44 protein-coding genes and 1 pseudogene (1 of these 45 running past the window's edge) are annotated in these 57,671 nt (G+C 52.1%); 8 read left to right on the forward strand and 37 right to left on the reverse strand.

The genetic code is table 11. The features are described from left to right. Positions 1–446: 446 nt before the first annotated feature. From AC50Y3_RS25330 to AC50Y3_RS25345, 4 genes are all read right to left on the reverse strand, one after another. Positions 447–1,241 carry an ABC transporter ATP-binding protein gene (locus tag AC50Y3_RS25330; RefSeq protein ID WP_494821500.1) on the reverse strand — a complete coding sequence of 265 codons (795 nt, stop codon included), beginning with the start codon at positions 1,239–1,241 and terminating at the stop codon, positions 447–449. A gap of 1 nt (position 1,242) precedes the next feature. Continuing rightward, positions 1,243–2,166 carry an ABC transporter permease gene (locus AC50Y3_RS25335; RefSeq protein ID WP_494821501.1) on the reverse strand — a complete coding sequence of 308 codons (924 nt, stop codon included), beginning with the start codon at positions 2,164–2,166 and terminating at the stop codon, positions 1,243–1,245. Between the two features lie 74 nt (positions 2,167–2,240). Beyond that, complete coding sequence (locus AC50Y3_RS25340; RefSeq protein ID WP_494821502.1) at positions 2,241–3,269, reverse strand: ABC transporter substrate-binding protein; 1,029 nt, start codon at positions 3,267–3,269, stop codon at positions 2,241–2,243. 132 nt (positions 3,270–3,401) lie between these two features. Further along, entirely contained in the window at positions 3,402–4,289 is an 888-nt protein-coding gene (locus AC50Y3_RS25345) for an AraC family transcriptional regulator (protein ID WP_494821503.1), read from the reverse strand. Positions 4,290–4,442: 153 nt separating this feature from the next. On the opposite strand from AC50Y3_RS25345, the gene AC50Y3_RS25350 reads away from it, so the two are divergent. Then, a complete protein-coding gene (locus AC50Y3_RS25350) occupies positions 4,443–6,518 on the forward strand; it encodes a beta-galactosidase (RefSeq protein WP_494821504.1) in 2,076 nt (691 codons plus the stop codon). A gap of 92 nt (positions 6,519–6,610) precedes the next feature. Here the strand turns inward: AC50Y3_RS25350 and AC50Y3_RS25355 are convergent, their stop codons facing one another. From AC50Y3_RS25355 to AC50Y3_RS25380, 6 genes are all read right to left on the reverse strand, one after another. Next, positions 6,611–7,285 (reverse strand): TerC family protein, encoded by a 675-nt coding sequence (locus AC50Y3_RS25355; protein WP_494821505.1) that lies wholly within the window; start codon positions 7,283–7,285, stop codon positions 6,611–6,613. Between the two features lie 273 nt (positions 7,286–7,558). Next, complete coding sequence (locus AC50Y3_RS25360) at positions 7,559–9,451, reverse strand: ABC transporter ATP-binding protein (protein ID WP_494821506.1); 1,893 nt, start codon at positions 9,449–9,451, stop codon at positions 7,559–7,561. Continuing rightward, on the reverse strand, positions 9,444–11,192 hold the full coding sequence (locus tag AC50Y3_RS25365; protein WP_494821507.1) for an ABC transporter ATP-binding protein: 1,749 nt from the start codon (positions 11,190–11,192) through the stop codon (positions 9,444–9,446). Before AC50Y3_RS25365 ends, AC50Y3_RS25360 begins: the two co-directional genes overlap by 8 nt. A gap of 202 nt (positions 11,193–11,394) precedes the next feature. Beyond that, complete coding sequence (locus AC50Y3_RS25370; RefSeq protein ID WP_494821508.1) at positions 11,395–12,270, reverse strand: VOC family protein; 876 nt, start codon at positions 12,268–12,270, stop codon at positions 11,395–11,397. A gap of 16 nt (positions 12,271–12,286) precedes the next feature. Next, positions 12,287–13,114 carry a sugar phosphate isomerase/epimerase family protein gene (locus tag AC50Y3_RS25375; protein ID WP_494821509.1) on the reverse strand — a complete coding sequence of 276 codons (828 nt, stop codon included), beginning with the start codon at positions 13,112–13,114 and terminating at the stop codon, positions 12,287–12,289. Positions 13,115–13,322: 208 nt separating this feature from the next. Beyond that, positions 13,323–14,312 (reverse strand): hypothetical protein, encoded by a 990-nt coding sequence (locus tag AC50Y3_RS25380; protein ID WP_494821510.1) that lies wholly within the window; start codon positions 14,310–14,312, stop codon positions 13,323–13,325. Positions 14,313–14,516: 204 nt separating this feature from the next. Here AC50Y3_RS25380 and AC50Y3_RS25385 point away from each other — a divergent pair, with 204 nt between their 5' ends. From AC50Y3_RS25385 to AC50Y3_RS25395, 3 genes are all read left to right on the forward strand, one after another. Further along, positions 14,517–15,560, forward strand: coding sequence for a YheC/YheD family endospore coat-associated protein (locus AC50Y3_RS25385; protein WP_494821511.1), 1,044 nt, complete (start codon positions 14,517–14,519; stop codon positions 15,558–15,560). Positions 15,561–15,639: 79 nt separating this feature from the next. Further along, positions 15,640–16,854, forward strand: a complete 1,215-nt coding sequence (locus AC50Y3_RS25390) for a ParB/RepB/Spo0J family partition protein (RefSeq protein ID WP_494821512.1) — start codon at positions 15,640–15,642, stop codon at positions 16,852–16,854. 102 nt (positions 16,855–16,956) lie between these two features. After that, the gene (locus tag AC50Y3_RS25395) at positions 16,957–17,958 is read left to right on the forward strand and encodes an NAD-dependent epimerase/dehydratase family protein (protein ID WP_494821513.1); all 1,002 of its coding nucleotides are present in this window, start codon (positions 16,957–16,959) and stop codon (positions 17,956–17,958) included. A 68-nt stretch (positions 17,959–18,026) separates the two neighbouring features. Here AC50Y3_RS25395 and AC50Y3_RS25400 read toward each other — a convergent pair whose 3' ends face one another. The 21 genes from AC50Y3_RS25400 to AC50Y3_RS25500 form a co-directional block, all read right to left on the reverse strand. Beyond that, positions 18,027–19,865 (reverse strand): collagen-like protein, encoded by a 1,839-nt coding sequence (locus AC50Y3_RS25400; RefSeq protein ID WP_494821514.1) that lies wholly within the window; start codon positions 19,863–19,865, stop codon positions 18,027–18,029. Positions 19,866–20,289: 424 nt separating this feature from the next. Beyond that, on the reverse strand, positions 20,290–21,243 hold the full coding sequence (locus AC50Y3_RS25405) for a hypothetical protein (RefSeq protein ID WP_494821515.1): 954 nt from the start codon (positions 21,241–21,243) through the stop codon (positions 20,290–20,292). Between the two features lie 135 nt (positions 21,244–21,378). Continuing rightward, positions 21,379–22,470, reverse strand: coding sequence for a glycoside hydrolase family 99-like domain-containing protein (locus AC50Y3_RS25410; RefSeq protein ID WP_494821516.1), 1,092 nt, complete (start codon positions 22,468–22,470; stop codon positions 21,379–21,381). 37 nt (positions 22,471–22,507) lie between these two features. Further along, positions 22,508–22,654: a hypothetical protein gene (locus AC50Y3_RS25415; RefSeq protein WP_494821517.1), complete on the reverse strand. Its 147-nt coding sequence runs from the start codon at positions 22,652–22,654 to the stop codon at positions 22,508–22,510. A 765-nt stretch (positions 22,655–23,419) separates the two neighbouring features. Next, positions 23,420–24,247, reverse strand: a complete 828-nt coding sequence (locus tag AC50Y3_RS25420) for a carbohydrate ABC transporter permease (protein ID WP_494821518.1) — start codon at positions 24,245–24,247, stop codon at positions 23,420–23,422. A 1-nt stretch (position 24,248) separates the two neighbouring features. Further along, positions 24,249–25,127, reverse strand: a complete 879-nt coding sequence (locus AC50Y3_RS25425; RefSeq protein WP_494821519.1) for a carbohydrate ABC transporter permease — start codon at positions 25,125–25,127, stop codon at positions 24,249–24,251. A gap of 105 nt (positions 25,128–25,232) precedes the next feature. Continuing rightward, positions 25,233–26,669, reverse strand: a complete 1,437-nt coding sequence (locus tag AC50Y3_RS25430) for an ABC transporter substrate-binding protein (RefSeq protein ID WP_494821520.1) — start codon at positions 26,667–26,669, stop codon at positions 25,233–25,235. 109 nt (positions 26,670–26,778) lie between these two features. Next, complete coding sequence (locus AC50Y3_RS25435; RefSeq protein ID WP_494821521.1) at positions 26,779–28,347, reverse strand: response regulator transcription factor; 1,569 nt, start codon at positions 28,345–28,347, stop codon at positions 26,779–26,781. A gap of 4 nt (positions 28,348–28,351) precedes the next feature. Then, positions 28,352–30,082, reverse strand: coding sequence for a sensor histidine kinase (locus AC50Y3_RS25440; RefSeq protein WP_494821522.1), 1,731 nt, complete (start codon positions 30,080–30,082; stop codon positions 28,352–28,354). Positions 30,083–30,304: 222 nt separating this feature from the next. Continuing rightward, a complete protein-coding gene (locus AC50Y3_RS25445; RefSeq protein ID WP_494821523.1) occupies positions 30,305–30,772 on the reverse strand; it encodes a RidA family protein in 468 nt (155 codons plus the stop codon). A gap of 14 nt (positions 30,773–30,786) precedes the next feature. Further along, positions 30,787–31,029, reverse strand: a complete 243-nt coding sequence (locus tag AC50Y3_RS25450; protein WP_494821524.1) for a hypothetical protein — start codon at positions 31,027–31,029, stop codon at positions 30,787–30,789. Positions 31,030–31,066: 37 nt separating this feature from the next. Beyond that, positions 31,067–31,690 (reverse strand): hypothetical protein, encoded by a 624-nt coding sequence (locus AC50Y3_RS25455; protein WP_494821525.1) that lies wholly within the window; start codon positions 31,688–31,690, stop codon positions 31,067–31,069. Continuing rightward, a complete protein-coding gene (locus AC50Y3_RS25460) occupies positions 31,687–32,418 on the reverse strand; it encodes a class I SAM-dependent methyltransferase (RefSeq protein WP_494821526.1) in 732 nt (243 codons plus the stop codon). Before AC50Y3_RS25460 ends, AC50Y3_RS25455 begins: the two co-directional genes overlap by 4 nt. A 465-nt stretch (positions 32,419–32,883) precedes the next feature. After that, a complete protein-coding gene (locus tag AC50Y3_RS25465) occupies positions 32,884–33,753 on the reverse strand; it encodes a phytanoyl-CoA dioxygenase family protein (RefSeq protein WP_494821527.1) in 870 nt (289 codons plus the stop codon). A gap of 113 nt (positions 33,754–33,866) precedes the next feature. After that, on the reverse strand, positions 33,867–34,430 hold the full coding sequence (locus AC50Y3_RS25470) for a hypothetical protein (protein WP_494821528.1): 564 nt from the start codon (positions 34,428–34,430) through the stop codon (positions 33,867–33,869). Between the two features lie 123 nt (positions 34,431–34,553). Further along, positions 34,554–36,587 carry a type 2 periplasmic-binding domain-containing protein gene (locus AC50Y3_RS25475; RefSeq protein ID WP_494821529.1) on the reverse strand — a complete coding sequence of 678 codons (2,034 nt, stop codon included), beginning with the start codon at positions 36,585–36,587 and terminating at the stop codon, positions 34,554–34,556. A gap of 121 nt (positions 36,588–36,708) precedes the next feature. After that, entirely contained in the window at positions 36,709–37,611 is a 903-nt protein-coding gene (locus AC50Y3_RS25480; protein WP_494821530.1) for a carbohydrate ABC transporter permease, read from the reverse strand. A gap of 14 nt (positions 37,612–37,625) precedes the next feature. Beyond that, the gene (locus AC50Y3_RS25485; protein WP_494821531.1) at positions 37,626–38,591 is read right to left on the reverse strand and encodes an ABC transporter permease; all 966 of its coding nucleotides are present in this window, start codon (positions 38,589–38,591) and stop codon (positions 37,626–37,628) included. Between the two features lie 142 nt (positions 38,592–38,733). After that, positions 38,734–40,464 carry a sensor histidine kinase gene (locus tag AC50Y3_RS25490; RefSeq protein ID WP_494821532.1) on the reverse strand — a complete coding sequence of 577 codons (1,731 nt, stop codon included), beginning with the start codon at positions 40,462–40,464 and terminating at the stop codon, positions 38,734–38,736. Positions 40,465–40,495: 31 nt separating this feature from the next. Next, positions 40,496–42,112, reverse strand: a complete 1,617-nt coding sequence (locus tag AC50Y3_RS25495; RefSeq protein WP_494821533.1) for a response regulator transcription factor — start codon at positions 42,110–42,112, stop codon at positions 40,496–40,498. Positions 42,113–42,185: 73 nt separating this feature from the next. Next, entirely contained in the window at positions 42,186–43,013 is an 828-nt protein-coding gene (locus AC50Y3_RS25500; RefSeq protein ID WP_494821534.1) for a helix-turn-helix transcriptional regulator, read from the reverse strand. Between the two features lie 179 nt (positions 43,014–43,192). Between AC50Y3_RS25500 and AC50Y3_RS25505 the strand changes: the two genes are divergently transcribed. The 3 genes from AC50Y3_RS25505 to melA all read left to right on the forward strand — a co-directional run bounded on the left by AC50Y3_RS25505 (position 43,193) and on the right by melA (position 47,541). Next, positions 43,193–44,281 carry an FG-GAP repeat domain-containing protein gene (locus AC50Y3_RS25505; RefSeq protein ID WP_494821535.1) on the forward strand — a complete coding sequence of 363 codons (1,089 nt, stop codon included), beginning with the start codon at positions 43,193–43,195 and terminating at the stop codon, positions 44,279–44,281. 4 nt (positions 44,282–44,285) lie between these two features. Next, positions 44,286–45,362, forward strand: coding sequence for a Gfo/Idh/MocA family protein (locus AC50Y3_RS25510; RefSeq protein WP_494821536.1), 1,077 nt, complete (start codon positions 44,286–44,288; stop codon positions 45,360–45,362). Positions 45,363–46,128: 766 nt separating this feature from the next. After that, positions 46,129–47,541, forward strand: coding sequence for an alpha-galactosidase (gene melA / locus AC50Y3_RS25515; protein WP_494821537.1), 1,413 nt, complete (start codon positions 46,129–46,131; stop codon positions 47,539–47,541). A gap of 132 nt (positions 47,542–47,673) precedes the next feature. Here the strand turns inward: melA and AC50Y3_RS25520 are convergent, their stop codons facing one another. The 6 genes and pseudogenes from AC50Y3_RS25520 to AC50Y3_RS25545 form a co-directional block, all read right to left on the reverse strand. Continuing rightward, complete coding sequence (locus AC50Y3_RS25520) at positions 47,674–48,990, reverse strand: M48 family metallopeptidase (RefSeq protein WP_494821538.1); 1,317 nt, start codon at positions 48,988–48,990, stop codon at positions 47,674–47,676. 190 nt (positions 48,991–49,180) lie between these two features. Further along, positions 49,181–50,650: an aminoacyl-histidine dipeptidase gene (locus tag AC50Y3_RS25525; protein ID WP_494821539.1), complete on the reverse strand. Its 1,470-nt coding sequence runs from the start codon at positions 50,648–50,650 to the stop codon at positions 49,181–49,183. Between the two features lie 141 nt (positions 50,651–50,791). Beyond that, positions 50,792–51,328, reverse strand: coding sequence for a DUF4358 domain-containing protein (locus AC50Y3_RS25530; RefSeq protein ID WP_494821540.1), 537 nt, complete (start codon positions 51,326–51,328; stop codon positions 50,792–50,794). A 173-nt stretch (positions 51,329–51,501) separates the two neighbouring features. Then, a complete protein-coding gene (locus tag AC50Y3_RS25535) occupies positions 51,502–54,918 on the reverse strand; it encodes a fibronectin type III domain-containing protein (protein WP_494821541.1) in 3,417 nt (1,138 codons plus the stop codon). Positions 54,919–55,250: 332 nt separating this feature from the next. Continuing rightward, positions 55,251–55,514: a YiaA/YiaB family inner membrane protein gene (locus AC50Y3_RS25540; RefSeq protein WP_494821670.1), complete on the reverse strand. Its 264-nt coding sequence runs from the start codon at positions 55,512–55,514 to the stop codon at positions 55,251–55,253. A gap of 30 nt (positions 55,515–55,544) precedes the next feature. Further along, positions 55,545–55,751: pseudogene (locus AC50Y3_RS25545) on the reverse strand (YiaA/YiaB family inner membrane protein); the annotation flags it as partial. 274 nt (positions 55,752–56,025) lie between these two features. On the opposite strand from AC50Y3_RS25545, the gene AC50Y3_RS25550 reads away from it, so the two are divergent. After that, positions 56,026–57,671, forward strand: partial view of a CBM96 family carbohydrate-binding protein gene (locus AC50Y3_RS25550; RefSeq protein WP_494821542.1) — the 5' portion only. 484 nt of this gene lie beyond the right edge of the window; 1,646 of the gene's 2,130 nt are visible here — the first part of the coding sequence; its start codon is at positions 56,026–56,028; its stop codon lies off the right edge, out of view.

Here is a 57,671-nt window from a genome sequence, read left to right on the forward strand (position 1 = left end):
GTGCCGCTTTGGGGTCATTTCTTCCACTGTTAGCGGATATTCCGCTTATGGCGGTGGAAATCATGCGAGAAAGGTTACTTTTTCGCTGCTGCAGGCACTTTAAGCGGAATAGCCGCTAAGAGTGCCGCTTTGGGGTCATTTCTTCCACTGTTAGCGGATATTCCGCTTATGGCGGTGGAAATCATGCGAGAAAGGTTACTTTTTCGCTGCTGCAGGCACTTTAAGCGGAATAACCGCTTAACTTGCCTCATTCGAGCCGTTTCTTCCACTGTTTGCGGATATGCCGCTTATGGTGAGGACAATCATGCGCGGGAAGCTGCTTTTCTTCGGATGCGGGCATGGGGCACGGAGGATAGCGGCCCCTTCCACGCCCCGCGCAAGCCGCCCCACAACAAAAAAGTCGAGAACAGGCTGCATCGCGCAGCTTATTCTCGACTTTAACCTCTCTACCCCAGGACGATCCGATCGTCCGCCAGCTGGCGGCCGCTGATCTGCTCGAATTCGCCGAGCAGCTGTGGAACCGTCAGGTCGCGTTTGCGTGATTCCGGGATGTCCAGAATGATGCGACCTTTATCCATCATGATCAAGCGATTGCCGAGGCGAATCGCCTGTTCCATGTTGTGCGTCACCATCAGCGTCGTCAGCTTCATCTCGCGGACGATCTCTTCGGTGAGCACCGTGATAAGCTCCGCGCGAGCCGGGTCAAGCGCTGCCGTGTGTTCGTCCAGCAGCAAAATTTGCGGCTTCGTGAACGTCGCCATCAGCAGGCTGAGCGCTTGGCGTTCGCCGCCGGACAGCAAGCCGACCTTCGCGCTCATCCGCTCCTCGAGCCGAATGCCTAAACGCTGCAGCTGTTCGTGGAACAGCTTGCGCTTCGCCTTGCTGGCTCCCCAGCTTAGGCCGCGCTTCTTGCCGCGCATGTACGCCATCGACAGGTTCTCCTCGATCGACATCGTCGGAGCGGTACCTGCCATCGGGTCTTGGAAGACGCGCCCGATCCAGCGGCTGCGTTCGTGCTCCGGCAGATGGTGAATCGCTTTGCCATCGATGCGAACCTCGCCGATATCCGGCTTCATCACGCCGGAAATGATGTTCATCAGCGTCGATTTACCTGCGCCGTTACTGCCGATTACCGTAACGAAATCGCCGGGGTTCAGCTTCAGCTGAATGTTCATGAGCGCGATTTTCTCATCCGGCGTTCCCGGATTGAATAGCTTGGATACTTGAGCAATTTCCAACATATTAAGCTCGACCTCCCTTGCTGCCAGCTGTGACGAGCAGCTCGTGAGTTCGTTTCCGGGCCAAAGCCTTCTGCTTCATCGAGCGCCGAACGGTCGGGATGACCAGAGCAGCGACTACGATTAGGGCCGTAATCATTTTCAAGTCAGATGCATCGAAGAACTCGACGCGCAGTGCAAGCGCGTAGATAATCCGGTACACAATGGAGCCGAGAACGGCTGCCAATGTCGCTTGAAACACGGTGCGGAAGCCGAAAATCGCCTCCCCGATGATAACCGAAGCAAGTCCCAGTACGATCGTTCCGACCCCCATGGACATGTCCGCAAAACCCGACTCCTGCGCAATTAACGCACCGGATAACGCAACGAGTCCGTTCGATAGACTCACGCCGATGATTTTGGTCGTATCCGTGTTGGCACCTAGGCTGCGAATCATGCGGGCATTATCGCCGGTTGCACGAAGCGCAAGGCCCACATCCGTATGAAGAAACCCATCCAGCAGCAGCTTAACGAGCAGCACAAGTACGGCAAGAACCGGAATGTACACCCAGCTATTGTCCGAAATAGCGGAGAACAGCGTATCTGTATTCACAAGCGAAACATTCGGCTTACCCATAATCCGCAGATTAATGGAGTAGAGCGCGATCATCATGAGAATACCGGCAAGAAGCCCATTGATTTTGCCTTTCGTATGAAGAAGGCCCGTAATTGCCCCCGCAGCCAACCCGCAGATAAAAGCACAGATGGTGGAAATCCACGGTTCGTAGCCATGCGTAATCATGATCGCCGCAACAGCGCCGCCTGTCGTATAGCTGCCGTCAACAGTCAAATCGGGAAAATCGAGTATGCGGAACGTGATGTAGACGCCGATCGCCATTAAGGCATACAGCAGACCCAGCTCTACCGCTCCGATCATTGATCCTAGCATCGTCAGTGCCTCCTTATTTCGCAAATAAAAAAAGGAGCGAGCGACAGGAACCGCCCACTCCGATTAACCTTTATTTATTTAATAATGTTGTTGTCTTGATCTTTCACTTCGCTCTTCATATCGTCTGTTACCGTGATGCCTTGTGCTTCAGCGGCTTTCAGGTTAAGAATAAGATCCAGTTTCTCCGGCACTGTTACTTTCATATCAGCTGGTTTCTTGCCATTCTTAAGAATTTCAACAGCCATTTGACCAACTTGGTAGCCGTGGTCGTAATATTTGAAGCCTACTGTTGCAAAAGCACCCTTCTCAACCGTATCGCGATCGCTCGAGAAGAATGGGATTTTGTTATCGTTCGCTACTTTAATGATGGAGTCAACGCTGCTTACAACCGTGTTATCCAATGCGATGTAAAGGGCATCCGCACGGCCAACCAGCGATTCAGCCGCTTGGCTTACTTCGGAAGTAGCCGTTACAGGCGCTTTAAGCAGCTTGATGTTATGCTCGGCAAGAGCCTTCTCAGCCAGGTCTGCCATGATAACCGCGTTCGGCTCGCCTTCGTTGATGACCATACCTACTGTCTTCACGTTCGTAAATTTGCTTGCGATAAATTCCATCAGCTGCGTAATCGCGGCAGGGTTTGTGTCCGATGCACCGGAAACGTTACCGCCGGGCTTATCCAAGTTGCTGACGATCTTCGCCGCTAGCGGGTCCGTTACAGCCGCGAACAATACCGGATTTTCTTTCTCTTCTTGTACAACAGCAAGTGCAGATGGCGTTGCGATGCCTAAAATGAGATCGTAATCTTTGGAAGCGATCTTCTGAGCGATAGATAGATTATTGCTGGCATCCGCTTGCGCGTTATTCATATCAACCTTCAGGTTGTCACCTTCTGTAATACCGGCATCCTTCAGTGCTGCCAGGAAACCTTCACGTGTTGCATCAAGCGACGGATGCTCCACATACTGCGAAATCGCGATCGAATACGTTTTGGAATCTGCGTTGTTGCCAGAACCTGACGTGTTGTCATTTTTGGCCCCACAGCCAGTTACCGCTACAAGTGCAGCCGCTGAGATAAGGAGAGAAGCAATCATCTTTTTCTTCAAAATTATTACCCCTTTTCATAAATGTTTGTCTAGTAATCCGTTAACGCACATATGCTTTGACTCGGAAAAGTGCCAAAGTGATTATCCTTATTCTAACGGCGAGGACACAATTTCGTCAATTTATTAAACAAATTAATTGAGTTTCCATTGTTTGGGAGTCGTGCCATACGTTTTCTTGAACAATCGGATAAAATAACTCGTCTCCATCCCAAGCTGCATCGCAACCTTCTCCACGCTGCCGCTCGCACCTCCAAGCTCCTCCAAGAGCTGCACCGCCCGCTTCATTCGGATGCGATTCATGTACTGATTCGGCGTCATCCCATAGCTGCTTACGAATAACCGATGAAAATGCTGAACAGAGTAACCGGACGCTCGGGCCACATTAGTAAGAAGCAATCGTTCATTATAATGGTCATGCATCATCTGAACACCTGCCTTCAATGCGGCATTGCCGTCGCCCCCGGGAGTAACGGATTGCTTCAGCTCCATGTCGCTTTTCCCCCGAATAGCAGTCAACAACAGATCATATGCGCCAAGAGAGGCCTCCCAATATCCGTCTTCACCGCTCACACTGATCAGATGCCATAGCTGTTCGAGCTTTTCCCATAGCTCATCAAAGTTAGTAGGTTTGAAGAGATCGTATTTGTCCTGCTCAGTAGTTGCTTCCGTTTCCGCAGCCATCTCGGATGATCCCATAAGCGTACCCAAGATCACGTCCGCCGCTGCACCCCGGAATGCTACAAAACCAAGCTCCCACTGCCCGCCGGTGACAGAGTGAGGATAATATTCATGGCGCACATGCTCCTTCAGCAGCAATGCGCTTCCGGGCTTCAGCAGGATATCGTCCTCACCCTCTATACAAAATAATCCCGTCCCTTGTCGAGTCAGAAACAGCTGATGGGTCGGGAACCCGTCAGGCCTTACCAAATGCTTCTGCTCATGGCTGCCGATGCAATAGATCGATAGCGGCAATGGTCTCATACGCTGCGGCTGCTCAGCCAGTAGAAAAGGAAGCATCATTTATCCTCCATTTATGTTCAAATTGTCCGATTTATTATTCATTTCGTTCGATGCGAGTTCCGCAATAATATTCTATTATGGAGTTCATACAGACCGCAAACCTAACTTCGCAATGCGTGAATTGTACGATAATATCCAGGAGGATTTCAAACCATGACGACGAAACTGCAAAAGTTCCCCCCAATCAGCAACAAGCTCCCTGCTTTCATGCATGGCGCGGACTACAATCCGGACCAGTGGCAGCATTACCCCGAGGTGCTTGCCGAAGATATTCGACTGATGAAGCTGGCAGGCTGCAATACGATGGCTGTAGGGATTTTCGCATGGGCTGCACTGGAGCCGGAAGAAGGTGTGTTCACCTTCGAATGGATGGACCGCTTGCTGGATACCTTCGCTGCCAATGGAATATTCGCTTGGCTTGCTACGCCAAGCGGTGCGCGTCCGGCATGGATGGCACAGCAATATCCCGAAGTGCTCCGCGTTGAAGCTAATCGCGTACGCAACCTGTTCGGTATGCGTCATAACCACTGCTTTACTTCGCCGGTTTACCGCGAGAAGACTGCCATCATCAATAAGAAACTGGCCGAACGTTATGGGAATCACCCTGCTGTTCTCGGCTGGCATATATCGAATGAATATAACGGCGAATGTCATTGCGATTACTGCCAGAATGCTTTTCGCGACTGGCTGAAAGCCAAATACGGTACGCTGGATGCGCTCAACGCTGCATGGTGGACGACCTTCTGGGCTCACACCTATTCGAATTGGGAGCAAATCGAATCCCCGGCTTTCCATGGTGAATTCCTGGTCCACGCTCATAATCTGGATTGGCGGCGTTTCGTCAGCGACCAAACGGCGGACTTCTGCAGACATGAGGTTGCTTCGGTTCGACCGTTCAATCCCACTCTTCCGATCACAACCAATATGCACATGATCGAAGGGCTCGATTACCGCAAGCTGGCCAAAGAAATCGATGTCATTTCGTGGGATGCCTATCCGACTTGGCATTCAGCCGCCGACGACAGCGGACAGGCGGCATTCTTTGCCTTCTATCACGATTTGTACCGCTCCTTGAAGCGGAAACCTTTTCTGCTTATGGAAAGCACGCCGAGCTTAACGAACTGGCAGCCGGTCAGCAAGCTGAAGCGTCCAGGGATGCACCGCCTATCTTCCCTTCAAGCGGTGGCACATGGCTCCGATTCGGTGCAATACTTCCAGTGGCGCAAAAGCCGCGGCTCCAGCGAGAAGTTTCACGGCGCTGTCGTCGATCATGACGGAACCGAGCATACGCGCGTATTCCGCGATGTGGCCGCACTCGGGCAGACACTGTCCGGCTTGACGGAGGTGCTGGGCAGTGCGACGCCTTCGGAAACTGCGCTGCTCTTCGATTGGGATAATCGGTGGGCGATCAAGGACTCGCAGGGACCGCGAAACGTCGGGCTTCGTTATGAGGAAACCGTCATTGCGCATCATAAAGCCTTCTGGGAGCTCGGAGTTCCCATTGATGTTGTCGGCTCCGATGAGGACTGGTCCAGCTACAAACTAATCGTCGCGCCGATGCTGTATCTGTGCACGGAAGAGACAGGCCGCCGCCTAGAGATGTTTGTGGAGAATGGCGGCACGCTCGTCACGACGTATTGGTCGGGCATTGTCGGCGCTACCGATTTGTGCCATCTCGGTGGTTTCCCCGGGCCGCTGCGTAAGACGCTGGGGATCTGGGCGGAGGAAATCGAAGGGCTGTATGACCATGACCGCAACGGTTTGGTTCTCGCTGAAGGCAATCCGCTGAAGCTCAGCGGTTCGTATGAGTCGCACGAAATTTGTGAGATCATCCATGCAGAAGGTGCGGAGATACTCGGCGTTTATGAAAGTGACTTCTATGCGGGGCAGCCGGCTCTGACCGTGAATCGACTTGGTGCAGGCCGCGCATATCATATGGCGACGCGGCTGAAGGGAGATTTTCTGCGTGACTTCTACGCCCGTATTGTGCAAGAGACCGGCGTGAGCCGTTCACTGGAGACGGATCTGCCGGAAGGCGTGACTGCACAGCTGCGATCGGATGGGGAGCATGATTATATCTTCGTGATGAATTTCAGTGGCAAGGCGCAAATCGTTAAGCTGGATGGACGTGCATACGAGAATCTTGAGAGCGGCGCCGCGGTCAGCGAGTCGGTTCAGCTTGAATCGAACGGGGTTCTGTTGTTGAAGAGGAAATCGCAGGTCGTGTAACTGTAAGTTGTTGAACTATAAACGAAAAAGGCGAGCTGTGAGGGATTCCGAATCCCCCGCAGCTCGCCTTTGTTCATTTCGAAGATTGGACCTTATGCTTCCTGTACTTCGGAACGCCGCCCGCGCTTCTGCAATAAGTAGCCAATCCCAATGACAAGCAGTCCGCAGATGAATGGGAAGACATTGTCCGCGTACTCGGAAATCTTGTGCAGCCCCGACTTCACGGTTTCGCTTTCTTCCAGCATTTCTCCGGCTGTATACCCTAGAATCCCGGCACCCAGGTAGATGAAAATAGGGAACTTATGCAGCAGCGACATAATCAATTGGCTGCCCCATACGATGATCGGAATGCTAAGCGCGACACCCAGTGACATCAGCCAAATATTATTGTTGGCAATGGAGGCAATCGCCAGTACATTGTCCAAGCTCATAATAAAGTCAGCCGTCACAATAATGCGAATCGCTTTCCAGAGGGATTGCGCGCCCTCGATGTCTTTACTTTCTCCATCATCCTTCAACAGCGTTATCGCTACCCAGAACAATAGCAATGCGCCGGCTACTTGGATGAACGGAATTTTGAGCAAATATACGGCAACTGCAGTCAAAACAATCCGCAGCCCTACAGCAGCCATCGCTCCCCACCAAACCGCTCTCTTCCGGTGCTGCAATGGCAAATTACGGCTCGCGAGCGCGATAACAACGGCATTGTCGCCGCTAAGCACGAGATTGACCAGCATGATTTCTGCCAGCAATAATAGGTATTCCATTCCTCAAACTCCTTACGTCAGACTGAGTATCATAGTAGTTGATTGATTATCTCACAGAACAATTCGACTTGTCTATTGACGTTCCAGGCCAAGTTATGGCCTATTATTGCATTTCCTTTGCAAAAATATCACTGTTCGCCCTCTCTCGGAGAGAGGCACAACATTTCGTTTTTCTCGCTTAAGTGGCGAGCCACGCCACACTATCCACAGCTTTACTCACAAACTATCCACATTTCGCCAACATTCTGGGGATAACTGCCATAGTTATCCCCGTTATCCCACTCCGCAGCTCTTCTTCTTCGGAGTTGCGACACCGCCAGTGACGCCGCCCGTTCCCGTGGCAAGCTGCACTGTCCGTCCTTGCGAATGCCGGTAAAGCTCCTCGTAGTAGCCGCCGCGCGCGAGCAGCTCCCTGTGATTGCCTTCCTCAACAATCTCACCCTGCTTCATTACGATGATCCGATCGGCCCCCATAATGGTAGACAACCGATGTGCAATAACCATCGTCGTCCGTCCTTGGGAGACGACTGTCAACGCCTCTTGAATAAGCTGCTCGGAATGCGAATCCAGGTTGGCTGTCGCTTCGTCGAGGATAAGGATTTTCGGCTTGAACACGATGATTCTCGCGAACGAAATCAATTGGCGTTCACCTGCAGACAGCCCGCTTCCCCGCTCAGACAAGCGTGTATCGTAGCCGTCCTTCATTCGCCCGATCAGCGTATCTACGCCAACGAGCTTGCACGCCTCCATGACTTGCTCCCTCGTAATCGTCTCGTCGAACAGCCGGACGTTGTCGATAATACTGCCGGAATAGAGATAAGGCTCCTGCTGCACCAAGCCTATCAACCGGTGAAGCGTCTCCTGCGGCAGATCGCGAACATCGGTACCGTCAATCGTGACGCGGCCTTCCTTCACATCATAGAATCGGCAGAGCAGACTGATGAGCGAGCTTTTGCCAGCACCGGTTGTACCGACGATCCCGATCATTTCACCCGGCTTCACATGCAAATCCAGATGATGGATAACCGGCTGGCCATCCTTATAGCTGAATTTCACGCCGTCAAAATCAATCTTTCCCTTCACAGCCGAATCATCCAAGCTGCGCGCTTTCTCTGCATCCCGCACTTCCGGCACCGTACCGAATATGCCCCAAATCCGGTTCAACGATACCGTTGCGGATTGAAGCGTATTCCACTGCTGCGAAATATTATTGATCGGCTGGAAGAACTGACGAATGTACGTAATAAACGCGAAGAGTACACCGAACGGCAGACTTTCGCCAAGCACCGCATTCCCGCCTAGCCAAGTGACGAAAGCAACGGACAAGTTGCCCATCATTTCAAAAGAGCGGTTAAACAGCACGTTCGTGCGAATCTCCCGCAGGTTGGAACGGAAGTAGAGCCGGTTTTTCTCATCGAACTGCTTCTGCTGTTCTCTCTCTTGATGGAACACTTGGATGATGCGCATCCCCGCCAAATTCTCTGCGACAAAAGCGATTAAGCGCGACAAATTGGTTCTCGCCATCTGATAAGTGACGCGCATATAAGAACGGAATGCAATGGCATTCAGTGCGATGATCGGCAGCAAAATAAGGCAGTAGAGCGTCATCTTTACATTGAGTTGAAACATTAACGCGATAATGAACACCAGTGTCAGGCCGTCACGCAGCACGCTGAGCAGCACTTGCGAGAAGAACTGATTGAGCGACTCCGTATCGCTCGACACATGCGTGATGAGACTGCCGCTTGGCACGCGGTCGAAATACGACATGGACTGCTTCGAGATATGGCGGAACAGCTTCTTGCGAATCGTAGCGACAATCCCCTGCGCGGCCTTTTGAAGCAGATTATTTTGCAAGAAGGTAAAGACAAATCCTGCGATGGAAAGCAGCAGATAAAGGCCGGCAATGAGGAAGAGCGTGTTCGGGCTGCGATCGCCCTTCATCAAATGATCATCAATCGCGATCTTAACCAGGTAAGGCTGCAGCAAATCTGCCGCGATTGCAACGATAATACAAGCAAACACCGCCAAGAAGGTCAATCGATACGGCTTCGCATAAGCGATTAGCCCCTTGTAAGCTTCCTTGTTACTCTCTTTGCCAGGTCCAGGCGGACCCGAAATGTCCGTTCTCGCGTCGATCTGCGCGTTGTGGATTAGTTTAGCCAACGCCGCTTCCCTCCTCCTGAATGGCATGGAGCATGGCATAGATGCCGCCCTGCGCAAGCAGTGACCCATGCGTTCCCCGCTGCACAATCCGTCCCTCGTCGAGCACGATGATTTCATCGGCATGTTGGAGAGCACTGATCCGGTGAGCGATAATAATCGTTGTTTTGTTCTTACGCTTCTTGCGAATCGTATCAATAATAGCGGTCTCCGTAACGGCATCGACGGCGCTTACGCTGTCGTCAAGAATCAGAATTGGCGCATCCATCATCATGCCGCGCGCAAGGGCGGTCCGCTGACGTTGTCCTCCTGAGAGTGTGACGCCTCGCTCGCCAAGCTTCGTCTCGAAGCCATCGGGAAACGACATGATACTCTCGTGAATCTTAGCATGCCGCGCTGCCTTCTCCACTTGGGCTAAGTCTGCGCTGCGCTTGTAGAACGAAATGTTATCCCGAATCGTCGAGCTGAACAGGAACCCATCCTGCGGTACATAAGCGATTCCACCGCGCAAGTTCTCAAGCTTCAAGCTGCGCAAATCCTTGCCGCCGATCGTTACAGCTCCCAGTGGAGGATCGTAGACACGGAGCAGCAGCTTGGTAAGCGTTGTTTTGCCGGAACCGGTTTTCCCTACGATGCCAATGGTCTTGCCCGGTGCCACCTGAAGTGAAATATGCTTAAGCGCCTCTTCCGGAGAATCCGGATATGCGAAGGACAGATCATTGATTGACAACGTTTCGCGCTCCCAATCGACCTCCACCGCAGCAGGCTCTTCTTTAATTTCCGGCTGTCTATTAAGCAATTCGTTCAATCGCTCGACCGATGCGCGTGAACGTTGAATCGTATTGATCACATTTCCGATTGCCTGCAGCGGGTTAACCATCATGCGAACGTAGAGCGTAAGCGCAACGAAGTTACCGAGCGTAATCGTGCCGCCAAGTGCCAAGTATCCGCCGTAAGCCAGTGTAATGATCAGGGATAGTGCCCCAAGAAAAGGAATGAGTGCTTGAAAATAAGACGAGATGCGCACCAGCTTCAGCTGATTGTCCATGATCCGGTCCACTGATTTACCGAATCGTTCATTCATGATGTCCTCTACGGCAAATTTCTTCGTTACACGAATGCCGCCGAACTGTTCTTCCGCAGATTCCGTCATGGCGCCAAGCGACTCTTGCACAGCAAGGGAGCGCTTACGGATATTAGGTCCAATCCGCACCACAACCCATGGAATAAAGAGCAGCGGGGAGATACAAACCAGAATGAGATAAATCGGAATGTCGCTCAGAATCATCATGACGATAACAGATATGATGAGCATCACCGCGTTCGCCGTCTGATTGACGCCCATTGCTATCGATTCTCGAACAGTCGTGACATCATTCATCACATAGCTGAGCAGCTTACCGACACCGTTCTTCGAATAGTACTGCTCGCCAAGCGTGGTGAAATGGCTAAACAGCCGCCTGCGTGTGTACCACTCAAATTTCCGGCCCACATACATAATATGAAACTGCCCGATACCGCCCAGCACCCCGTATGCAATACCGATTAAGAGTAAGATCATGCTGGAATCCCAAACGGTCGCTTTGGTCAGTCCACCTTGCTGAAGTTGATCCGTGAAATTACCGAGCACTTTCGGAAAATAAGCCTGAAAGATATTCGCAACAATGGAAAACGAAACGCCGGATGCGTAGATATACCAGTTGTTCCGTATATACGTCACCAGCAACCCTCGCTGACTTGCCATGAAACCGCTCCTCCCCCTTACCAAAAATTGCATATCCTCACACAAAATTGTGTATACCGTTAACCGTTGCTTGCCCACATAAATCAAGCAACTTGCGCATACGCACGATTATCCAAAAATTGCAATTTTCACACATTTTACTCAGCAAAAAAGCCTCTTCCAGGTAGATGGATAATAGAGGCTTTGCGTCACAACAGTTCAATTAGTGCGGCGCTTGCGATTGAACGATAAGATGGATCGCGATGCCGGACGGGTCGCGTACGATGACCGTGCCGCGGTCGGTTTGCAGAGGTACACTCGCAGCCTGCAAACGTGCGAAGAGCGCCATTTGCGCGGCTTCGGTTGGAAGCACGATTTCAAAATAATCGAGTCCCGGCGCGTTCTCCGGCGTAAGTTCTGCACCGATGCCGGCCCACACATTGAGTCCAATGTGGTGGTGATAGCCGCCTGCTGCGATGAAGAGCGCAGAATCAGCCATTTGAGCGACGAGCTCGAAGCCGAGTACATCGTGGTAGAAATGTTCCGTAGTCGGCAGCTCGGAGACATGAAGATGAATATGTCCCACGGTTGTTCCGGCAGGCAGTCCGCTCCAAGGCGTATCTCCTGCTTCAGCCAGCAAGCCATCCCAGTCGATCCGATCGAGGCCCATGACATACTGCCCCTTCTCATCGCGTTCCCATTCTTCGCGCGGACGATCTCGGTAGATTTCGATCCCGTTGTTGTCAGGATCTGCAATATATAGGGCTTCGCTTACGAAGTGATCAGCCTGCCCGATGTGGATGCCGCTTGCAATGAGGTTGCGCAGCGCTAGTCCGAGCGATTTGCGGTCCGGCACCAGCAATGCGTAGTGGTACAGTCCTGCTCCCGATCGGCGCGGACGCGGCACGGCATTCGGGATTTCCCGCAAATGCAGCAGAGGTGCAGAGCTGTCCTGTGCCCCCAGCTCCGCTGTTCCTTCTCCTTGAGAGAGAACCTGCAATCCTACAACCTCACGGTAGAACGCAAGCGAACGCTCCAAATTACTAACTCGCAAATAGACGATTCCAATTCGGGTTGCGGCATCAATGACAAAGGACATTCCAATCACCTCTTCTCTATAAATATTCCGCTACGATCTCTTTAATCCGATCAAGCCCTGCCCACATGTCGCCGGGACCATCATAGATTAGCACGATTGCGCCGTTAAACTCGGCCGCACGCACGGTTTCTAAGCATTTGAGAAATTCTTCGCGGTCGGGCAATCCATCGCCATCATACTGTGCTTTGGCATGAACGGATACGCTGCGCGGCAAGGTCATCGCAAACTCTGCATATTTGGCAGGTAATGCGAAATTGCCGAAGTCTGTAATGAAATCGGCTGCATCGCCGATGCTCTCCAATAGTTTAACACTCGATGAGCCTGTTGAGGTGAGCGCCTTGAAATTCTCCGAAACGACGCGTACACCTTTGCTCGAGGCATAATGACCAAGTTCGATCAGGCCAGCGGCCGACTTCCGGATCGCTTCATCCTGATCCGGCTTCGCCTCTCCGGCAATGATGCGAATCTGCTTTGCGCCTGCCAGCGATGCGATGTCAATCCATTCACGCATAAAGCGAATGTCTGCTTCGCGCTTCGCTTCGTCCTCAGAGGTTAAGTCGCCGTAATCCAGCAGCAGCGTATCGAAGGACAATGCCGCAGCTCTGAATGCTTCACGCAGCTGTGCTAAATAATCAGGTTCTGTGGATGGAAAATGAAAATGGCAAACCTCTGCCGCTTGGTACCCTCTTCTCGCGAGCTCTGCCGGAAGCTCCAGCAAGGTCAACGCTTGCGGCTGTTCCTGAACTTGCTGCTCATGCTGCCCGGTCTCGGCATTCCACGACGTGAAACGAAGCGGTCCTAACAGACGATGCAAACTCCACGTGCTAATAGATAGATAAGACAACTAGTAAAACCTCCTCATCGAAGCATGATAAAATGAACACGGAATGTCTACATCGTATCATATTACGGATGATTTACCAATTTCGGGAAGGCAAAAACATCTATCATTTTTTACATATGTACTTGCAACCACCACTACTGATGCATGGTTGCATGCAAAACAGGCTACGATGAAATTTCCATCATAGCCTGCGACTCTGACATTCTTTTTAAGAAGGCGTATACGACAGACTGGCGCTAAATGAGAGTTGCGTGATATCCGCTGCCGAGGGATCTGTCGATTGCAGCGTCCTTATCCGAATCCCAATTCGATCACCTGCAGCCACTACTAATGATCCCACATTGATATTCGTTGCGGCACGGAAAGTGCCCGCTGTAATAATATTATTCGGAAATCCGAATCGAAGCGAACTGGTTAGCGGAGTGGTCACGTAAGGTGAAGCACTGTGATCAATCCCGTTATTAGGAACCGATGGTGCGAGGAATACTGTGAAATCATATTGAAGGCCGAGGGTATTTATGGAAACCACGGAAGCAACCAATAGATCAGCGCTGATTTGCAAATTCTGAACGGTACCCGCAAACGGAATCGGAAAAGCAAATCCGCCTGCTTCCGGCGGCATCGTCGATTCTCCGGAACCGTCAATGACTTCAACCGTGTGACTACCAAAGCCCATTAATATTGGAGCTGCCGATACTACTGTTGCACCGCTTATGATGATCCCCGTCGAAAATGGAATCAATCCTCCAGCTCCCGGAGCTCCTGTTGATCCTGTCGGTCCTGCTGGTCCTGCAGTTCCTGTTGCTCCTGCCGGCCCCGCTGGTCCTGCAGTTCCCGTTGCTCCTGCCGGCCCTGCTGGTCCCGCAGCTCCTGCTGCTCCTGCCGGCCCTGCTGGTCCTGCTGGTCCTGCTGGTCCTGCCGGTCCTGCTGGTCCCGTTGCCCCGGCAAGCCCTGCTGCCCCAAGTGCCCCAGCCAGACCTGCCAGACCTGCAGGTCCGGCCTCACCGATGGCTCCGGCAAGTCCCGCTAACCCAGCTGGTCCAAGCGCTCCTGCAAGTCCTGCGGGTCCTGCTGCTCCAATTGCGCCTGCAAGTCCTTGAAGCAATTGCGCCCCTTCTGCCGGAGGTCCCGGAGGTCCTTGGGGCCCGCGCGGTCCTTCCGGTCCCGGAGGACCTGGAGGACAGTTATGTTTACCCATATAGTCTCGTCTCCTTATTTAGTAAAGTAAAGCTGTTTCATCATATTCATCATCCGGCAAATGGATGGGAGTAGTTGCCTACATATCTGAAAATGGGTGGAAATTAATGTCTATTTTTCCATACTAGTATGTTGTTGTCCCTATCAAAAATACCACTCCGGCATTTAATAGTAATAGTGATCAAAGACTGGGAGAGTGGATAGATTGGAGAGTCAACCGTTAGTAGGGATTTTAGTAACCGAGAGAATCAACAGAAAAAGTATTTTGAAGCTCTATCAGCGGTATGACAAACTGAACATGAAGCTTTTTGCCTTTACCCCGTCGGATATTGATTGGAAGGAACAACGTATCCATGGACTTAGCTTAAATAAGGGCTTATGGAAACAAGGGCTGTTTCCTTTTCCTGATGTCGTCTATAATCGCAGCTTCAACAAGAAAACAATCACCATTCAACGCCTGGAGAACGTGATTGGCACGAACAAATGCTTTAATAATATCAACTTTTTTAACAAATGGGATCTCTATACCTTATTGAAACAGTCACCACTTAGCCCCTATATACCAGACACCTATCTATACAATGATGTGAGCGTATCAGAGCTAATAGAGAAATATAAAATCGTATATATTAAGCCAACGTATGGTTTTAAAGGGAAATCCGTCTATCGAATCGAGCAAACGACTACAGGGGATAAACATATCTCCTTGAATGCCTTAGCTCCAAAATATATTTGCAGAGCGAATGAGAGCATCGCGAAAAAGTTAGATGAGCTTCTCGGATCAGAAAACTATATGGTTCAACAGGGAGTTAGCATACGTCAACTAAATCATCGTTATTGCGATATTCGGGTTCTGGTTCAAAAAGACATTCGGGGTGAATGGACGGTATCCACCATCGCATGCAGAGTGGCCTACCAGGATTATTTCAATACGAGTGTTTGCGAGTTCATTTATGATGCCGCAGAAATTTTCCACCTCTTATTTAGCCCTGAAAAGACAAACGAGATGCTTCAATCCCTTCATGAGATAAGTGCAGCGGCTGCGCAGCTGGCTGAAACTCATATGGGTTCACTGGGCGAATTGAGCGTCGATTTCGCTTTAGATGACGCAGGAAAGCTATGGATTATCGAACTAAACGGAAAACCCCAGAAAAGCATGTTCAACGACCTTCGTTGGTTTAAAGACAAAGCCATCCTCTACAGCCGACCGCTGGAATATGCCTATTACCTCGCTCGATCTGAGCGATAATCCTTGTGTTCTCTTTTTCACAGAATGGTTCCTGGTATATAATACGGGTGACTCTTACTGTGAAGATAGGAGAAATTATATGGATATTATTCAAATTGCGACTCATCTTATCGATGAAGATACCGACCAGCCGCGCTATCAGTTTGATGAAGAAGCGCTTCAGGAGCTAATGAAAAGCATCGAGGAGATTGGCCTGCTCTCCCCGATTAAAGTGCGTACGACCCCAGGCGGACGATACAAAATCATTTACGGCAACAGACGTTACAAAGCGAGTAAAATGCTCGGTAAAGAGACGATTCCCTGCATCGTGTCGACGGTGACCGATGAAATGGAGATTTATCTGGAGCAGATCGCGGAGAATCTAACGCGCGAGGGCTTCTCGCCGATTGAAGAAGCAGAAGCCTTCCACAAGCTCATGAATGAATCGAAATTCAACAGCTCGATTAAATACCTCGCCGGCAAGCTCGGCAAGCCCGAGAGCTATATTAAGAACAAATGCGAGCTGCTGAAGTTCGGAAATTCCGTGCGGAAGCTGATTGTCAGCGGCACGGAAATTCGGGAGGGCAAGCTGACCGAAGACCAGCTGCTGCCGGTTAAGGATCTTCCGATTGAGCATCGCGATCCGCTTGCGCTCATTATCGCCCGCGACGCACTGCCGGTCAGCGATGTGAAGAAGATCGCTAAGCTGTTCAAGGATAAGGAAATTTCGTCCGGTACGAAGGACAAGCTGCTGTACAAGAACGGGCATGAGCTGCTGCAAACGTGGTCCACTGTGCAGCAGAACAAGGCGGAGCGCGAGCGCGCCGCCGAGCTTGCGGCGGAGAAAGCGGAGCTCGCGGCCGAGGCGAAGGCCGAGCGAGCGCGGCGTGCGGCGGAGGCTGCGGCCGAAGCGGAGGCGCTGGCTGCGCGAGGCGCGGCGCCGGGCGCTGCGGCTGCATCCGCAGGTGCGACTAACACAGGAACGGTATCAGCGCCGGTGGCCGCGAGCGGATCTGCCCTGAGCTCGGCTCTGGCTGCGGCCGTGAATGCAGCCGGAGCCGAGCTCCTCGGCGGCAGCACTGCCGCAGCTGCAGCAGTCGGTTCAGCTGCATATTCAGCCGAGGCTGTCCTCGAAGAAGCGCGACTGCTATTGTCGACGCTTCCGATGCCCGTCAGTCTTCCGGATGAAGCAGCGCCGGAAGCGGATTTGCACGCTTTTGTCGCGGGGGTCGACCAGCTCTTGGCTCTTCTCGAACAGCGCACCGAAGCATGGCGTTCCCTTCGTGAGCTCGCTGCCGCCCGCGTTCATGGTTGATTGGGCAGATTAGGATTGCCAATCGAACAGCCTCCTGTGGTACTATTAGCAGGAGGTTTTTTCTTCACAGGATTAAAGACAAGAGAGTGAGGATGTTTAGACATGAGAGTTGTTATCCTAGGCGGTACCGGCAATATCAGTACAAGCATTGTTCGTCTTCTGGTGGCACAAGGCCACGAGGTTACTTGTTATAACCGCGGTCAAAGCAGTGTTGAACTGCCTGCCGGCGTGCGCGTCATCAACGGCGATCGTCAGGAACGCGACAAATTCGAGCAAACGATGCAGCAGGAGAAGTTCGATGCGGCCATCGATATGATCAGCTTTAACCGTGAGGATGCCGAGAGCAGCATTCGCGCCTTCCGTGGCGTCCAGCATTTTGTCCAATGCTCGACGGTTTGTACGTATGGCGTGGAGTACGAGTGGATGCCTGTTACCGAGGATCACCAGCTTCGTCCGATCAGCGGTTACGGTCAAGGTAAAGTTGATGCCGACACGGCACTAATGGAAGCTTACCACCGCGAGGGGTTCCCGGTTACGATTCTAAAGCCGTCGACTACATATGGTCCGCAAAGCGGCGTTCTGCGCCAAGTGGCATGGGACTTCTCTTGGATCGACCGTATTTTGAAAGGCAAACCGATTCTCATTTGCGGCGACGGCAAAGCGCTGCACTCCTTCATGCATGTGGATGATGCAGCAAAAGCATTCGCAGGCGTACTTGGCAAGAAGCACTGTCTGGGCCAAACCTACAACGTGGTACCGCGCGGCTTTACGACTTGGGAGCAGCAGCATAAGCTGGCCATGAAGGTACTTGGTCGAGAAGTTGAACTTGTAGGTGTACCACTGCAAACGCTCAAATCCATCGATGCAGGGCGTTTCGGCATTTGCGAAGAAATTTTCGCGCACAACGACTACTACAGCTCCGAGAAGCTGATGCGCGATGTGCCTGAGTTTGTTCCAACCGTTTCCCTTGAAGAAGGGATGCGCCAGGTGTTCGAAGTGATGAAGCAGGAGAATCGCATTCCGAACTCCGACAACGAGACTTGGGAAGATGAAATTATTGAAGCGTATCGCGGCGCTTTTGCACCGCTTGCCGCTAAAGCATAATAAAACAGGCGAAATCCCCGAGTGAATGCTCCGGGACTTCTCCTTTTTTATGCATACTATTTGATTAACTAGGCGAGTTGGGTGATAACAAGATGCGCTGAAACTGGCCTTGTTCCTCCGGCGACAGGAGTTATGGTTAGTGCCGTGGCATTGCCAGCAGGATTCCTTACAGTGAGTATGGAGTTGGCAGCTACCGTTTGCACAAGAGCCATTCCTATTATTTGAGAAGTGCCCGTTGCTCGCCCGACCACCGTATAAGGTAGCTCTACGTTATTGAGTGACAAATCCAATTGACCCGCTTCGTCCACGCTTACCTGAAACAGCACCTGATAAGTGCCGGCTGCAGATAAGTTAAATGTACTGGGACTCGTTCGGGCAATAGCAGTCCCACTGGACGGACCATTCTGCGGAAAACTTACGTCTGTACCAGGAGCAACCGTCGCTGCATTGTCGGAAGGCATCAACGCATAAAAATCTGCAAAGTTCAATACTGCGTTGGCGCCGGTTGCTCCGGTTGCTCCTGTTGCTCCTGTTGCACCTGTCGCTCCGGTCGCCCCTGTTGCTCCGGTTGCTCCTGTCGCCCCTGTCGCTCCTGTTGCTCCTGTTGCTCCTGTTGCTCCTGTTGCTCCTGTTGCTCCTGTCGCCCCGGTTGCTCCTGTTGCTCCTGTTGCTCCTGTCGCCCCTGTTGCTCCGGTCGCACCGGTAGCTCCGGTCTCACCTGTCGCTCCTGTTGCTCCTGTTGCTCCTGTCGCTCCGGTCTCGCCAGTCGCCCCGGTCGCTCCGGTCGCTCCGGTCGCCCCTGTTGCTCCGGTCGCCCCGGTCGCCCCGGTTGCACCTGTTGCTCCGGTTGCTCCTGTTGCCCCGGTTGCTCCTGTCGCACCTGTCGCCCCGGTTGCTCCGGTGGCCCCTGTTGCTCCTGTTGCTCCTGTTACACCTGTCGCTCCTGTTGCTCCTGTTGCTCCTGTCGCTCCTGTTGCTCCTGTTGCCCCTGTTGCTCCTGTTGCCCCGGTCGCTCCTGTTGCTCCTGTTGCTCCTGTCGCTCCTGTTGCTCCGGTGGCCCCTGTCGCTCCTGTTGCTCCTGTTGCTCCTGTCGCTCCTGTTGCTCCTGTTGCTCCTGTCGCTCCTGTTGCACCTGTCGCCCCGGTCGCTCCTGTTGCTCCTGTTGCACCTGTTGCTCCTGTCGCTCCGGTCGCCCCTGTTGCTCCGGTCGCCCCTGTCGCTCCGGTCGCCCCTGTCGCCCCGGTTGCTCCTATCGCTCCGGTCGCTCCGGTCGCTCCGGTTTCACCTGTTGCACCGGTCGCTCCTGTCGCCCCGGTTGCTCCTGTCGCCCCGGTTGCTCCGGTTGCCCCTGTCGCCCCTGTCGCTCCGGTGGCCCCTGTTGCTCCTGTTGCTCCTGTTACACCTGTCGCACCTGTCGCTCCGGTAGCTCCTGTTGCTCCGGTAGCTCCTGTTACCCCGATTGCCCCGGTCGCTCCTGTCGCCCCTGTCGCCCCTGTCGCTCCGGTCGCCCCTGTTGCTCCTGTCGCCCCGGTCGCTCCTGCTGCCCCGGTCGCTCCGGTAGCCCCGATAAATCCCTGCAATCCGGTTGCTCCAGTTACTCCATTTACTCCAGCTAACCCGGTTGCTCCTGTCGCCCCGATAGCCCCGGTTACCCCTGTCGCTCCGGTAGCCCCAATAAATCCCTGCAATCCGGTTGCTCCAGTTACTCCAGCTACTCCAGCTACTCCATTTACTCCAGCTAAACCGGTTGCCCCTGTCGCTCCGGTCGCTCCGATTACTCCTGTTGCTCCGGTAGGCCCTGTTGGACCCGTGTTTCCTGTCGGTCCTATTGGTCCACCTGAAGGACCAGTCGCCCCTGGTAAACCAGTAGCTCCGGTGGCACCGGTAGCGCCAGATAACCCTATCAATCCAATCGCACCTCTAGCACCTGTTGAACCTGTTGAACCTGTTGGTCCTATTAAACCTGTATTTCCTGTTGCCCCCCTGACACCAGTTGCTCCCGTTGCACCTGTTACTCCTGTTGATCCTGTTGCACCTTTGACACCCGTTGCTCCCATTGGAGCATTTACGATTATTTTAGGAGGAGGGCACCTTACGATTTTCCTTTTCTTAACGACGTCCTTTTTACATTTGTCTCTCTTTTTTGGACGACCTACTTTACAATTTTTTCTGTTGGATTTATGCATCTATATAGCCACCTAGATTTCCATTTTGTTCATATTATGGAGTTTGTCTAGGTCGGTGTTCTGCTTGGGTGCCAATATAAAAAAATGTACTCATATCACAGGTCGAGTTATTCATCTTCCAACACTCTCTTGTAGTTAAGCTGGATTAGTCGAGCAATAGTCGGTCGAGCCCGATGGCACTGATCAGCATGCGCTCTTTCTTGCTGCCCAGCAGCTGTTGGGTCCAATCGACGTAACCGCCATCGCCAATATAATGAACCTTTCCGCTGATGGTCGTTTTGATTGTGAATTGAAGTCCCTTGTAGTAGGCGTTGTCTGATGGCTCACTGTTCAAGGTGACTGTTAGCTCCGGTACTTGCTCCTTGATATGTTGAATCAGGCGGCTGTTCAGTCCTTCAGCATCCGTGTAACCAGGGCGAGCATTCATGATGATCTCGATCTCCGCTCCTCCGAATCGTGCTCGGAACATCTCACGGTACACCGCAATATGCTCCCATACCGCCTGCTTCTCGAAGGAGTAGGAGCCGCTGTCCTTCCCCGACGTGACCATCGCGTAGAGGCCAAAATGCGGCAGCATCCCAGGTGCATCCAGGAATTTCTGTGCCCTGACATGGCGATGCGTCGTGCAGTAGCGCAGCAGCTCCGGTGCGTTGGTGAGGTCGCCGGACTTGATGCCGTCCGCGATGTAGAGCGCAAGCAGGTTCGTCACATCGGCGACGACCTCGGTGCCTCGGAGGGCGGAGATGATTTTGTTCTGATCCGCCGGCGCCACGATGGAGCAGGAGCCAAGCGGCGCAACGGGCGACAGCTGCAGCGGCGCGTAAGCTTGCTGCTGCGCGATCCGCAGCAGATCGAGCTCCAGCTGCTTCAGCATTAGCGGATCAACGACCGCCGGCTTCACGAAGCGGTTCTCCTTGTAGCTTCGCAGCAGCTCGCTTGGCTGCCGTTTGGCGGCGCGCTGCCTGAACACTTCTAGCAGCAGCGTGCTGAAGTCCGAGCCGGACATGCGCTCAGACAACACTTCTACAAGCTCCTCTTGCCCCAGTTGGCGGAGAATTCGCTTGAGCTCGCCTCGATCGGGTTTATTTTGCGTAGACATGGCTTAGCTCCCCCTCACAAATGTTTTTAAAAACGAGTATACTCCACATTGAGATCAAATGGGAATGAACTAAACAGAAAATTGCAAAAAAACACGATTCCCGAAGGAACCGTGTTTTCATCGCGTTTGTGGAGCTTACTTGCCAAACACGTTGCGAATTGCTTCTAAGTACTTCATGCCATGAATCGTGTCCGGCTCCAGATAGCCGCCCTCGGTCCACTCGTTCCATGCATAAATGGTGAATAACCGCGTGTCGAGGTTGGACTCATCGAGATAGTCTTTCACCTCTTGAAGATTCGCCTCGAACGCCTCGGGAGTATTGCCGGTCAGGATTGGTGTGTACGGATATTCACCGCGCACGAGCGGAATATCTTGTCTGCATCGCGGCGAAGGGTCCCAGCCCATCGTCGAATTGGGGTAGTAGGGAACCTCGAAAGCATCGCGGAACTCCGGCCATTTGGCGACCGCCTCTGCAGCACAATCCGCGTATGGTGAGTCTGGGAACGATGCCGGCTCCACATGGTGGACCCACACGTAAGAAGTAACGCTATCTATGCTTAACGTGCGGATCAGCTCATTCGTGTCAGGTCCGATGATGTCACGATTGGCCTCGTTCAACCCCCACTCCACCAAATTGAGATGGAGCTCGCCGCAGCCGGCTTCACGTGTTTTCTCACGGAAGGACTGGAGCGCATCTCTCGTTTCCGCGATGCCGCCAAGCCCTTTGATCAGGGTATGGCACTCGTAGATGGAGAAGTAGAGTTTACCTTCGATTTTGAGAAAATTAGGCTCGTTAAAATAGCGGATAATTAAATAGTCCGTCATCGCATCAAACCGCTCGCGCGACACCTCATTATGATTCGCCCACATGATGCCGAAACGCAGCCGGTCGCGATTAGCCGCCTGCAGGAAACCATCCTCAAGCGCGCGATGCAGGAACGGCCCTTCGCCGCCGCCCAAATCCCAATACCAATCATAGATAAAGGAAGTGATGCCATGATCCGCGGCTGCATCAATTTGCTTCTCCGACACTGCAGGATCGGACTCGTCAAGCTCGCCCCAGAGCGGCACCTTCGGCTGCTCATGCCCCGGGAAAACCGGCTTCGCCACCCGAAGCGAAGGCCATTCCGTCCAGCCTTCCCCTTTGGCCGCCTCATTCTTCGGATCCGGATGCCACTGTGGAAAATAGTACACCGCTACTTCGTACGGTTGGTTATGCTCTGCCATAACTAAACATCGCCTCCTGCGAATATACTAGTCGCGCTCATGGCACGCCTGTTCTAGCTAAAAGTTCCGCTGGTCCGCTCATGTAGATCTCCTGCTGCGCTTCTTGCTCCGATTTGACCTCATTCTCGCTAATGTAGATCTCGTGGTGCACTTCTTGCTCCGATTTGATCTCATTCTCGCTCATGTGGATCTTCCCGTGTTCTTCTTGCTGCGATTATCAGCAACTGAAGGGTAACTAGTACCACTCTTCATTACTTATCAACGCTTTCCCGTCAATGTGAGGTAACTGGTACCTCTCTTGATCTCTTTTCGCCGCTTTCCCAACAATGTGAGGTAACTGGTACCTCCCTTGATTACTCTTATCCACTTTTCCACTAATGTGTTGCTCTCAGAGTTACTCTTTCACTCCAACAGCTACTTTTCCACTAATGTGTTGCTCTCAGAGCTACTCTTTCGCCCTAACTGCCACTTTTCCACTAATGTGTTGCTCTCGGAGCTACTCTTTCACTCCAACTGCCACTTTTCCAATAATGTGTTGCTCTCAGAGCTACTCTTTCGCCCATTCTGCTACTTTCCCATTAATGTGTTGCTCCTTGAGCTACTCTTTCACCCGTTCAGCCACTTTCCCGTAACTGTGTTTCTACCTGAGCTACTCTTTCGCCCAACTTGCCACTTTCCTGTGAATGTGTTGCTCTCTGAGCTATCTTTCACCTATTCTGCCACGTTTCAGTAAATGTGTAGCTCTCTGAGCTACTCCCCCCCACTTCTACTGCGGTTTGCGCAGTAGCTCAACAAGGTTTGGGGCATTCCAACGCGATCAGCGCAGCAACGCAACCGGGCGGCATCCCAACGCGATTAGCGATGCAGCAGCCGGCATAGCAACCGGCATCTCGCGATTAGCGAACATCCCAGCGGCAAGCGGCATCCCGCTTCACCGCGACCAGCCGCCCTACCCCTTCACCGCTCCTGCGGTCAGGCCGCGGAGCATGTACTTCTGCGTGAACGCGAACAGGACGACGAGCGGCAGCACCGCCAGTACGCTGACGGCGAACACGGGGCCGTAGTTGACGGATTGTTTGTTGAACATGAATTGGACGATTTGCGGCATGAGGGTCATTTTTTCCGGCTGGTTGAGGAAGATGAGCGGGGTCAGAAAATCATTCCATACCCCGTACACATTCGTCACGATAAACGTCCCCGTGGCCGGCAGCAGCAGCGGGAAAATAATCCGCCAATACAGCCGAAATGGCCCGCAGCCGTCTAAGCTCGCCGACTCCTCCAGCTCCCGCGGAATCGACTTCGTAAATGCCGCATACAGAAACGATGCGAACGGGATGAAACCCGCCGTGTAGATAAGCACGAGCAGCGTATGCGTATTCATCAAATGGATATCGACCGCCATCGTAAAGAGCGGAATGAGCGAGCCCATCGTCGGAATAACCATCCCGGAGAGGAAGAACAAGTAGGCGAAGCGAAACAGCTTCTCCTGCCTGCGCGACAGCACATAACCCGCCATCGAGGCTACCAGAATGGTGAGCCCAAGCGCACCTGCCGTAACGAGCAGCGTGTTGGATAACCCGCGGAAGAACGCCATATCGGTGAAGGCCGATTTGTAATAGTTCAGATATAAGCTATGAGGCAGCTCATAGGGTTTGAAGAAATAACGCGGCTCCTTGAAGCTCATCTCCACCAGGAAGAAGACCGGGAACAAGAAGCATAAAGCAGCTATAAACAACAGTACCTCAAGCACAATCGAGGGCCTCTTATTCAGTCCCATGCTATAGCTCAACCTCCCTGCGCCGCGTGATGCTGAGCTGAATGATGGTTACGATGATAATGAAGACTGCCAGCACAATTCCCGCAGCCGTCGCATACCCGTAGCTCTGATTCTTGAAGGCCGCGTTATAGACAGCCAGAAACAGCGTGTACGAGGACGAGCCCGGCCCGCCATTCGTCAGCAAGAAAGGCAGATCGAACAGGCGAAGCGCACCTACGATGGTCAGAAACAACACGATCGTCACAGACGGCATCAGCATTGGGAAGGTTATCATGCGGAACAAGGCAAACCCTTTCGCGCCTTCCATATCCGCAGCCTCGTAAATATCTGCCGGTATCGCTTGAAGGCCGGCGAGATAGATCAATGCACAATACCCGATGGCCTGCCACTGCGTCAGCAGAATAATCGTCGGGAATGACGTATACACCGTGCCTAGCCAGTCCTGCACATTCGCCTCGCCAATGATGGGCTGCAGAATGCCGTTGATAAAGCCGTCATATTTCAGCAGCTCGCCCCATACAACCGAGGTAACAACAAGGCTGATAATGACCGGTAAATAGAAAGAGGTACGCAGAAAGCCGCGTGTCCGAAATTTTCGATTGAGCAATACTGCCAGCAATAGAGCCAGCGGATTTTGTACGACGAGACCAAACAGAACCATTTTGAGCGTATTCTTCATGCCATCAAGCATTTGCACATCCCGAAACAAATACTTGTAGTTGTCGAGTCCGATATAACGCGGTGCTTTAATCCCGTTCCACTCGGTGAAGGAATAGTAGATGCTCTGCAGAAACGGATAATAGAAGAACATGCCGAAGATGGCAAGCGCCGGCACCAGAAACAAGCAGGCGATCCAATATTGCTTGCGATTCAAACTCATTTGACTTCACCTACTCAGGTTGGACTTTGTAAAACACGTTCAGCCTTCCGGCTGAACGTGTTCATCATACTGTGGATGCTGCTGCGTGGTTAGCATTGCCCATGCTTATTCTGCCGGTGGAGTTACAGTCGCTTTGTCTTTCTCGAAGCTGCTTTGCGCCGCTTTCAGATCATCCGGGTTGAATTTAATACCGGATACCACTTTAGTGAGCAGATCAAGCATGTTTGTTGTCGCGCTTGCCGGAATGTAGCTTGTAATGTTCGATGTCACAACCGTGCTGTTCGCAACCGCTTCTTGAACGGCATCCATAGCCGGGTCATCGTATTTCACCGTTACATCGGTGAAGGAAGTAAGTGCGCCGTCACCTTTCATGAACGGGCTGATAATGTCTTGCGTCGTCATGAGGTTAATCAAATCTTTGGACTCCTGCAGCAGTTCGGTCTTCGCATTAATACCGAGCGCTTCGTTGCTGCCGAGTCCCATTGCTACTTTGCCTTCGTCATTCGCAAGCGGGAAGTAGCCGATATCGAACGGTTCGAAGCCGCCTTTGGCGATGTTATCCGCATTCGCACCGGGCATCCACGGACCTTGAACGATCATAGCCGCTTCGCCGGAAGCGAACATTTGACCGGATTGCGGCCAGTCGATGCTGATCGCGTTTTTGTTGAAGTAGCCTTTGGATTTCATCGTTTCGAAGTTGGTATATACCTTCTGGATAAGCGGATCTTCGTTGAGCTTCACTTCGCCGTTGTAAATTTTCTTGCCAAGCGTTGGGTCGGCCAGCTGATACGAGCTCATCCAATTTGTGAAGAAGAGCTGCGCTGTCCATTGATCCTTGAAGCCGAGCGTAATCGGCGTTTTGCCGGCACCTTTGATTTTCTCAGCGGCGTCGAACAGCTCTTGCGTTGTTTTCGGAGGATTAATGCTAAGGTCGGAGAAAATCTTCTTGTTATACCAAACGCCGCCGCCAATGGACAATCCCATTGGTACGCCGAATGTTTTGCCGTCTGCGTGGGTTTGGAAATCCTTCTGGCCGCCGTCGTTCAGACGCGGAACCCATGGCTCGGCGGAGAGATCAAGCAGATTGCCGGATTTCGCAAAATCCACCCCTTGGTAGAACACGACATCCGGTGCGGAGCCCGAAGCGAATTGCGCCTTCAGTTTGTCAAAGTAAGTCGCGCCTAGCACGACATCCCATTGAATCTTCGCCTTCGGATAAAGCTTCGCGTAACCCTCTTCAACGGATTTCTTGAACGCCACCATATGCGGGCGATCATCCAGGAACCAAGCGCCAACGCGGATTGTAAACTCCTTGTCATTGGCAGCCGGTGCAGCTGCATCGTTGGTAGCTGCATCATTTGTAGCCGCTTCGTTCGTGCTGGTATCATTCGTAGCAGCCGTATTCGTACTCTCATTAGTCGTCGTTGCACTACTGTTGTTCTTCGCCGTATTGCCCTCGTTGTTGTTTGAATTGCCGCAAGCTGACATGACCGTTGTCAGAAGCAGTACACCCGCCAGCGCTGATAGTCCTTTGAGCTTCATTGCCACAACACCCTCTTTTCATTTCTGTTATCTCACAAGTTAATTGTAGCGCTTACATGATGCCCAGAGGATAGCTGCATTTTACCGTTTCTATGCTGGAATTGCTTTCTTATTCCTCCGTGACCCCTTGTCCGCCTCTAACATGAGCGCGGTAGGCACTCGGAGAGAGACCCACCTTCTTCTTGAACATGAAGCTAAAATGGGCCGTATCCTTGAAGCCGACCGCGTAGGCAACCTCATAGGTTTTGAGATCAACGCGAAGCAGCTTCGTCTTGGCCGCCTCAATCCGGTAATCCCACAGCATATCGGTAAAATTATGGCCGGTCTCCTTCTTGATCAGCCGGCTCAGATAGGAATAGTTGACGTTCAGCTTATTCGCAACCGCCTGCAGCGTCAGTTCCTCGGCGAAACGTTCGCGAATAATCTGCTTCACATCCGAAATTACTTTCAGCGGCGAATCCTGCAGCTCCTGCTGCATGAAAACTTGATAGGCAATGAGTTGACGTTCCAGTTCCTTCATGATGTCAGTCAGCAGCACGGCTTTAATCAGCTTCTCACGGATGTCGACGGACAAGCCATGCGAAGGCCGAATGCCGAGATCAGCCAGAGCCGCCTCTGCTTTCTCTATCAAATGAAGCGCGTAATGCTGCATGTCCTTCTTACTTGCGCCGACGGAGAGCATACTGCGATACGAATCCTTCAGCAGTGCGCGAATCCCCTCGGGATCGTTGCTGCGCAGCGCATCTGCAATTAAGCTAAGCGATGCGTCCGTTTCCTTCTCTTTCTCCGTCAGGAACGATTCCATCGCATCGTAGGCGATGACGGAGTTTTTGCCGAGCAGCATGCGGTATTCCATGCATTTCTTCACTTGGCGCAGCGCCTCCGGCAGCCGGCAGAAGGTCGAGAAGGTCTGGCTGATCCCGACAGACAGCGATATCGCGCGAGACCCGCTGACCGATGCGATTTCCTTGGCGAAGGTCATTAATTGCTCCCGGCTGACAATCAGGCCGGATTGCTGCTTTAGCGGGACGAACAAGTAAATCCCGCTCGCGGATGACGCGGTCCAGCCCTGCAGGCCGATGCCCCCGGCAGCCGTCTCAATTTGTCCGCGCAGATGTGCCGCCGCAAACGGAAAATGCTCGTTATCCGAGTCGCGCGGTGCATCAAGCTCTGCATACAACAGGATGAAATCACCGTCCTGCAGTCCATTGCCTTGCAGCCACTGCTGCTTATACGCCACTGAATGCTGTTCATCTGCCAGCAGCTCGAAGAACTGATCATGCTCACGCCAGCCGGCCAGCATCGGCTCATGTTCACGAAGCGATCCGACCGTGCGGATCAGCTCTTCCGGCAGGAAAGGCTTCGTCATGAAATCCGAAACGCCCAGCTTCACCGCTTGCCGTGCATAGTCGAACTCATGATAAGCCGTCAGAAAAATAATCGGCATATCCGCATATCGCCTGCGCACATGCTCCGCAAACGTAATGCCGTCCATAACAGGCATGCGAATATCGGTAATAATGACATCCGGAAGCGATGTGCACGCGTTCAATATGCCGAGTGCTTCTTCACCATTGGCCGCCGTCCAAGCGACCTCACAGCCAATCGATGCCCAACCTTCCATGCCAGCCAGAAATTCGCGAATCTCACGTTCATCATCCACAATCATAATCCGCATGTGCTCAGCCCTCCTCGTTATCTTGCAAGATCTGTATTGGCATTAGCACCCTCGCCATGGTAGTTCCATCAAGGTGGAGCAAGGTGATCCCGTAGGTATTCCCGTAATGAAGCCGCAGTCTGGCATTCGCATTATCAAGCCCGGTGCCCAATCCCTTCGGATGCTTCAACAGGGAGTCACCGCTGCTTGCCGCTGTCTCCAACAGTGCTCCGTTAACGAGCGAGCTGTTCTCAATCTCGATGACCAGCTCATATTGCTCTTCCTTCACGGTGATGGAGATCGAGCCTCCTTCGGGCAGCCTGTCGATGCCGTGAACGACAGCATTCTCCACCAGAGGTTGAAGAAGAAGCTTAGGGACGGCGATTTTGCGATACATATCAGGCAGGTCGATCGTATAGGCTAAGCGCTCCCCGTAGCGGTAACGGTGAATTTCGAGATATTTTCGCACGAACTCCATCTCGGTACCCAGCTCGACAAACTGATTGCCCGGTGTGATCGAGAATCGGAATATCCCGGATAAATGCTGCACCATCTGCGGGATATGCTTCGCTTTCTCCGGCGAATGGGACATGATGCTGATATATTCCATCGTGTTGTAGAGGAAATGGGGATTGATGTACATGCGAATGGCTTTAAGCTCTGCCTCGCGGACCAGCAGCTCGTTCTTATAGTTGGTTTCGATCAGATGGCTCGTCCGCTGCACCAAACTGTTGAAGCCGTTACAGAGCATCGCGATCTCATCCGTCGTGGTAATGCCGCTGATGAGCTGGTATTCCTCCCGCTCCGCGGCACGCATTAACCGCGTTAAACGCTGGATGGGGATCGTTATTCTACGCAGGATGACGTAGGTCACAATCGTAATGGCAAGCCATGCTGCAACCGTGACGCCGATCGAGAACAACGCTTGCTTCTGTACAAGCCCGCCGGTGCCGGGATTCGCGAGCAGCACATATTGAAACTCGGAGTAACGCGACTTCTGCTGAATGACCAGCTCACTTTGCAGCTTGCGGCTGTCGAGCAAGTGTCCGATTTGATTTTGCAGGGAGGCGGTCATGATCTGATTATCTGCATTCGTAATATAAAAGGTGCCTGGGGCGTAATCCATGAACAGCGACTGTACCTTGGCGGCATCGAGCGTAATGATCAAACGGCCGATCTCGGAATCGACTGAGGGGCGCTGCCCTTCGTCGAAGATTTTGACCACGCAGGCCATACGTTTATCGTCATTAAAGAACGCCCATTCCGGCATACGATCGAATTCGAACGGCATCTTCCAAAATGCTTCCGCGTAAAGCAGCCGCTTCTTGGCGTCTGTGCTGTACAGCACCTTGTTATTAATGCCAACCACGTACAAATCGCCGACAAAATCGCCGATCTTGAGCTTCGCCGTAGCCAGCTCGGATTGCAGCAGCTCAGAGACGGATGCGTTTAAGCTTGCGTTGACTTGGCCTTTCTTGACGTTGCGGAACATAGCTTGGAGGAGTACATTTTCGCTGATGGGGAGCATTTGGCTTTTTACGGCATATAGCACTTCGTCAAACTTCTCTGCGGAACCGGACAGTCCTTGCTGCGCTTCTTCGGTGGCTTTCTTCTCGATCAGATGACTGGAGCGAATGTAGAAGGTGGAGCCGACGATAATTAACGGAATTAAAGTAAGCAGCGAATAGATGATGAGCATCTTGTAAAACAACCTGGAGCGAATGGGATCCAGCAGGTGCGAGGTCAGCCATTTCATAGAGGAGTCTCCTATTCGGTTAGTAGCTGCTAGTGGGGTTTGCCTCTATTATGCTATAAACGATAGGATATTCAAGAGGGAAGGCGGCTGTCCTGAATAGAATGTTATTTTACAGGCAGCATCTCTGGATAAAATGGGAGAATCTAATAGGAATTGCTGCAAATAAAAAAGCCGAGAGCACGGAATTCGTCTCTCAGCTTATCAGCACTAATTGAGGTCTGCTCATGATGTTGCATCCACTTCAAATATCGAATCCACCACCACAGGCAGGTTATTCCTCAGCGAGACTGCCCCAAGCACGGATCTTGCGTGGTTCCCTTTGTTATCGCCGAACACTTCAAACAGCAAATCGGAATAGCCGTTCAGCACTTTGTGATGTTCTTCGAAATGGGGTCCTGCATTAACAAAACCTTGAATTTTCACTGCCCGCTTTACGCGATCGAGCGAGCCCAGCGTATCCTTTAACACAGCTAACACTTCTAGACCCGCCAGTCTGGCGAACCGATAGCCTTCCTCTGTCGTATAATCAATCCCAAGCTTCCCCCTCGGGTTCCCGGCCGGCCCTTTGCCTGACACAAACAGGAGACCGTTCACGATCATACAATTGGCATATTTGGCGGCGGGTTCACTCGCGCTTGGCAGCTCAATATTTAATGCCTTTAACCGCTCTTCAATCGATTGTTCAGCCATACGAATACCTCCACTTATTTTCTCGTTGGAAATCCAAAAGCCATCAGTACAAATCCGATTAACAAGAAGAACCAGACGAAGAAGTTGCCGAAAAACATGCCGACGCCGCCAAGATGATTCGCATACAAATCCAGATTTGCGCTGCTCGCGGTCGCCACTGCATAAGCAATCATCTTCACGCATCGCTCAATTGTGTAGATACCTGCGCCAACCATCATAAAGATTGCACCGAGCACCATATAGGTTTTATTTTCCATTCTACACCTTCCTTAAACGTGCTTGAACGTTTCGTGCTTAGATTTGATCCATCATGAGGCTCGCAAGCTCATCCCAATTCTTCTGATCTGTATTGACCTCTACGGTCGGCACCTTGGACAAAAGCGCATGAATGCGACACTGCTCTTGCGTTTCCAGCAGCTCTTGGCATGCTTGTCTCACTTCGGCCTCGGACTTATGGACCCACTCCAATGGAACTCTGCTCTTGATCCGTTCCTCCGTCACCTCCGGAGAAATCGTGAGCAGCACGCACTTCGCCCCCAGCGCTGCCAAATCCTCTTCAAGTCTCGAAATCTCAGTCGTATCTTCCTCTGCAAAAGCAACCCGGTGATTCAAGTGGAACCGCTCCAGCACATAAAATAGCCCTCTCGACTTCCGAGCATGCGGCCCCAGATAGACGGCCCATTCATTTAACTGCTTTAACATGTCGACTCTGCTTCGTAACAGCTGCAGATGATCCTCTCGCGACAGCCGCTCTAACGAGCCTTGGACGTTGTTCAGAACCTGTGAATAATGCTCACTGAGGACGATGGCGCTGTTTTCTGCCGTTTCATCCTGCGCCTGAAGTTTCTTGATTGCCCGCAGCAGTGAGGTTTTGCCAGCATTCGAGTAGCCTTCCAAAATAATACCTCTTATGTTCAATGTAATTCTTCCTCCGGGAGTTGGATTCGTTGCTGGGCGGCAAACGTCAGCCAATTTCCTCTAAATTCGATGGCCCGTCCATTCTTCTTCTCGGAGATGCTCTGGGGGATGTAGCTTTCGATGCGTATATCCCAATCCCGGTAGAGTTCTCTCAAGAGATGGATTGTTTCTTCCGTCTTCATAGGTAACTCTATTACTCCGGGGCTTTGCGAGCCCAGCTCGATATCGTATTCCACCACTTCCGTGTTGATCAAGATGCAATTGATCCCCTGAGCTTTCGTTCCACGGATCATACGCCGGACGACAGCTTGAAAGGCATCGCGATCCGAAACATGCTCCAGGCAAGAGCAGGCGACAATGTAGTTGTAAGCATGCTGTGCGATCTCATAATGCTCGACATCCGCTACCACTGTCTGAATAGCGCTTTGCACCTCATATTGAACGGCATACTGCTCCAGCTTCGCGGTGGCAATAGGGAGCAAATCGACGCAAACGACCAAACCTCCTGCCGGTTGAACGGCCCGCGCAATCGGAATACTGTTTCGCCCCACTCCGCAGCCCAAATCAAGAACATGGATCGGCTCGGCTTGGCTGAACTCCTGCAGCAAATTCATGACGGTTGCAACCGGCTTAGCAAGCCAAGTTCCGGGCGCAAATAGCTCCGTCTCGCGATAAAACGCTTCGTGGTACTTCGTTTCCTGCTCCCTGGCCTCAGCAAAATGGTTCATATTGTCGCACCTGCTTTCTACTTGTTACTTATTTCGCAAACCAACAACATTTTCCTTTATATGCTGAAATTTATAGCTTTGCGGCCGTGCTGGCTCGAGATGGATGTCGGCATTTGCTCTAACGAACCGTACAGGCCTTATTTGCGGTAAAATGGCGCTGGGAAAAATTTAACGAACCACAGAGGCCTTATTTGGTGTTTTAGGGGGAGATTGGAGCCAATTTTACTAGAATAAGACCTCTACGGTTCGTTAGAATCTGAAACCTCTGAAATTGGCCCAAATAAGACCTGTGTGGTTCGTTAGCGTACCTGTTGCTAGTTGCAACGCGCCGATGTCGGCCTTCAGCGGCCGCGCGCTCAATTAAGCTGCATCCATTGAAGCTCCAGCTAAAAAAAAGGCAAGCCACAACAAGTGGCTTGCCTTTTCTTGCCTTTCAAGCATCTATGTGCTTACGCGAGTTCCCGTCTAGCCTTCATGTTCCGGCCGTTCGGCCAGCCAGTCCTCCAGCGTCGCAACGCGCTCCGGAAACTTGCTGCTTCTGGCGAGGAACCCTGCGCCGTGCTGGGGCATTGGATCTTGATCCGTCGGCTGATAGCGCAGGTCCACGCTCCAGCGGACATGATCGGAATTGTTCGGCGTCGACATATGGAGCAGCCGATCGTTGAACAAGATCGCGGTGCCGGCCTTCACCGGCAGCGCGATGGTTTTGCGAGAACCGAGCTGATTCTCGTGCAGCGCGGTGTAGCCTGTGCCGCTGTAGCTTTCCGCATGCCATTCCAGCAGCTTCGTGTTCTGGGTGCGCGGCTTAATATGGAGACAGCCGTTCTCCAGTGTGGCATCTACGAACGAAATCCATACGGTAATGACGGGATTCGCATTGGAATCCGGCCAGTAGGATTTGTCTTGATGCCAAGGCACTGCGCCCGCTGCTACACGAGGCACTTTAGGCCGCACATTATAGACGGGGCTTGCGAAGATTTCTTCCCCGATCAGCGACTCTACCGCATCGATGATTTTCGGATTGCTCAAGAGATGGTAATACCCCTCAAGCCGGTCTCTCCATCCGCGTCCAAACTTGAGAAAGTCCTTATCCGTTAGTCCGTCAAACAGCTTCGCGAGCCGGTATTGAAAGGGTTCATGCTCCAATTTGTCCGTAATCAGCCCGTTCGCAACCAAATCATCGGCAATAATAGATACCTTATCAGACATCGCCTGCCGCGGCGCCGCCATATCTTCTTCGTCCAATAAGTCCTCCAAAATCAGATAACCGTCCCGATTGTACTGCTCCAGCTGCAAGTTGGATAAACTTCCACGCGTTGCACGGTGAATGGCCATTCCGATACCCCCGTAACCTGTAGTGCTTACATGTTAAATGTATCATCACAGCCTGAGAATGTATTTATTTTCCTTTCCACGAATTTGTCAAAACTTCCACTAAATCAGTCTGTTCACTTCACTGTTATCGTCGTATAGACCTCACCATTGTAATGACTGTCCACGACTTCCTGAGTAAGCGAGAACATGCAAACTGCTGAGATATAGTAGGTGCCCGGAGGAAGCCGAAGCTCTTTCTCAGCATAGAAAGCCCGCCAGAAGTCGGCATCGGGATCATCCGCACCGTAGCCGCCGCTTTTGAAGAATGGATATTCTGTCGTTTTGCCTTTCGCGAGCTTAGTCGCTACTAATTCAGTCGTGTTGGCGCCTTCCATATTGAACTTCTTCCCATCCGTAATGGTGAAACCGATATAAGTGTGGCCGCCCCAAATGGTTATGGCATCTCCGTCGCCAATGTAGGTCAAGCTGGCCGAATAGACGATCGGCTCATCCTTGGCATAGGTTGTTTTGGCGATATTCAGCTTCATCTCGAACAGATCATCCTTGTACTGCAGCCGCGGTGCGGATATCTTCTTCTGTAGGGCTGGGTCAATGGCAGCCTCCTTGGAATTCTTGCTTCCGGAGCTGCCACAAGCTGATACTATCAAAATCAGCATAATCATAAGCATCGATTTCATAACGTCCTCCTACTGGTCCGTCTTCTTACTCCTCAGACGATTACTTCCAGGAAAAGGTTACTTCCCCGCATTAGAAAAGACAAAAGACCGGCGCTCTCCCGCCGGTCTTTCACCACCTGCATGTTACTTAATCGTATCCAAGATATCTTTGTTTTGCTCATTGAAGTATTTGGTCATGGCCTCCAGTGATTTGGCGTCCGCCCCTTGTTGAACGGCAAGCGCTTGGAAGTCCTTCCACATCGACTCGAATTGCGCGTCGTCCTTGGCCGCCATCGTCTTCGTCAATGCTTTCTCGAAGGCGTCGCGGTTTTTCCAGAAGGCATCCGCTTCGGGAACGCTGCCGAAGAAGCTCCAAATTTCGTAGTCTTTGTTCACCTTCGTCTCGAAATTCGATTGTGCTTGACCTTCCAGATTACCCGGGTCAAAGAAGCCCAGAGCGTCACCTGCGTTTAAGACTCGGTCATAGTTGTTGTACGGAGCCAAAGGTCCTGCTCCCCACATATAACTTGGATAATACGGCCATGCAAAACCGTAACCGTCCGTCGAGGCAATGCGCGTATTGAATAGATTATAGGACATTTGAGCTCCGCTGGTTTGATCCGTGTACACCATTGCGTTTTCTAGGTTTTTGTCCTTGAATACGCGTTTGCCGTCCTTCTCTTCGAACAGGCCAGCGCTCTTAGGACCCCACTCGTACATTTTCTCGCCCGTTTCGGAAATCATGTAGTCCAGGAATCGGATGACTTGCGGCAAATCCTCTTCGGAAACTTTGTCTTTGAAAATCATGATCGAGAAGTTGACCCCATTTTGGCCGCTCGGAATGAACGTTTTGGAGAGATCAATCGGCTGGTCGATCCACAATTTTCTATAGCGGTACGGTTTGCCAGCAGCCTTCAATACGGCGGCATCCGGCGATTCGTATGGATAAGGCATTGCATATTGACCGTTGTTCAGCTTCTCGAGATGGGTAGCATTGTTCTCGAGGAGTGAGTTTGGATCCATGACTTTGTCGCGGACAAGCTTGTTGAATTGCGCGATGCCGGCTTTGAACCAGTCTTGTTGGAATTCGTACTGAATGCTCTTCGTTGCTTTGTCATAGTAAGTAAAATAGGTATTGCCTGCAGGCATGCGGTATAAGTAACTGAAGAATTGCGTCATCAAGGCCCAGTTGTCTCCGCCGCCGAAGGCGTAGCTGACTTGAACCGGTTTGCCGTTTTCCTTAATGTTCTTGTCTTTGATCAGCTTCTGCATATCGTACATAAATTTCACCAAATCATCGGTCGACTTAATGGGCACATCGAAAATATCGTCATGCGTAAACTTGCCGTTTTTGACGTACAACGCGTCCAATTCATCCTGCGTTTTGGCATTTGGATAAAGCATCTTCAGAAGGTCGTCGCGCACCCAGACAAAGCTGTTGCCTCCCGCTCCGTTAAGCGGACTCGGAGGAACAAAGTCAGGGTTCAGTTGCTTGATTGAGCCGTCAGGATTGCCGACCATCGTTGGGAATCCCCAGATTTTGTTGCCGTCCAGATGTTTGCTAGTAATTTGTTCTTCAATTAGAGGGAAAGTATCAAAAGGCATCCTCTTGGCCACGTGCGGTGCGTACTTGGCGATCGCGTCGGTCAGATCATACACTTTACCCGCTTTGATCAGGTCTTGGAAAGTCGCCATGTCGCCATCGACAAAGGCAATATCCGGCCAGTCATTGGAAGCATTAAGCAAGCCCATTTTGACTTTCGCGTCTTGGCCGCCGTTATCGAACGAGCCGTCTTTATCGAACGAAACGCCGGTTACGCGTTTGATTTCCGGAGAGACGACATCTTTGTCCGCGACCGGACGTTTGGCGTCACCGGGACCATGCGTATACCAAACTTTCAAATTCAATTGTTTGCCCGTCCAGTCCGGCAGCTCCGAGCTGTCGGATACGGTATCGAGCATGTCGTAATAGGCAGCCGGCTCCGCTGTCGTGTTCGTCGAGTCGGTTTCCGTCGCTGTCTCCGTACTCGTGTTCGTATCGGTGCTGGTGTTCGCTGCCGGTTCATTTTTGGTATTCGTGTTATTGGTATTGCTATTATTGGAGCATCCTGCGATCAAGGCTATGATCATGATCGCAGATAGAAGCACGGAAAGCGATTTTCTCGTTCTATTTTTCATCGTTTAGCCTCCTGATTTTATCGTTATCGGTTTGGCATCCTGCATGAAATGTGAGAATCGGTTGACCTGCTCACGTCTTTGACGTTCCTGCCCCACCTCCTGAAAGTTAGTAAGGTGCGCCTTACTCTTTGACGGCCCCAAGCGTGACTCCTTTTACGAAAAAGCGCTGTAGAAACGGATAGATGATGACGATCGGAATCGTCGTGATAATAATATTGGCCGCCCGGATCGCTTGCGGCGTCGTATGGGCTTGACCAGTAGAATTGATGTTGATCCCCTTGATGATAGCCTCTTCCAGCAGCTTCGCCACGCGTTCTCCTTCTTTCAATATTTGCATGAGGATATATTGCATCGTGAACAGCTTGCGGTCGGTGACGTAATAGAGCGTCGTTGTCCAGTCGTTCCAGTGGTAGACCGCTGTCCACAGCGTCATGACGGCAATGATCGGCATCGACAGCGGCATATAGACGCGAGTCATGATCGTCCAGTCGTTCGCTCCGTCGATCCGAGCCGACTCTCCTAAACTATCGGGAATGGTGTACAGGTACGAACGGATGATGACCATGTTGTAGAGGCTGAAGCCTACCGGGAGGATATACACCCAGAATGTGTTGGACACGTGCAGCTCCGAGTAGATCAGGTAAGTCGGAATCAAGCCGCCGTTGAAGTACATCGGAATAATCAAGAAGACGAGAAGGACACCTCTGCCGAAAACATCTTTCAATGTAAAAGCGTAAGCGCAGGCATATTGCACGATAACTGCGATTGCCGTGCCCGCCGCTACCCGTGCAAGCGAAACCCCAAGCGCGTGGATGACCTCGTCATTCTCGAACAGGAGCTTGAAGTTATCCAACGTGAATACGCGCGGGAATATCGTGATACCGCCGAATTGAGAATCCATGGGATCGTTGAACGCGAAAGCCAGAACGTTCAAATAAGGGAACACCATCGCGAATACCAGCACCGACAGGAATGCGATATTCACGACCTTGAATATTTTGTAGGGCGTTGACTCATGGTTCATATGCGCCTGCTCCTTTAGAAAATCGAGATCTGGGACACCTTTTTGGCGATTTTGTTTGTCGCGATGATGAGGGAGAATGCAACCACGCCTTCGATAAAGCCAACCGCAGCGGCCGTTGAATAGTTGCCTTGCTGGATCCCCGATGAATAGACGACTGTAGAGATGACGGGGAAGTCAATGAAGGCGTTCTGCATCCCGTACACAAGCTCGAAGTTGCTTCCGAACAACGATCCAAGCGTGAAGATGAGCATGATGATCGCCGTCGTTTTGAGGCCCGGCAACGTAATGTAACGATGCTGTTGAAACCGGTTGGCTCCGTCAATCTTGGCTGCCTCGTACAAGCTCGGATCGATGGAGGTAATGGCGGCCAGAAAAACGATCGTCCCCCAGCCAACTTCTTTCCACACGCTGAGCAGAAGCAGCATCGGAACGAATAACACCTGATGAGACAAGAACATCGATCGCTCGCCACCATCGCCGATGAGCATCATTTTCAAATCGTTAATCGGCCCATCGATATCCAGAAGCGAATACGTCAAGCCGACGACCGCGATCCAGGACAGAAAGTGTGGCAGATAACTTAGCGTTTGCACCGATCGTTTGAACAACCCGTTACGAAGCTCGTTCATCAGAAGCGCGAGAATAATCGGGGCCGGGAAACTAACGATAATCGTAAGTATGCTGAGAATGAGCGTGTTGAGTATCGCCTGCCTAAGCATCGGGACGTGAAACACCTCTTTAATGTGCTTCAATCCGACCCAAGGGCTGTTCCACAATCCGGCGAAAATATTGTGATCCTGAAAAGCAACCAGGATACCGGGCATTGGCAGGTAACTGAAGATGAACGTCAGGACGACGGAAGGAAGCATTAATAAATAAGCAAAATAGCTCTTCTTCATTTTTCGCTTCCAGTTTGGTTTCTTGGATGTCATAACAGGTGGTGCAGCGATGTTTCCTTCCCTGGTTGTAACCGCCTTCACTTTAACTCACCCTCCTAAACGCAATTGAATGACTTGGATTTAGCATACCGATTGAAAGCGCTTAATTAAAGCTAATATACGGAAATGTGATGTAAGAATCAGGAGAATGTGATGCAAAAAAACCTGCGCGGTACGCGCAGGTTTAACGGGCTATTTCTAGTGCAGGTTCCTCCCCGATGCCGACAGCAGCAGGAATTCGTATGATGACGGTCGTTCCATTCCCCGGCGCGCTGCGGATTTCCAGCTTGTGCAGCTTCGGATAGAAAATCTCCAGCCGCTTCCTAACGTTCTTCATCCCATACCCTCCGTACAGCCCGTTAGCTTCGCCTTCGAGCAGCTGCTCGATCTGGCCCGGCTCCATCCCTGCTCCGTTATCGGAGATGGCAAAGACGATGTCGTCCCCCTCTTGCTGCGCTGATATGCGAACGATACCGCCCGTCTCTCTTCCGATTAATCCATGCAAGACGGCATTCTCCACGACTGGCTGCAGCAGATGCTTGAGAACCGGCCGATAACCAATTCCCTCATCATATGCAATGTCATAGTGGAATTCGGTACCGAATGCGAACTTCTGAAGCCGCAGATACTGTTCGATCATCTCCAGTTCCTGCACAATCGTCACGATACTGCTGCCTTTGTTCAACGCGATCCGGTAATATTTGACCATCGAGTTGATGACGTCCTTCACCTGCTTGTCCCCGCTGATCGAACGAATCGTGGATAGCGTGTTGTAGAGGAAATGAGGATTAAATCGCTCCTGAAGCAGCTGCGTCTCTAACATCTTCCGTTCAAGCTCGTAATCGGTGATGCGTTTGTAATATTCTTTGACCCTCTGGATCAGTTCAAAATAAGAATTGCCCATTCTCTCAAATTCGTCATGCGTGGTATAAGTCAGTACCGTATCCTCGTCGTTAATGAGACTTTCCACGTTTTTGTTCATTTTGCGAAGCAGCGTTTCGAGCCGCTTGGTCAAATAATAAGAGACGACCTCGACTGTAAAGATGAGAATCCCGATAATAATGAGAAAAATAACGCCCACAGCAACCCAGTACCATTTCAGCTCTTGAAACACGAGACTCTTCGGGATGTACCAGGAAATATGGCCGACCGGCGTGTGCAATGGCAGGCTAAGTACGTAGAAGGAAGAATCCGGATTTCGATTCGCATCCGCCTTCAGCTGATAATCGCCATACGACCCGATTCCTTCGAAATTGATATAACTCCCTTTGGGAATATCATAGGAGAAGAAGTTGATCAGCTGGCTCAGCTGGATGCGCATTTCGATAATGGCGAGCGGCTTATTGAGCGAAATCAATTTTTTATAGGCATAGATGTAATCGGCCTCAATGGTAGAGTGGGCATTCAGCTTCGCTTTTTTAATTTCCCAGACGAGTTCTCCATCGTTAGCGTTTAAGATCTTGTCCTTGAGCGTTGTTGTGGCATTGACTTGCTCACTCTCCAAATTGGCGATGCTCCGCATATACTCCCCGTCGTAATTCGTGTCCTTCAGCGCATAGATGACCATCTCCGACTGGATATTCTCCGTTTTGGCTGCCTTCATCACGCTTTGCAGGTAATCACTGAAATCCATGATACGGACAAGGTTATGATCGATATTCGTCTCTAAATAATTGATAATAAAGTAATTGCTGTTGATGAATTCGACTTTATTGATGTTGGAGTCAAGCAGGGCATTCACGCTGTTTACGCTGGTCTCAAGCTGGGAGCTTTTCTCGGCCAAAATATCCTTTACCTTGCTGCTGTAAATCCGGCTTGTCAGGAAAGAACCAAGCACGAGCATCGGCAGCAGCGCAAAGACGAATATAATCGCCGCCACTTTATGCCGATACCTTAACCGATTCAGTTTGAACATGGTTTCGCCCCCGATCTCACGGTCATGAGCCTTACAGCGCGGCCTTGCTTTTGAATTCAGCAGGTGTCATGCCTACGTTTTTCTTGAACGCAAGAATGAAATAGGACGTACTCACATAACCGACAGCTTCCGCCACTGCGGCTACTTTGCTGCCTTCTTCCTTGAGCAGCTGCTTCGCCTTATCCGTTCGGAATTGGACCAGATAATCGAAGATGGTTTGTCCGGTTTCTTTCTTAAACAATCCGTTCGCGTGACGCCCGCTCAAATAAACGGATTTCGAAATTTCCTCGATGGAGATTTGCTCGCGATAGTTATCATGAATCATTTGTTTAATTGCCGCGATGATTTTCACATTCTTGGAGCTGTTCCGGTCGGTTACCCGCTCCTTAATCACCTCGAACGATTGCCTAATCCACTGCACAACCTCTTCTTTCGTGCTCATCCGGTTCAATTTATCCCACACGGCCATGTTGTCGCCGAAAATATCCTTCATCGATTGGTTCGCTTCCATGAACAGGATACCCGACAGATGGGAGCATAGCAGCGCGAAGCCTTTCACGTAATTCTCGCCTTGCCTCACGTTCACGACGTTCAAGTATTTATCAATAAATTCTTCCACGTCTTGGCCATTTCCGAAAGACATAAGTGCTTTCATATCCTGATAGACTTCCACCAAGCTTGGCATGTCCTCCACGGGAATGTCGGAACGGTCGTCAATCTCCTCGAAACGAATGATGGGATTGCTCCCGCTGTAAAAGCGCGTATTGACCGCTTGCTGGGATTGCATATATAAGCGATCAAGCTCCGTCAGCTCGCGGGAGCTCGTGCTGATACCCATTGTCGTATGGATGCCCAGCTCCCCGTTGATTGCCGTATGTAGCTGAACTGCAGTGTCGATGACATCTTGACTGCCCCTATCTAGGTCGAAGACGATGACGGCGTATTCATCCGCCGAAATTTGAACGGGGTACATGGCTCTTGAGGCGTTTCCTGCTTTGGAGATTAGATTCTTGATGGAGTAGGAAAGAAAGTAGGCATCCCTGGCGCTTCGGTGCTCCCGCTTTGGATCCGCGGCCAAGGAATTAATAGAGATGACGCTCATATTCGCGTGATCGACGATCGGAAGTGCGAGGAATTCAATCTTGTCCAAAATATCTTCTTTATTGCGGAAGTTACCCAGAAGCACTTCCTTCAGAAATTGCTCCTGCACGAGCGGAAGCATCCCTTCCAGCTGTTTCAGCATGCGCTCCTTCTCAATCTGCTCGCGGTGCTGCTGCGTAAACTCGGCAAGCAGCTTGTGAATCGCCTGCTCTAATTCGTCCGGCATAATGGGCTTCAGCACATAACCGTAAATCCCAAGCTCGACGGCAGATTTGGCAAACTCAAAATCGCTGTGTGAGCTGACGAAGATGATTTTGACGTTCGGATGCGATTGCCTAATCCGGGCGGACAGCTCGACTCCGTTCATTAATGGCATTGCAATATCCGTTATTACAATGTGAGGTCTGAGGTCCTCCATACGGGAGAGCGCTTCCAATCCATTCGCGAATAGGCCGACGACTTCTATGCCAAGCGACGTCCATTCGATCAATTCTTTGATCGTATTCCGTTCATATTTGTTGTCATCCACGATGAATAATCTGAACATCACATTCACGTCCTTATTCCCGGATGCACTGCTACCTCCATTATTTCAATAAAAGGGAACGGAACACAATAGCCTATTCGGTATCCCGATACTTTCGCGGCGTGACGCCGTTCACTTTCATAAACACATTATAGAAGGACGGCTCGCTCTGATAACCGACGATCTCGGCAATTTCCTTAACCTGAAGGTTGGTGGTGCGCAAATATCGCTTAGCTGCCTCCATCCGGCAGTAGATCAGAAACTGAATCGGGCTAACGCCTATCTCGTCCTTGAACAGGTGAGCGAGATGGTATTTGTTCAAATAGGTTTCCTCGGCCAGCGACTCCAGCGTAAGCGGAGCGCTGTAGTTCTCCTCGATCATCCGCTTTGCCTTCCAAACCGCTTCCTTCGAGGGCACTCGCGCTCGGTCCGCCGCATCGCTGTAGTGAGCAATCCGCGCCAGCTTAGCGAACAGGATGGCAAGGTAATGATTCGTAATGGTTTGCGATTCCGGCTCCCCCTTGCGAAACTCGGAGATACAATCGCGCATCAGATTGCGGATGGCCGGCAGTTGATCATGCAGAGGAATGACTGGCGCCGCTTCCGGCGGGAGAAAGAAATCCGGCGGAAGCTCCTCGACCAGCAGCTCTCTAAATCCGATATAGGTAGCGCGAAAAGGATGCTTCGTCGACTGCTCCTTATGCCACACGCCCCGATGGTAGACAAGCATCGTTCCCGCTCCGGCTGTGTAGCTCCTCCCGTCAATCTCAAACTCGCCTTCGCCTTCCTCGATCAGCAGTATTTCACTGTTCGCATCGTGCTTGTGCAGCTCCAGCAGGAACCGATCCGGATCTCCGCTTAGGTCAAACGAGCTGCCTCCCAGAAACAGCGGCGGCCTGCGAAATATTGTCGAATCCCCCATATTAGCGTCCCCCTAACCCGGCGCAAGAATGAATAGCTTTTCGCCCAAGTTCACTTATTGTCTCTCCGGCACAGATGACATAATCTTAGTATAGATAACGCTTGCATTTTTATTTTCAGCATAATCCAGAAGACCGGTTTCGTACAACATTAAATAGTTTACTAAGGAGCGTGCGTGCTTTGCTTCAATTCAAGAAGAGACAGCTGTCCGAGGAGAAATACGAGGCTTGTGCTGTGTTTGATGTGAACGGAGATGGCATTGCCGATATCGTCAGCGGCGCCTACTGGTACGAAGGGCCGGACTATGAGAAGAAGCATTTCATTTGCGATGTGCTGGAGATTTCGGAGTATCACGATGATTTCTCCGATTATCCGATGGATGTGGACGGCGATGGGCGGCTCGATATCATTACCGGTGCTTGGTGGGGCGAGACGCTTCGTTGGCGCCGCAACCCCGGTGAGACCGGCACAGCCTGGGAAACGTTCGATATCGACAAATGCGGCAGCATTGAGACGATTCGTTATTACGATATCGACGGCTGCGGGGTGCCGGAGATCTTCCCGAATACGCCGGGGATGCCGCAGGCGTTCTACAAGCTGGTTCGCGATGCGGACGGCCATGGAACGGGACAGTTTCAGAAGGTGGTTATCAGCGAAGGGGCAAGCGGCCATGGCATGGGGTTTGTCGATGTGAACGGCGACGGCCGCATGGATATTGTGCTGTCCGGGGGCTGGCTGGAGCAGCCGGAGGATCCTTTTGCCGGACTGTGGGCGTTCCACCCTGAGTTCTCGCTGGGCAGCGCAAGCGTGCCGGTTCTCGGCCATGACGTGAATGGCGACGGACTGATCGATCTGATCGTCGGCCAAGCGCATGATTACGGGCTGCATTGGTATGAGCAAGGCCGCGCCGAGGACGGGTCCCGAACATGGACGAAGCATGAAATCGACATGTCGGGCTCCCAGTTCCATGACCTGTGGCTCGTAGATCTGGATCTCGACGGCGAGCTGGAGCTCATATCGGGCAAACGCTATCGCGCTCATAATGACGGCGATCCGGGGGCGCATGATCCGATTGGCATCTACTATTACAAGCTGGACGGCGGCAAGTTCAAGAAGCATGTCATCGACTTTGGCCCTGCGGGCGAGGCTTCCGGAGCCGGCATCTACTTCTGGGTGCAGGATCTGACCGGCAACGGGTATCCCGACATCGTCGCTCCAGGCAAGGACGGCTTATATCTATTCGAAAACCATGGAAAAAGAGAGGGATAATCGAATGAGCAAATTACGTATCGGATTTGTCGGCGGCGGCGGCATGGGGCAGATGGCACATCTTAGCAATTACGCGGTATTGCGAGACCAGTGCGAGGTTGTAGCGCTGGCTGAAGTGCGGCCGCAATCTGCGCGATTGGTAGCGGATCGCTATGGGATTCCGGAAGTGTATGCGAGTCATCACGAGCTGCTCGCCCAGGCGAAGGTTGACGCCATCGTGGCGCCGCAGCAGTATCGCCATCACCCTGCACTTATTCCCGATATATTGCGAGCGGGCATTCCCGTCTTCACCGAGAAGCCGCTTTGTTTAACCGTTGAAGCCGGCCGGGAGCTGGTGCGCATCAGTGAAGAAACCGGTACGCTCCATATGGTGGGCTACCATAAACGCTCCGATCCTGCGATGGAACGCGCCAAGAAGGAAGTCGATGCATGGCGAGCAAGCGGCGACTACGGCAAACTGCGCAGCATCCGCGTTTCGATGCCGCCGGGTGATTGGATTGCCGGGGCCGACATGCCGCTGAGTGCCGGCGAGCCGTATCCTTCGCTTGTACTGGAGCAGGGTCCGGCGGATTATACGGATCAGCAGACGCGGGATCTGGATGCATTCGTCAACTACTATATTCACCAAGTCAATGCGATCCGCTTCTTCTTGGGCGAGAACTACAAGCTGACCTTCGGCGATCGCGCCGGCGTACTGCTCGTCGGCGAGAGCGAGAGCGGCGTAACCGTCTCGCTTGAGATGGCGGCTTACCAGACGTCGATCGAGTGGCATGAACAGGTTATCGCGACGTTCGAGCAAGGCTTCGTCCGCGTCGATCTGCCTGCTCCGCTCGTTCGTCAGCAGGCGGGCAAAGTGACGATCTACAAGGACAATCCGCAGCTTAGCTCGCCGGAAATCGTGCAGCCGATCATGCCGAACGTCTCGGCGATGCGCAATCAGGCGCTGAACTTCCTCGCCGCGGTGCGCGGCGATCGTCCTGCGCCATGCACCTCCAAGGAGGCGCTCGAGGATCTCATCCTCGCCCGCTCCTATATTGATTTCATGTCGCGCACGTACGGGCAGCAGCCCGCGAATACGTAGGGATGGCGCGGCGCGGAGCTGGCGGCACGAAGCCGGCGCTGGCGGCGCGGAGCTTGGCGCTGGCGGCGAAGAGCTGGCACTGGCGGTGCTGAGCTTTGCGCTGGTAGTACGGAGCTAGCGCTGGCGGCACGAAGCCGGCGCTGGCGGCGCGGCTGGCGAAACGGAGCGTTGCGGTCTTAAGCGCAACGCTTCTGCTTAAGAAGCGGCACCGTACTCTAACGGGACAGCGGCTTTGCCGATAGAGCAAAGAGCACCGCCCGTTTCCCTTCGCGAAATTCTAACGAACTCCACAGGCCTTATTTGGGCCAAATGAACGCCTTAAAATTTCTAACGAATCATAGAGACGCTATTTCCTCCTAAAGTGTGCATTTTGCTCGAAATTTGACCAAATAAGACCCCTACAGTTCGTTAGATTATTTTCGCAGCCTATTTTGCCGAAATAAGACCTGTAGGGTTCGTTAGAATTTTCGGAGGTTTGGGAAGAGGTCTTGCAGAGGTGTGTTGATTCGTTGGGTTGATGTGTTGGGTTGATGAGCAAGGTTTGAGGTTTGTGTGCTGGTTGTGCGTGCTGTTTGCAAGTGCTGGTTGTGCAGGGCTGGTTGTGAGTACTGGTTTGCGCGTGCTGGTTGTGCGGTGCTGGGTTGTGCATGCTGGTTGAACGTGCTGGTTGTGCGGTACTGGGTTGCGCATGCTGGTTGCACGTGCTGGTTGTGCATATCCGGTTGAAGTGGGCGTAGCCCCGAAAAAATGTTAAGGAGCTGATACCATGAGAAGAATCGCGATCATTGGTGCAGGCAGTATTGTGTTCTGCAAGACGCTGATGCTGGATATTATGGCGACGAAGGTGCTGGAAGAGACGGAGTTTGTGCTCATGGCACCGTCTACGAGCAAGACGACGCAGGTGAAAGCTTTTGCCGATAAAGTGATTGCTCACAATGGGTTGAAGTCCAAGGTTACGATTACGACGGATCGCCGGGAAGCGCTGCGCGGCGCTGACTATGTCATTACGTCCTTCCAGGTCGGCGGCGTCGATCTGTTCGAGAAGGATTACAAAATCCCGCTCTCCTACGGCGTTGACCAATGTATCGGCGATACGCTCGGACCCGGCGGCGTCTTCCGCGCGCTGCGCAGTATTCCCGTTATTCTCGACGTTGCCCGCGACATGGAAGAGCTGTGTCCGAATGCGACGCTGCTGAACTACGTTAATCCGATGGCCATGATTTGCTGGGCGCTTGGCGAGACGAAGATTAAGTATGTCGGGCTTTGCCACGGCGTGCAGACCACACTGGATCTGATCTCCGGCTATGTCGGCGTACCGAAGCAAGAAATCGACTACGTGTCTGCGGGTATCAACCATATGGGCTGGTTTACGAAGCTTACACACAAAGGCGAAGACCTGTACCCTCGTCTGCGCGAGAAATTCGAAGAGCCGGAATTCTACGTCAATGAGAAAGTGCGCGGCGAGGTATTCCGTCACTTCGGTTATTTCATGACCGAATCGACCGGTCATCTCTCCGAATATGTCCCTTGGTTCCGCTCCAGCCAAGAAGCGCTTGATCTCTACTGCGACGAGCCATCCTTCGGCGGCGAAAGCGGCGCTTACTACACATGGTGTACGTATGTTGCGGACAAATACCGCGAGAAAGATGTCCTTGCCGACGAGCCGGTTGACCTTCCACCGCGCAGTGTAGAGTATTGCGCTTATATCATCGAAGCGCTGGAAACAGGCAACACCTTCAAGTTCAGCGGCAATCTGCGTAATAACGGCATGATTTCCAATCTGCCCGAAGATTGCTGCGCCGAAGGCCTTGTTTTCGCAGACCGCAACGGCCTGCATCGCACGGTCAATGGTGATCTGCCGCCGCAATGCGCCGCTCTGAACATGACCAATATCAACGTGCAGCGCCTAACCGTACTTGCCGCGAAGACCGGCGACCCGGAAACGGTCGTGCAAGCCGTTGCGCTTGATCCGCTCACATCCTCGGTCCTCACGCTGAAACAAATTCGCGAGATGGTGACCGAGATGATGATTGCGCAGCAGCAGTACCTGCCGCAATTCGAGGGCCGACTGCCTCGTCCGACGCCAACGATCAACATCCCGGCGAATGTACAGCGGGCTGATGTGCCGATCGATCCGGCGCTCGCGGTCTACTCCCGATTCGGGGAGCTAGCGAAGTAATAGAAGGCAAGTTTCTCATGATGGAGGTCAGCACACCTACGCCTCTAACCGAGAGTCTGCCTGCCGCCTCCTCCCCTATCAACCATTCAAACAGCAGCAAAGCCTATCCGCAGCGGATAGGCTTTTTCCTAACTAATAATATTGATTCTCCTTAAATTGAGTAACAAGCCGCTCCTGCATCTTCGCTTCCACTGTACTCAGCTCACGATCCAGCTGCTTCAGCTGCTCATCCGTCAACTGAATCGCCCCCGGTGCAAGCTGCGCATGATGCTGAAGCGTCTGGATGCGATAGGCGGTTGGCGGATGCGTGCGGTCTAGCGTAGAGCCCTCCATCATCTCGACGCGCCGGATGCGCTCGAATTCACGCGGCGGAATAGAAGCCGCAGCTGCCTTAAGCTCGTCAAAATAATTCCCCTTCGCCCCCCTTAGTACAAATCGCTGACGCGACAGCACAAAGGTGGTGTCACTAAACAGTTTACGCGATAATCCTAACGCGCCTTCTGTACCGCCAACTTTTGCCCCGAGATAATCGGCCATATACTCGGCCCTCTGACTGTCGTAATAAATCGAATGAACAAAGAGCTTGATAAGCAATTGCGGAATCATGGAAACCATCTTCATTAGCATTCCTACAACATTCGAGACGAGTCCAAATAAGTTGCCTTCAACCAGAACCTCATCTTCACCCCTTGAAGCGAGCAATCTAAACCAATTTTCCAGCGTAATAATCGCAGTATGGGTATATAAATTTCGAGTGGAATCGCCATTGATTCCATGTCCCACCTCATGTCCGATGAGCGCAGCCTTCTCAGCCGGACTTAGGATGCTGAATAAGGGAAGCCCTAACGTCAAATACCGTTTCTGTTTTAACCCTACTTGACGGTAAGACGCATTAAATTCTTCATCGATAAGAATGCCCTCAAAATGAGGCAAATGGAGATAATCGGCAATCTGATCCGCGAAGGCATACAGGGTAGGAAATTGCTCTCTTGGCACGATGTCCCGTTTCTCATCCTTGCTTAATTTCGGGATCCGCGGACGCTGCGTCCATAATAAGATCAGCATTGGAGCAGCAAGAATCGCCAACACCGGGTACTCTCGATATATAGACAACGCGAATAAACAGAGCAGCACCATACCCAGGGAAATCGCATGAATGACCGTCGCCATTACAAGCGTAAACAGCCTGGTTTTCGTCGGTTTGGGCAATAAATGCTCGAGCACTTCCATATCGCCAAGCAGCTGCTTCCCTACCCGTTGTCCAAGCCGCTCATAAAAGGAAGCAAATATAGATGGCGCATGTTCCTGTCGATGAGGCTTCAGATTCCAGCCGCACTCGCACCAAGACATGAAATTCGGATGTGCCGCAACGTGCGAATGGCATTGTGGACATTGCTCGGTTTGAACCGCCGCTTTATTCTCTTGAACCAAGGCTATGTTTTCGGACATGTGCAGCTATCCCCTCCCGGCGCGTTACTCTTAATCTCATTAAATGCAAGGTATAGTTTAGCACATAAAATATAAATGCGGTTACATCGATTTTCGAGAATCCGAGGGGGCTGCAATGAAAACAAAGAAGGCGCAAGGGGATTCTCCCTTGCGCCTTCTCGCAACATGCTGCCACAGCAGCGTAACTTCTCTATGCTTTCAATTCACGCATGATTTCCTGCAGGAAATCCCAAGTCCGTTCCACGGACGAGATCGACACATGCTCCTCCGGTGTATGGAAGTTGTACATGTTCGGCCCGTAGGAAACCGCATCGAGATACGGCATTTTCTCAATTAAGATGCCGCATTCCAGACCGGCATGGATCGCTTTCACTTCCAGCGGTTTGCTATACGTGCGCTCGTAGACCGCTTGGAATACTTCGCGCATCTTCGAATCCGAGCGGTACGGCCAGCCCGGGAAATAATGATCGTGACGGAACGTCACGCCGACTGCCTCTCCGAGCGTTGCCATCTGCTGCAGAACCGCATCAAGCTGCGAACGATGCGAGCTGCGAATGAGGCTCTCGAAGACAACCTCATTCTCGCGCGTCGACAAGGTCCCGATGTTCGTCGATGTCCGAACGAGGTTCTCGATCGCCTTGTTCATGCTGAGCACGCCGCTTGGGATCAGCGCGAGCAGACGGATCACCGTCAGCTTCGTCTCTTCTGCGAACCAACGAGCAGCCTCCCCACCGCCGCTACCAGCGTCTATCGACACCTTAACTCCCGGATCCGAAACTTCATACTCATCCTGCAAGATCCGATTCCACTCCGCAATTCGCTCTTCAGCAACGCGCAGCCCATCTTCATTTAAGCCCACCACCGCTTCCGCCTCGCGCGGAATAGCATTGACCTTCATCCCGCCGCTGATTGCGGCCAAGTCAAATGCCGTATGCCGGCGCAGGTCATCCAGCACCCGTCCGAGCAGCTTGTTGGCGTTGCCGCGCTCGTGAATGATGTCGTCCCCGGAGTGACCGCCCTTCAATCCTTGCACAGCAATGGTGTACGATTCCCCTGAGCCGCCTCCATCTTGCCAAGCAATCGGCACCGAATGAAATGCCGATGCGCCTCCGGCGCTGCTCACGAACAGCACGCCTTCGCGATCAGAGTCGAAGTTGATGAGCATCTTCCCGGTCAGCTTCGACGCATCGATATGCTCCGCGCCGGCCATGGTTGTTTCTTCCTCTGTCGTCAGCAAAATTTCCAGTGCGGGATGCGCCAGATCCGTTGCATCGATTAGCGCCATCGCAAACGAAACCCCGATGCCGTTATCCGCCCCGAGCGTTGTATCCTGTGCGTAGATCATATCGCCGTCCAGCTTGAAGCGGATCGGATCCTTGGTGAAGTCATGCTCGGTCGATTTGTTTTTCTCGCAAACCATGTCCAAGTGACCTTGGAAAATAACCGTCGGTGCCTGTTCATACCCCGCCGCCGCCGGCTTCTTAATGATCAAGCTGTGACGTTCATCCTGAAACACGGTGCAGTTGCGCGCTTCCGCAAACTGCTTCACAAAATCACTGACCGCCTTCTCGTTCCCGGATCCCCTTGGAATCGTGGACAGCTCTTCGAAGAAACGAAGCACCTTGCAATCTCCGGTATATACTCTATTTAGTTCTGGCATCGTAATCCTCCTATATGTAGACACAGATTAGGCCCGACTTGCCCTAGGCAGGCAAAGTCAGGCCATTTCCATTCGATACCGTCTAGTTTAACGCATGCATGGCGAGGAATCCAGTTGCGCCTGCAGACAGACCGTTTTATTTTATACGCCGCCGTTCTTCTCGAAGAAGCTCTCGTAAACCTTCGTCATTTCGTCTTGCTTGCTTGAGATGATGAACAGCACGTATTTGCCTTTGGTCAGCAGCTTGTAGTTCTTGGCATTCTCATATTGATCGGCCTTCTTCGATTGGAACTCTTTCTGAACTTCCTCAGCACGCTGCTTAATTCCCGCTTCCACGGTAGGAATATCCTTGGCATCCTTCACTTTGAAAATAGCAACTTCATTCGAGGACAGGTTCGCCATCGGCATGCGCACATTGAAATCCTCCAGCAGTGCCGCATCGATTTGATAGAACCGCTTTAACGTCAACTTGTCGAGCTCCATAAACATCGGCTGACCCGCTTGTTTCGTCATTTGAGTAATCATCTCTTTCGCAGACAGCTTCGATTCGGCGGCCTGCTCCTGATTCTGATTCTGATTTTGCCCTTGGTTCTGTTCCTTGTTTGGTTCCTTGCTGCCGCATGCGCCGAGTACGATTGCGATGACGACGGTCAGCATGAGTATCATGATTTTTTTCATTGGGTACATTCTCCTTGGTGTGAGGTGGTCAAGCTATCGTATCGTATGCGTCTATTGACGGCAGCCGTGGCTGAAAGGTTACATCATTACGGTTCCCAATTTCTGTACAAAAAAAGACTTCCCCTCAGCAAAAGCTGAAAGAAAGTCCTTTTTCGCTAGCCGGGATGCTGCTGCTAGCTTGTAAACAAGCAGCCTGTAGGGATAATTTGCTTCGCCTGCGAAGCGCTCGACCAGGAGAGCTGCGCGTGCGCGTTACCGCCGTTCTCGATATATTCCATCTTGATGTCGTATTTCACACCAGCGGTGAGTGTAACGGTTGCGCTGAGTTCCCCGTTCATGGCGACCCAGTTGTTAATGATTTGTACGCCGTTCACCCACAGACGCACACCGTCATCTGTATTTGTGTAGAACGTATAGGTCTCCGAGTATTGCGGCTGCACTTTACCGGTCCATCTCACCGTGAACCATTCACCCGGTACATCATCCGTCGGCCGTCCGCCGCCCCAATCGAAGTCGATGGTGGCATCGGTTCTGCTCAGAGCCAGCGTACCGAACTCACCGGCATAATATTGGCCCAGCAAACCGTTCGTTCCTGAAGACGGTGCATTCGTCGTGACGTTCAGCGTGGAACTGGCAGCGGATAAGTTATTCGCCGCATCCTTCGCTTTGACCGTGAAGGTGTATGCCGTGCTTCCGGTCAAGCCAGTGACTGTGAATGTCGTTGCACCTGTTGTGGAGCCTGCAAGAGTTGCTCCGTTATAAATGTTGTAGCCGGTGACGCCGACGTTATCCGTCGAGGCCGTCCAGGACAGATTCACGCTCGTATCCGTCTTGGATGGCGAAGTCAGCCCGGTTGGAGCTGTTGGTGCTGTTGTGTCCGAAGATGCGTTTGTCGTTACATTCAGACCGCTGCTCGCTGCCGATACATTGCCCGCTGCATCTTTGGCCTTAACCGTGAATGTGTAAGCCGTACTTGCCGTAAGGCCGCTCACTGTGAAGGTTGTCGCACCGGTAGTGGAACCTGCTAACGTGCTTCCGTTATAGACATCATAGCCGGTTACGCCGACATTGTCGGTCGATGCTGTCCAAGACAAACTAACGCTTGTCGAGGTTTTCGATGGCGAAGTCAGCCCGGTTGGAGCCGTTGGCGCTTGCGTGTCGCCGCCTGTACCGCCGGCTTGATTGACGTCACACGTCTTGTATTGCCCAACTGCCGGATCCGTTCCGAAGCCGTTGTTGGAACACATTACCGTGTTCGTAAACGTTCCGTATACATAGCTGCCCGGTACTCCGTAGCGAACTTGCTTCGTACCTGTGAAGTTACACGGATTGTTCTCGCCCGCACAATTCACCCAGTTCGCGGCAGGATCCGTTGTCACAGTGAGCGCGTTGCTGGCCGCCGAAATATTGTTCGATGCGTCCTTCGCTTTGACCGTGAACGTAAACGCCGTGTTCGATGCGAGGCCCGTAACCGTGAAGGAAGTTGCGCTTACGCCGGTAGTCGTGCCCGCCAAAGTTGAACCGTTATAAATATTGTAGCCCGTTACGCCAACATTGTCCGAAGACGCCGACCACGACAAGCTGACACTCGTGTCGTTCTTCGCCTGCGAAACTAAATTCGATGGCGCCGTTGGTGCCTGCGTATCGCCGGCATCTGTCGTCACGTTCAAGGTATTGCTTGCTGCAGATACGTTGCCGGAAGCGTCTTTTGCCTTAACCGTGAAGCTGTACGCCGTGCTTGGCGTCAAACCTGTCACGGTGAACGTCGTTGCGCTTGCACCCGTTGTAGAACCGATCAATGTACCGCCTTTGTACACATCATAGCCAATGACGCCTACATTATCCGTGGATGCTGTCCACGACAGATCTACCGTAACATTCGATTTCGTAGGTGCAGACAAGCTGCCCGGAGCAGTAGGAGCCGTCGTATCCGGCGGTCCAGTAAATACCGTAACCGTCTGCTCTTTCACGCTTGCTCTTCCTCCGTTATCCCAAACGCCAAGAATGACTTTGTAAGTACCCGCCTTCTGGTACGTATAAGTCGGGCTTGCCGTCGTAACCGGGATGCCTTCGCCCAAATCCCACAGATTCTCAACGATCGTTCCGTTATCCGTGGACGTATTCGTAAACGTAATCGGCTGTCCCAGCTGCACGGTCAGCGGAGCCGTGAAGTTCGCGACCGGCTTCGCATCGCCGAAGCCTCTGCTCGTAAGCTGCGTATTCGTACCATTGCCGCTTACCGTATTATTGGACCACTCCAGATCCGCTGCAGAGGACGGATATTGATCAATCGATGGACCGCCATTGCCTGTAATCGTGTTGTTAATGAAGCTAATACGGTCTGTACCGCTAGCCGTCGTAATTTCTATCGCTTTGCGTCCGTTATTGAGGATTTGGTTGCTGTCGAATACGATGTTCTTCGTATCGCCATGGATCCGAACCGCATTGCCGTCATAACCGGGATAGGCTGCGGCAGGATTGCCGGTTGGTCCGTTTTTCCAGGTGTTTTTGTAAAAGTACTGATATTGCTCGGTAAATCCGGTTCCCGCACCTTGGAGCTGCATGCCCCACATGACGATGTTCTGAACCGTATTGTAGTTCCACAGCTGATAGCCTGTTCCAGGCGATTGCTGCATCCCTACTTGCTGGCCGCCATCGACGAGGTTGCCGGATGTAACGCCATGATCGACCATGACTTCAAGCCCCATGTTGCCCACCGAGCCATCGTTGGCTTTCACGGTGTTATTGCGCACCGCAATGTATTTGGAACGCACTGCGCTGATCCAATGGTCGACGTTGTTATTTTCGATGACGGAATAGTCAACGTTGGTATGCAGCTCGATGCCGAGACCTTCCATCTTCTTGCCCGTTCCTGTAATCGTATTGCCGCGCACCGTCGCATATGGACTGTCATCGTTGAGGAAAATCCCCCCGCGGCCGGTATTGGAAATCGTATTATTCTCGATCAGCGCATGGCTCGAACCCCAGCCTGCGCGTACGCCTGCGCCCCAATCCGAATTCACGCCGCTGTTGTTCACGATGTTATCGGAGATCTCCAGATTGGTGGACCCAATCGCATAGAGTGCGAAAGGACCGAAGCCTGCAGAAGCTGCCAAATCCTTAACTCGCAGGTGGCGCATTTTGTTGCTGTCGCCAGATTCGGACGTCACGGCGGACAACAATACCGTGCTGTTGTTGCCGTCCAGCGTCATATCCGCCACTTCCGCATTGGTCACGTTATGAAGGTAGAAGAACATCGTGGAGGCTGAACCGGATGTCATCTTCACCGTCGTCAAATCACGTCCGGCACCTGCAATCTTGACACCGGATTTACCGTTCACATTCGCAGACAAATAATAAGTACCGGCTGGCAGCAGCACCGTATCGCCGCTTGCGGCAGCATTGACCGCATTCTGAATGGCCGCCAAGTCATCTGCCGTGTCGCTTCCATTCGCACCGTAAGCGGTTACATTTAGTGTCGCAGCAAATGCGGACGTAGCCGGAATAATCGGAAGCATAAGCGATAATGCAGATAAAATGGTAATGACCCGCACCTTCAACGTTCCATTCTTGCCCTTCTTACTTCTCATCCTCAACAATCCCTCATTTCATTGATTTCATCTCGTCTGCCCTAATGAACCACAAATCCGACTGTCATACCGCCTCTTCAAAAGTTCAGCCATCCCTCCTCTCAAGTTCCATCCTGCCATGCCGCCAGAGTCCCGTAAACTGTAACAAATGCGAAAATACATACTGGGCGATTGTATTAAATAGGAATTCATGCACCTCACCTACACGATCTCCTACAATCATTCACGAATCGCTATTGGCCTCCACCTCACGCCTCGATTTATGTGGAATGATGCGGTGACAAATAAAAGGACTTTCCTCACCTATCGTGAGGAAAGTCTCCGGATATTGCCTACAAATTAGCTGTGTTTTCATCCGTTATTTCTTTAAGATGCAGCTGATCCTCTTCGTTATCGCGAATGGTTTTCTGTAAGACGAGACAAGCAACGATGAGGAACGCACCGCCGATGGCGTAATACCCTTTGACGTAGAACGGCTCTTCCAAGGTGTAGAGACCGATATACTCAGCGAGAATCGCAAGCACGAAGCCGGCCCATGAGAGGAAGGTAAAGGCCGATGTGTTTCTTTTGCGGTAGCTTGGATTAAACTCTTTCAGAAAATTATCTTCGTCGTTATCCCGCGCAACCTTCTGCAGCAGGAAGGAGGTGATGATGAGCAGAACGCCTGTTACCGCATAATAGCCTTGGACCGATAGCGGCTGCTCCAGCGTGTAAATCCCCACAAATTCGAAGCCGCATGCCAATACGAATGCTGCCCATGCCATAAACGTATACGTCGGTGTATTACGGCGGCGGTAAAAGTTTTTGCGATTCGTTGTCGTCGTTTCCATCATGGCTTAAAGCCCTCCCGTATAACCTGTTCGGTTATTTGTTATGGCTTCATCATACTGCGGACCTTCGACTTCCATAAGTACCATCTTGTTCTAGTACCAGGTATTAGCCCGAGCTGCCGTTTTCTATGCTGCACACAATTCCCCCCTCACCAGTGCACAACTTTGCCTTTACCATAAAAATCCACTTTGGTAACCTCTTACTGAAGGAGGTTGAAAGCGCTTAAATTCATGGGAACAAGGCATTCTTACACCACTATTCAAGGAGGCATATGTAATGAGGAAATGGCTTTCGATTGTGCTGGCAATTGCCCTGATTTGGTCCTTTACTGCTTATCGCGATGATACCAAGGTAATGGCGGCGACAGATATTACGTTAAATCCGGTCGCAGACACAGATACGCAAAGCGATGTCGCTGCCGGTACGAATGCGACATTGAACATCAGTCAGTGGAATAACTTGTTCACCAAATTCAGCTTGTCCGGCGTGCCGAGCTCCATCGCAAGCGCGAAAGTCAGAATCTATCATTCCACGCACACCACGAATCATAACTTAATCGTAAACGGCGCCTCCACCGAAAGCTGGAGCGAAGGCTCTGCTAAACCGTCCTTAGGCTCACAAATCAATACGAAAGCCGTGTCCGCTGTCGGGTACGTCGAGCTTGATGTAACCGCAGCCGTGCAGAGCAAGCTAAGCACCGCAAGCTCCTCCGTCACCTTCGGCTTCAGCACGAATATCGGCTCGTGGGAAGTCTATCAATCGCGGGAGAGCAGCAACAAGCCGGTGCTCGTCATTACGCCGAACGCTGCCAGCTCAACCTCTACGCTGAATCCTGTCGCAGACACGGATACGCAGAGCGATGTTGCTGCCGGTACGAATGCAACATTGAATGTCAGTCAGTGGAACAACCTCTTTACGAAGTTCTCGCTTAGCGGTATTTCCACATCCATTTCAAGCGCAAAGGTCCGAATCTACCATAGCAGCCACGCTAATAACCATACCCTCATCGTAAACAGTGCCTCGACCGAGAGCTGGAGCGAAGGTGGTGCAAAACCTGCATTAGGTACACAAATCGCTACCCAGTCGGTTACGGCGAACGGGTATGTGGAGTTTGATGTCACATCGGCTGTGCAGAGCAAGCTGAGCGCAGCCAGCTCCTCCGTGACCTTCGGCTTCAGCTCCAATCTTGGCAGCTGGGAAGTGTACCAGTCGCGGGAGAGCAGCACCAAACCGGAGCTGATCATTACGACCGGCACCGGCGGTGGCGGCACTAACCCTCCGGGCGGCGGTACGGGGACGATGAAGATCGGCACGAACTTCTGGTTCATGGGTACGTGGAGCGGTGAAACGCCGTTCAAAACAACTGTGAACTGGGCCACTGCCTATACAAACGGCGACGATGTGTGGAACCCGACGTTTATTAGCGAGCTCGCGCCTTACACGACGCTTCGTTTCATGGATTGGGGCGGCACCAACAACTCCAAGGTGCAAACGTGGTCACAGCGCCGCTTGCCGAATGATCCCGTGAACAGCGACATCGGCTACATCGGGCCATCTGACCCGATCAGAGCCGGCCTTGCCTATGAATGGATGATCGATCTCTGTAACCGGACCAATAAGGATATGTGGGTGACCCTGCCGCATATGGCGGATAACAACTATGCCAACCAGCTTGCTGCGCTGATTAAATCGAAGCTGAAGCCAGCGCTGAAAGTGTACGTTGAATACTCGAATGAGACATGGAACGGCGGCTTCGCGCAGTTCCAATATACACTCGATCAAGGCGTTGCGCTGGGCTTGCCCGGCTCCAATCAATGGTATCAAGGCGGCGCATTCAGCCTGTACAGATCCGTTCAGATCTGGAACCAATTCGCGACTGTGTACGGCTCCGAGATGGCCGCACGCGTAGTGCGGGTTGCCTC

This window comes from Paenibacillus sp. J22R98, from assembly GCF_059383835.1.

What these genes read in the sequence shown, in the direction of transcription:
- AC50Y3_RS25530 (WP_494821540.1), bottom strand. Translation starts at nt 51,328, where the DNA reads ATGAAAAAAATCATGATACTCATGCTGACCGTCGTCATCGCAATCGTA.
- AC50Y3_RS25460 (WP_494821526.1), bottom strand. Translation starts at nt 32,418, where the DNA reads ATGAACCATTTTGCTGAGGCCAGGGAGCAGGAAACGAAGTACCACGAA.
- AC50Y3_RS25525 (WP_494821539.1), bottom strand. Translation starts at nt 50,650, where the DNA reads ATGCCAGAACTAAATAGAGTATATACCGGAGATTGCAAGGTGCTTCGT.
- AC50Y3_RS25500 (WP_494821534.1), bottom strand. Translation starts at nt 43,013, where the DNA reads ATGGGGGATTCGACAATATTTCGCAGGCCGCCGCTGTTTCTGGGAGGC.
- AC50Y3_RS25430 (WP_494821520.1), bottom strand. Translation starts at nt 26,669, where the DNA reads ATGAAGCTCAAAGGACTATCAGCGCTGGCGGGTGTACTGCTTCTGACA.
- AC50Y3_RS25490 (WP_494821532.1), bottom strand. Translation starts at nt 40,464, where the DNA reads ATGTTCAAACTGAATCGGTTAAGGTATCGGCATAAAGTGGCGGCGATT.
- AC50Y3_RS25470 (WP_494821528.1), bottom strand. Translation starts at nt 34,430, where the DNA reads ATGAAATCGATGCTTATGATTATGCTGATTTTGATAGTATCAGCTTGT.
- AC50Y3_RS25390 (WP_494821512.1), top strand. Translation starts at nt 15,640, where the DNA reads ATGGATATTATTCAAATTGCGACTCATCTTATCGATGAAGATACCGAC.
- AC50Y3_RS25440 (WP_494821522.1), bottom strand. Translation starts at nt 30,082, where the DNA reads ATGAAATGGCTGACCTCGCACCTGCTGGATCCCATTCGCTCCAGGTTG.
- AC50Y3_RS25410 (WP_494821516.1), bottom strand. Translation starts at nt 22,470, where the DNA reads ATGGCAGAGCATAACCAACCGTACGAAGTAGCGGTGTACTATTTTCCA.
- AC50Y3_RS25465 (WP_494821527.1), bottom strand. Translation starts at nt 33,753, where the DNA reads ATGGCCATTCACCGTGCAACGCGTGGAAGTTTATCCAACTTGCAGCTG.
- AC50Y3_RS25365 (WP_494821507.1), bottom strand. Translation starts at nt 11,192, where the DNA reads ATGGCAAGTCAGCGAGGGTTGCTGGTGACGTATATACGGAACAACTGG.
- AC50Y3_RS25330 (WP_494821500.1), bottom strand. Translation starts at nt 1,241, where the DNA reads ATGTTGGAAATTGCTCAAGTATCCAAGCTATTCAATCCGGGAACGCCG.
- AC50Y3_RS25380 (WP_494821510.1), bottom strand. Translation starts at nt 14,312, where the DNA reads ATGGGTAAACATAACTGTCCTCCAGGTCCTCCGGGACCGGAAGGACCG.
- AC50Y3_RS25520 (WP_494821538.1), bottom strand. Translation starts at nt 48,990, where the DNA reads ATGTCCGAAAACATAGCCTTGGTTCAAGAGAATAAAGCGGCGGTTCAA.
- AC50Y3_RS25510 (WP_494821536.1), top strand. Translation starts at nt 44,286, where the DNA reads ATGAGCAAATTACGTATCGGATTTGTCGGCGGCGGCGGCATGGGGCAG.
- AC50Y3_RS25420 (WP_494821518.1), bottom strand. Translation starts at nt 24,247, where the DNA reads ATGGGACTGAATAAGAGGCCCTCGATTGTGCTTGAGGTACTGTTGTTT.
- AC50Y3_RS25345 (WP_494821503.1), bottom strand. Translation starts at nt 4,289, where the DNA reads ATGATGCTTCCTTTTCTACTGGCTGAGCAGCCGCAGCGTATGAGACCA.
- AC50Y3_RS25495 (WP_494821533.1), bottom strand. Translation starts at nt 42,112, where the DNA reads ATGTTCAGATTATTCATCGTGGATGACAACAAATATGAACGGAATACG.
- AC50Y3_RS25405 (WP_494821515.1), bottom strand. Translation starts at nt 21,243, where the DNA reads ATGTCTACGCAAAATAAACCCGATCGAGGCGAGCTCAAGCGAATTCTC.
- AC50Y3_RS25480 (WP_494821530.1), bottom strand. Translation starts at nt 37,611, where the DNA reads ATGAACCATGAGTCAACGCCCTACAAAATATTCAAGGTCGTGAATATC.
- AC50Y3_RS25370 (WP_494821508.1), bottom strand. Translation starts at nt 12,270, where the DNA reads ATGTCCTTTGTCATTGATGCCGCAACCCGAATTGGAATCGTCTATTTG.
- melA (WP_494821537.1), top strand. Translation starts at nt 46,129, where the DNA reads ATGAGAAGAATCGCGATCATTGGTGCAGGCAGTATTGTGTTCTGCAAG.
- AC50Y3_RS25395 (WP_494821513.1), top strand. Translation starts at nt 16,957, where the DNA reads ATGAGAGTTGTTATCCTAGGCGGTACCGGCAATATCAGTACAAGCATT.
- AC50Y3_RS25450 (WP_494821524.1), bottom strand. Translation starts at nt 31,029, where the DNA reads ATGGAAAATAAAACCTATATGGTGCTCGGTGCAATCTTTATGATGGTT.
- AC50Y3_RS25355 (WP_494821505.1), bottom strand. Translation starts at nt 7,285, where the DNA reads ATGGAATACCTATTATTGCTGGCAGAAATCATGCTGGTCAATCTCGTG.
- AC50Y3_RS25445 (WP_494821523.1), bottom strand. Translation starts at nt 30,772, where the DNA reads ATGGCTGAACAATCGATTGAAGAGCGGTTAAAGGCATTAAATATTGAG.
- AC50Y3_RS25435 (WP_494821521.1), bottom strand. Translation starts at nt 28,347, where the DNA reads ATGCGGATTATGATTGTGGATGATGAACGTGAGATTCGCGAATTTCTG.
- AC50Y3_RS25350 (WP_494821504.1), top strand. Translation starts at nt 4,443, where the DNA reads ATGACGACGAAACTGCAAAAGTTCCCCCCAATCAGCAACAAGCTCCCT.
- AC50Y3_RS25415 (WP_494821517.1), bottom strand. Translation starts at nt 22,654, where the DNA reads ATGAGCGAGAATGAGATCAAATCGGAGCAAGAAGTGCACCACGAGATC.
- AC50Y3_RS25425 (WP_494821519.1), bottom strand. Translation starts at nt 25,127, where the DNA reads ATGAGTTTGAATCGCAAGCAATATTGGATCGCCTGCTTGTTTCTGGTG.
- AC50Y3_RS25335 (WP_494821501.1), bottom strand. Translation starts at nt 2,166, where the DNA reads ATGCTAGGATCAATGATCGGAGCGGTAGAGCTGGGTCTGCTGTATGCC.
- AC50Y3_RS25475 (WP_494821529.1), bottom strand. Translation starts at nt 36,587, where the DNA reads ATGAAAAATAGAACGAGAAAATCGCTTTCCGTGCTTCTATCTGCGATC.
- AC50Y3_RS25535 (WP_494821541.1), bottom strand. Translation starts at nt 54,918, where the DNA reads ATGAGAAGTAAGAAGGGCAAGAATGGAACGTTGAAGGTGCGGGTCATT.